We start from the raw sequence: 57,671 nt of genomic DNA on the forward strand, positions 1-57,671 counted from the left end.
GCAGAAATCGACATTACCGACCACGATCCGCCAAGAAAAATGGATCAATCCATTTTTGCGGACCCAGCAAGAGAGTGTGATGAAATCCGTCGCGAATCGTACTCAACAAACCGATCCTCTATCAATTTTTACCGCGTTACGTGAGTGGAAGAACGAATTTTGACGATTTGCTGCTTGTCATAGCAATAAAGTGCCAAGTATTATCAGCAGCCATTAAGTCAAAGGGCTGAGATAGATGCGATTTCAATTTAGCTGGGTGATGGTGCTCTTGTTAGCGGGGTGTCAAATCACTCAGCCAACAGACCAAACAACAGCGCCAAATGCCAAAGAGGCAAATAGCCCTCAGATTCAGACACAAAAAGAGATGGCTAAACAAAAGTCGTCATCTGCAAAAAAGACAACGCCGAAAGTGATCACGCCACAAGAGCAAGCGGACGTATGGCAGCGCATCGCAATGCAGTTGTCGATGGATATCCCAGATCATAAATCAGTGAATTATTATCGAACTTGGTATCTTAAACACCCTAATCACCTACAAACTGTTGCCGAGCGAGCAAAGCCATTTCTTTACCTTATCACTGAGAAAATTGAGCAGCGCGGCTTACCACTTGAGTTAGCACTCTTACCTATTGTTGAAAGCTCGTTTGATGCCTTTGCCTACTCACACGGTAGCGCTGCGGGGCTGTGGCAATTTGTGCCGAGTACGGGAGAGATGTATGGCCTAGAGCAAAATTTTTGGTATGACGGAAGACGAGATGTAGACGCCGCCACCGATGCGGCTTTGGATTATCTCACTGCATTAAATAAGCGTTTTGATGGTGATTGGAGCCATGCGATTGCCGCCTATAACAGCGGTGGTGGGCGGATCTCTAGCGCGATTCGTAAAAATCACAAGGTTGGTAAACCAACCGACTTTTTCTCACTCGACTTACCCGATGAAACCACAGGCTACGTCCCTAAATTACTCGCACTGGCCGATATTGTTGCCAATCAAGAAAAATATGGCATTGAAATCCCAGCAATCGCTAACAAACCAGTGTTAACGTTAGTCGACCCTCAAGAACAGCTTGATCTTGCCATTGCCGCCAATTACGCCGGAATGAGCGTGAAAGAGTTGCAAAGTTACAACCCAGCTTACAATCAATGGGCGACCTCGCCGACGGGACCTCATCAACTGCTTATCCCAGTAGATAAAGTGGAACGCTTTGCTCAGAAAGTTGAAGAGAATCGCGGTAAGGGGATGAAGTTAGTACGCTACAAGGTAAAATCCGGCGATAGCTTGAGTGTGATTGCTCAACAGCACAATACCACCAGCAAAGTGATTCAGACGGCCAACAATCTCAATGGCAACGTCATTCGCGTTGGGCAGTATTTAATGATCCCAACATCCGTAAAAGACGAAAAAGCATACGCACTCAGTGCCAGTAACCGCTTGGCAAAAACGCAAGCGATGGTCCGTGGTCAGTATAAGCTGTCTCATACGGTAGCCAAAGGTGATAGCTTATGGAGCATTGCCAAACAGCACAATGTTTCCCATCAGTCCTTAGCAAAATGGAACGGTATGGGGCCAAGAGACACATTGAAGATTGGCCAAACACTGGTCATTTGGAAAAATAGCAGTGAGGGTGCCATCATTCGCACCGTCTTTTATCAAGTGCGTAGCGGCGATACACTCAGCGCCATCGCTAATAAGTTTAAAGTCAAAAGCCTCGACATTGTAAAATGGAACGAGCTTGCAAACCAAAAGTACTTAAAGCCGGGTCAAAAACTCAAGCTCTACGTCGATGTCACTAAGGTCAGTGTATGAATCCTTCCAGTAACCCGTTAATCATGTTGGTGGATATTTTCCGTTCCCCCACGTCTTGTTTTTTAGCCCTTTATCAACGCGGCATGTGGGGTTGGCAACCTTATCTCTTTTTAATCCTGAGTCCCTTTCTATTTTGGGGGGCTTATTTTGACGTAGTTAACCTTGAATGGTTAAAAGCTGGGCTCTCGGCGCAGTTGGCTATGATCAACCCCGCTCAGCTTGAAATGTTAGATGCCAACACCTTGATGGCAAGCGAAATTATCAGTGATGTGGTAGGCCGCACGCTAACGATTTTCATGTTGGCATTATGGTTCAATTTGGCGACCAAGCAGAGCCAACATCAGCACGGTTTCTGGCGTTGGTTTGCCGCAAGTGCTGTCATCACTTTCCCAGCCGTGTTGGGCGATCTCGCCAGTTACGCGAGCTTATTACTCAAACATGGCCACGTGATGACTTACGCTGCTGACCTTAATAGTTTAAATGGCCTAATTAAGTTACCACTGACTAATGATTGGTCTCAATTTGCCAGCTCCTTCCCACTGCTTTTGCCTTGGTACATCGTACTTGGCTACGCGGCGGTGGGCGCATGGACAGAGCTGGAACGCGGCCAAGCTCTGGTGATTTCGGCGCTGCCTTGGATTGGCTATTACCTGATTTGGGCGCTGTACATCGCCATCAGTTAGAAAGTGGTTATAAACTAAAACTCGCCAATAGTGGGTTATGATCAGAAGCGTCCGTTACGGGCGCTTTTGCATTGAGCAGTGTTAAACCACGATAAAAAAGATGATCAAGCACCAAGCCCGTCACAAACTGAACACGGTGATCGGGTTCGAACAACACTTCCTTCAAACCCACACGATTTAATGCAGCGGTTAATGTGTCCATTCTTGCTTGACTCCAGCTATTAAAATCGCCACCGACAATCACTGGCCCTTGATGTGTTTTTAATTGAACGAGTAGCGCTTCCAGCTGATTGGTATACTCTTGCGTTCCATAGGTAAAGTTCACTGCATGCAGGTTTACAACCGCCAGAGTCTGACCATCACTTAAACGATACAGGGCGTAAATCGCCGATTTGGGTAAGCGCAACCAAGGCTCTAATTCGGTGTAAGCACACGCTAATACTGGCATCTGCCTGCCAAGATTTAACACTCCGGCTGATTCACCAAAAACACGAAAAGCATCCGCTTGCGTCCCCCCCCACTGCTTTTGGCTGATCCACTCTTTCAATGACAAGGTCATGCTCGTTTCTTGTAGCAACACCAATTGGGCATCTTGGCTGAATTTATCCAGCTCACTTTGCCATGTTGCTCTATTTTGTTTATAGATATTCCAAACCAGTACATTAAGCTGACCACGCACATCAATTGCGCGAGCGTTTGGATTATCGTAACAAATCAGTGGAGATGAAGCGTTTTTCCCATCAATAGTCAACAATTGCGGCGTTGAAGGAATAGTAAAAATAGAGAAAAAACTAATCACAGCCGCGGTAATCAGCAACAGCGGCAAAACAAGCAGATATTTTCTTTTCATAACGTTCAACAAAATTGGTAGGGATGTATTAATAAAGAGACAAAAAAGGAGCCATTGGCTCCCTTCTTCTCGGTGTACGGCTAAATAGCGTCTTCGTCTTCTTCACCGGTACGAATTCGTACCACTCGTTCAATATTAGTAATGAAAATTTTACCATCACCAATTTTTCCCGTTTGCGCCGTCTCAATAATGGTGTCAACGCAGCGATCAGCGACATCGTCAGTCACTACAATTTCAAGCTTCACTTTAGGTAAGAAATCCACCATGTACTCAGCGCCACGGTACAATTCAGTATGCCCTTTCTGACGACCAAATCCTTTTACTTCAGAAACAGTCATACCCGTGATCCCGACTTCAGCTAACGCTTCGCGGACGTCATCAAGTTTAAATGGCTTAATAATGGCTTCGATTTTTTTCATGTTCATCCCTTACACTTTCGTCAATTGGTGGCATTATCTGCTAGCAAAAAAAAACAATCAATAAAAAGCCCAAGCAACGCCTGGGCTGATTGAAACCCGTTCACTGCCATTTACTTAAGACTTGCGAAATAGGCCGCTAAGTTTTCAATATCGGCATCACTGAGCATTGCCGCTTGCGCTTGCATTACGACGGCTAAACCACCATTACGCTCTTTATTCTTGTAGGCTTTAACTGATGAGATAAGGTATTGCTCATTTTGCCCTTTTAGATTTGGATATCCCGGAATAAGGGCTATCCCGTCTGCGCCGTGACACGCCGCGCAGATAGCCGCTTTGGCTTGCCCTGCGGCTGGGTCCCCAGCAAACGCGCTTCCCGCTAACAACGTTAAACCCATAACTATTCCAATCGCGACTTTTTTCATTGCTCCACCTTTATGTCCATATTCATGGTATGTTTTATACGAATTTTGCATGAAAAGCGTTCATTTGTCCCAGATGAGTTCACAATCTTGCCCACTGAAGTCACGATCAACAAATAAATTTGCAATCGCAACCACTTGATTCCGATGCATCAATATTGGCGTTCTTCGTCGTAACCAACTGGGCACGCCATACTCTTGGAACAATTTTTTTAGCTTTCGACTTCCCACTCGTCCGACAGGGCATGCTGCCAGCCCTTCAGGATTAAACGTAACGCTTAATTGATGGCAATTATCAGGCAAGGCTATTTCCTTGCTACCACCATGAGACGATAACCTCAGATTACCTAGTCCATCAGGCAAGGTTAATGATTGATCGGGCACGATCATCGCCTGCCAATCTGAAATGTCTTGATAAGTTTGGATGCAATATAGCTTTTGGTCAAAGCGGCGGATCTCACTTTGCCCTAGTTTAAGACGAGGATTCGCATCAATACGCGCAGACGCCACTTGTTGCCAAATCATCGCTAAATGTTCTTGAGTCGGCATTGGCTCCCCCAATTGAGCAAGCCACATTCTTAGCAATTGATAGCGTGCTAATTCGCTGCGATGAGAAAGCGCGGTAATTGATAAACTACCATCAGGCATTTTTGCCTCTTGCATTGCCTCTTGTAGCAGCTCTTCAAGCAACACCTGCTGCTGAGCACACAATGTCGCACTACGAGCAACCGCTTGGTGAATATGCGGCCAGCGCTGCGTAAGAACTGGCGTGATGTGATGGCGGATAAAATTACGATCAAAACGGGTATCTTGGTTGCTTTCGTCCTCGACCCAATCCAAATTCTGGGTTACGGCAAAGCTTTCGATCTGTACGCGAGTCGCCGCAAGCAAAGGACGGACGATTTTCCCCGCGCCAAATGGCATCGCTTGTGCCATCGAAGAGAGTCCTTTGGGTCCACTACCACGCTTTAACGCGAGCAAAAATGTCTCGATCTGATCATCGCTATGCTGTCCAGTTAGTAACAAATCGTCAGTGTTAATGTATTTCGCTAAAACTTGGTAACGCGCCGTACGCGCCAATGACTCCACACTTTCACCGCTAGCGGTATCGAGTTGCACCCGTTCAATAAAAAAAGGGATCGCGACGTGTTGGGCCCAGCGCTGGCACTGTTTGGCCCACGCATCTGCATGTTGACTTAATCCATGATGAACATAAACAGCGCAGCACTCACAGGAGGTTTCGTCACGATATTGCGCCAATAGTTCAAGCATCACCCGCGAGTCCATGCCACCACTAAAACCCAAGACTAATTGGCTGCTTGCTAAGCGATGACGATTGATAACGTGTGAAAATAGCGAATAAAGTTCAGACATGGGTTTTCAGTGCTAAGAGGAATTGATGCCAGTTTACCTTGAAACGCGCCAAGCAAACCAGCCTTGAAATCGGGCAGATAAAAAAGGGCTGGACAGAATCCAACCCTTTTTATTTATTGTCCGCTCTGCTGTTTAGCAGTAGCCGTAGTTCATCAAACGTTGATAACGACGAGCCAATAATGCTTCTTCATTCAGCGGCTCTAAATCAGCAAGCTGTTTTAGCAGTGTTGCTTTCATGTTGGCGGCCATTTGTATTGGATCGCGATGCGCGCCACCTAATGGTTCTTCGATAATTTCATCAATCAGCTCAAGCTCTTTTAAGCGAGGAGCGACTAAGCCCATAGCTTCAGCCGCTTGCGGCGCTTTATCTGAATCTCGCCACAAGATTGAAGCACATCCTTCTGGCGAAATTACCGCATAAGTGGAATATTGCAGCATGTTCACGTAGTCACCCACGCCAATCGCTAAAGCGCCACCAGAGCCACCTTCACCGACAACATTACAAATAACTGGCACTTTCAAGCCTGACATCACTTTTAGGTTTGTAGCAATCGCTTCAGATTGGCCACGTTCTTCAGCGCCAACACCAGGATAAGCACCTGCGGTATCAATGAAGGTAATAATAGGCATGCCAAAACGTTCAGCCATTTTCATCAAACGTAGCGCTTTGCGATAGCCTTCTGGTTTTGGCATTCCGAAGTTACGTCTTACTTTCTCTCTCGTTTCACGTCCTTTTTGGTGACCAATCACCATCACCGGACGTCCTTCTAAACGAGCAATGCCGCCGACAATCGCTTTGTCATCAGCAAAAGCGCGATCACCAGCCAACTCGTCAAACTCAGTGAAGACATGGTTGATGTAATCAAGCGTGTAAGGGCGTTGTGGATGGCGTGCCAATTGAGCCACTTGCCATGCCCCTAAATCACCAAAGATTTTCTTCTTAAGCTCTAAGCTTTTCTTTTCTAGCTGTTCGATCTCTTTGTCGAGATCAACGGACTTATCACCACCATGGCGAGACACGTCGCGTAGCGCCTGAATTTTAGCCTCAAGTTCAGCAATTGGTTTTTCAAATTCTAGAAAATTTAGGCTCATCTACCGATCCTTTTATACTCAGCGTTCAACATATTTGACGCCAAATTTTAGTTAAATTCGAGTTCTACCTGATCTTTGCCAAGTAGCTGTTTCAATTCGTCTAACAATGTATCACTTGGGGTTACACGCCACTGCGTACCAAGAGTGAGTCGCACTCTCGCCTCTGCGCGTTGGTAGTATACATTGACAGGTATAGTCCCTGCTCGGTGAGGCTCTAAGATCTGACTAAAGCGCTCAAAAAACTGGCTGTCTATCTGTGATTGTTCAATCGATATCGACAAGCCACGGGCATATTTTTCACGCGCACTGCCCAAGTCCATGACTTCGCGCGCCGACATTTTAAGGCCACCATTGAAGTCATCAAAGCTGACCTGTCCAGAAATCACTAAAATTCTATCTTTTTCTAACAGCTCTGCATACCGCTCTAACGCATCAGAGAATAACATCACTTCCATACGTCCTGAACGATCATCTAACGTCATGATGCCAATCCGCGTGCCACGCTTGGTGGTCATGACTTTAGCCGCAATCACTAACCCCGCTAAAGTGACGGATTGATCGCGTCGCGTTGGCGTGGCATCTTTTAGTCGACAACTGGTGTACTTCGCAAGTTCCTTAATATGTGCGTTTATTGGATGCCCGGTCAAATAAAGGCCCAATGTATCGCGCTCACCTTCAAGCCAAACTTTCTCAGGCCACTCGGGGACTTGCGTATATTTATGTTCTACTTCTTCTGGCGCATCAGTCAATACACCAAACATATCAACCTGACCAAAGGCTTCAGCTTGGTGGAATTGGCTGGCCGCTTTCACAGCATCATTTAATGAGGCCATCATTGCAGCACGGTGTGGGCCTAAACGATCCAAAGCACCCGCATAAATAAGCTTTTCAATCACACGCTTATTGACTTTTTTCAGATCAATTCTGGCGCAAAAATCAAACAAATCTTTAAAATAGCCGCCTGCTGTGCGCGCTTCTAAAATCGCTTCAATCGGTCCTTCACCCACACCTTTGATCGCGCCAATACCATAGACAATTGCGCCATTTTCATCGACGTTAAAGCGGTACAAGCCGGCGTTAATATCCGGTGGTAACACTTTAAGATTCATACGCAAACATTCATCCACTAAGCCAACCACCTTTTCGGTGTTGTCCATGTCGGCCGTCATTACGGCCGCCATAAATTCGGCTGGGTAGTGGGTTTTTAACCATAAGGTTTGATAAGAAACCAGAGCATAAGCCGCAGAGTGCGATTTATTAAACCCGTAACCGGCGAATTTTTCTACTAAGTCGAAGATTTTCATCGACAATTCGCCATCCACGCCGTTTTTTATCGAACCTTCTTCAAAAATCGCCCGCTGCTTGGCCATCTCTTCTGGCTTTTTCTTACCCATCGCACGGCGCAGCATATCCGCGCCGCCTAATGTGTATCCGGCTAGGACTTGGGCGATCTGCATCACTTGCTCTTGGTACAAGATGATGCCGTAGGTTGGGTCTAGAATTTCTTTTAATGACTCATGTTGCCATTTTTCATCTGGGTAGGAGATCGCCTCTCGGCCATGTTTACGGTCGATAAAGTTATCCACCATCCCAGATTGCAAAGGCCCAGGGCGAAACAGGGCCACTAGTGCAATGATATCTTCGAAGCAGTCTGGCTGGAGACGTTTGATCAGATCTTTCATGCCGCGCGATTCTAACTGGAATACCGCCGTGGTTTCAGAATTTTGCAATACACGAAATGAAACTGGGTCTTCTAACGGGATAGCTTCAATACGAACGGGCTCTTTGCCTTCTCGTTGTAAGCGCGGGTTAATCAGCCCTAGAGCCCAATCGATAATGGTTAAGGTGCGTAAACCTAAGAAGTCAAACTTGACTAAGCCTGCGGTTTCAACATCGTTCTTATCAAATTGAGTGACGGGGAAATGCCCTTCAGCATCCGCATAAATCGGCGAAAAGTCGGTAATGGTGGTTGGGGAGATCACCACCCCACCCGCATGCTTACCGGCGTTACGCGTGCAACCTTCTAGAATTCGGCACTTATCAATCAGCTCTTTGACGTCTTCGTCATTGTTGTACAGCTCAGGTAACGCGGGTTCAGCCTTAAACGCCTTTTCGAGTGTCATTCCTGGATCTAGTGGAATAAGCTTTGAAATACGGTCGACAAATCCAAACGGATGACCAAGCACGCGTCCCACGTCACGAATGACCGCTTTGGCAGCCATAGTACCAAAGGTGATGATCTGTGATACCGCATCACGACCATACATTTCAGCAACGTGATCAATAACTTGGTCACGTTTATCCATACAGAAATCGACGTCAAAATCGGGCATTGATACCCGTTCTGGGTTCAAGAAACGTTCGAAAAGTAAATCATATTGTAGTGGATCTAAATCGGTGATTTTGAGCGCGTAAGCCACCAATGAACCCGCACCCGATCCGCGCCCCGGTCCCACCGGAATATCGTTATCTTTTGACCACTGGATGAACTCCATCACAATCAAGAAATAACCGGGGAATCCCATGTTATTAATTACTTCGAGCTCAATTTGCAGCCGTTCATCATATTCAGGGCGACGTTGTGCGCGAACCTCAGGATCGGGGAACAGAAATTCAAGACGCTCTTCAAGGCCTTCTTGTGATTTCATCACCAAGTATTCGGTTTCTTTCATTCCTTCCGTTGGGAAGGCGGGCAAGAAATATTCCCCCAAACGGACGGTAACATTACACCGTTTGGCAATCTCAACACTGTTTTGCAGCGCTTCAGGAATGTCGGCAAACAGCTCACACATTTCAGCTTCGGTGCGCAAATATTGCTGTGGGCTGTAATTTTTTGGCCGACGAGGATCTTCCATGGTGTAGCCATCATGAATCGCTACTCGAATTTCATGCGCTTCAAAAAACTCTTCGCTGAGAAACACCACTTCATTGGTTGCAACGACGGGCAGATCGTTATTTTCAGCCAATTCTAGAGCAAAGTGCAGATAGCTCTCTTCGTCGGCTCGCCCTGTGCGAGTCAATTCAAGGTAAAAACGATCGACAAAATGAGTTTGATAAAACTCGAGACATTTATCGACTAACGCCTGATTACCTTTAAGCAGTGCTTTGCCTATTTCACCACTTTTTCCACCCGAAAGCACAATCAAGCCTTCGGCATATTTCACTAGCCACGCTTTATCAATCACAGGTAGGTGTTGCACATGACCGCGTAGATAAGCATCGGAGATCAGTAAGGTCAGATTTTTGTAACCAACATTATCACTCGCTAGAACCGTCAGCTTGGTGAGCTCATCACCAAACTCCTCGGATTGCATGACAAAATCTGCACCGATAATCGGCTTTACCCCACAGTTATGAGCGGTACCATAAAATTTGACCAAACCACATAAGTTCGTGAAGTCGGTCAACGCTACGGCAGGCATCCCCATCTCGGCCACTTTTTTCACAAGCGGTGGCACTTTGGACAAGCCATCGATCATAGAAAAGTCGCTGTGGACACGAAGGTGGACAAACTTTGGTTCTGGCATGCAATAAAATCCTAGATGCTAGGTTTGGTACAAGATTTGGCGGTTATTCTACGCGAATCTGCTCGTGGCTGACACCCGCAATTAGTCAATTCCCAGCACGCGTTTCACTGGCTTAAAGCTTTTACGGTGCTCTGCAATGACGCCATGTTGTTCGATCGCGGCAAAATGCGCTTTAGTTGGATAGCCCTTATGTTGAGCAAAGCCAAATTGTGGGTACAATTTATCGAGCGCTTCCATCTCTTTATCGCGTACCACTTTAGCAATGATTGAGGCGGCGCTGATTTGCGCCACACGCATATCACCCTTGACGACTGCGATACCATGCATCGGTAATTGTGGGACACGGTTGCCATCAATTAAAACCAAATCAGGTTGAATCGCTAGACCTGCAATCGCGCGTTGCATCGCCACCATAGTCGCTTGAAGAATATTAAGCTCATCAATTTCAGCTGGTGAACAGCGGCCAACAGACCAAGCGAGCGCCTTTTGTTGAATTTCAGGAAAAAGCGCTAGGCGTTTTTTTTCTGATAACTTTTTCGAGTCGGCCAAACCTTTAATCGGATTATTCGGATCCAAGATTACTGCGGCAGTCACAACATCACCCACTAATGGGCCTCGCCCTACTTCATCGACTCCGGCAATCAGATGATATCCTTGCGGGTATTCAAAGGGAGGAAGTTCTTTTTCTGCCATGATCATGCTTTTCCTATCAAGGTCAAAACCGCTTGTGCGGCTTGTTGATCGGCACCTTTGCGGATCCAGTGATGCATTTCAGTAAAACGTTCAATTAAAGAGGAATTATCACGGCTGAGCATGCTATCGACCGCAGGAAACAGATGTTGCGGGTCGCATTCATCAAGAATGAACTCAGGAACCAGTTCTTCTCCGGCTAAAATATTGGGTAGTGAAACAAATTCGGTTATCGCAAGCTTCTGAACCAACCATCCGGTGAGCCAGTTCACTTTGTATCCCACCACCATCGGCCGTTTGAGCAACATGCACTCCAGTGCGACTGTGCCAGAGGCAAGCAGCACAGCATCTGCGGCCGTGATGACATTGCGCGCGGTGTCTTCAATAATAGCAAAATCGAGCTCTGGGGCGATCTCCTGCCAAATGGTTTCAAACTGCTGTTTACGTTTAGGATTGACGGCGGCTACCACAAAACCAATATCAGGGTATTTCTGTTTGATTTGTCGACATGTTTCAATAAATGGCTTGGCAATTAAACCGACTTCTCCCCCTCGGCTACCGGGTAGCACAGCCAGCCACTGTTTATCTGTCTCTAATTTCAACAGTTCACGAGCGGCAATTTTATCGGGTTGCAGTGGAATGGCATCGGCCAGTGTATGGCCGACAAATTCGCACGCAACCTGATACTTGTCGTAAAACGCTTTTTCAAACGGAAGAAATGCCAACACTAGATCGGTCGCCGCATCGATTTTAAAAATACGTTTGGGACGCCATGCCCATACAGATGGGCTCACATAGTGGACGGTTTTGATGCCCGCTTTTTTGAGATCAAGCTCTAGTCGTAAATTAAAATCTGGTGCATCAATACCAACAAACACATCCGGCGGATTGGCTTTAAAATACTTCACCAACTGCGCTTTAACTTTCAGTAAACGCGGTAAGCGGCCAAGCACCTCAACCAGACCCATCACGGCTAGCTCTTCCATATCAAATAAAGATTCACAACCTTGAGCAATCATCTTAGGGCCACCAATACCGACAAATTGTGCATTGGGGTATTGCTGCTTGATGGCTTGAATGAAGCCTTCTCCTAATGTATCGCCAGAAAGCTCTCCGGCAACAATACCGATTCTTAGGGGATTTTCATGTGAGTGCATATCATTTCCTAACAGAATCCGCTCAGCCGTTATGCGGCGTCAAAAAGACAAAAGATCGCTAAAAAAGTAGCGATCTTCGGATATTAATAGAAACTCAGTGGTGAACTAACGAATAATGCCACGCTCAGTTTTTTCTAGTAAATCAGTAAAACGCTGAATCGATGGGTACTCTTTCGCCATCTCAACCAATATAGGTAAGACTTCTGCTTGCGTTTTACCTGATCGGTAAATTTCTTTATACGCTTTTTGTAGCGCGCGAATTTCGGCTTTTTCAAAACCATTTCGCTTCAAACCAACAAGGTTAAGGCCAAATGGTGAAGCATGGTTACCTTGTGCTAACACGTAAGCAGGGACATCTTGCACCACAGCAGAACAACCACCGATATAGGCATAAGCACCAACGCTACAGAAAGGATGAATCGCCGACAACGCCATAACACCAGCATAGTCACCGACCGTCACATGGCCGCCAAGAATTGCGTTGTTACCAATATGCGTATGATTACCAACAATCACATCGTGCGCAATATGGGCATTCACACACAATAGGTTGTCGTTGCCAACAACTGTTTGTGTTTTATCTTGCATAGTACCACGGTGAATTTGCACCGCTTCACGAATAACATTGCGATCACCAATGACAACTCGCGTATCTTCACCACCATACTTCTTATCTTGGTTCTCTTCGCCAATGACGGCGTGAGGGAAAATACGGTTCTCTTCACCAATGACGGTGTTTCCTTTGATGACCACATGCGACATCACTTCCGTACCTTGGCCAATGCTTACCCCAGAGGTGATGTAAGTAAATGGACCAACCGTGACGTTAGCTCCGATGATAGCGCCATCTTCAACCACCGCACTTGGGTGGATTTGTGCAGTTTCATGAATCATATTAAAACTCTCTACGAGCACATTTCATTTCAGCTGAACACACAACTTCACCATCAACTTTCGCTACGCCATTAAACAACGCAATACCACGACGCTCTTTAATGAACTGAACTTCGATGATCAGTTGGTCGCCAGGGCCTACAGGTTTACGAAACTTCGCATTATCAATACTAGCAAAGTAATACAATTCGTTATCTTTCGGTGCCCCAAAGGTTTTGAATGCTAGTAGGCCCGTTGCTTGTGCCATTGCTTCTAAAATCAGCACACCTGGAAAAATAGGTAACTGCGGAAAATGACCAGTGAACTGAGGTTCATTAACTGACACATTTTTCAAGCCAACAAGGTATTTGCCTTCTTCAAAGTCAATTACACGGTCAATCAACAGAAATGGGTAACGGTGAGGAAGCAGCCTCTGAATTTCAGTGATGTGCATCGTTTTCGTTTCAGTCGTCAAAGTCATATTCCTATACAGTAAAACTTTCAAAAATTATTTGGCATTATAGACGAAAAAGACTCGCAATTGGCGAGCCTAATCGGGAAAAAGTAGAATTAGGATTCCGCTTCCTGCTCTAAGTACTTTTCAAGTGCTTTAAGTCGCTTGTGCATATCTTCGATACGGTGAACGCGAGCGGCAGTTTTACGCCATTCTTTGTTCGGTTGCAACGGAATACCAGAAGAGAACATGCCTTTCTCGGTGATGCTACGCATCACCATCCCCATGCCAGTAATAGTGACCCCATCGACAATCTCGATATGGCCATTGATCACCGCACCGCCACCAATAATGCAATATTTACCTATGTGGGTGCTGCCAGCAATGATGGTACCGCCAGCAATTGCAGTGCCATAGCCAATACAGACGTTATGTGCAATCTGTAATTGGTTATCGAGAATGACGTTATCTTCAATAATCGTGTCATCTAATGCGCCACGATCAATTGTCGTGCAGGCACCGATTTCAACTCGATTACCGATCCGGACTGTGCCAATTTGCGGAATTTTAATCCACTCACCTTTCTCATTGGCATAGCCAAAACCATCAGAACCAATCACGGCACCTGACTGAATAAGGCACGCCGAGCCAATTTCCACTTCGTGGTAAACGCTGACATTTGCCCACAACTGGGTGTTAGCGCCAATTTTGGCGTTTTTACCGATGAAACAGCCAGCACCAATGGAGACGTTATCGCCCAGTTGTACGCCCGTCTCAATGACCGCGTTTGCACCAATAGAAACGTTCTGCCCTAGCTGGGCATCCGGTGCCACAACCGCAGAAGAGCTGATATCACTCGCAGGTCGCGGTGTAGTGTCCAGCGCTTGCGCCACCTTTGCAAAAGCAACGTATGGATCAGCGACGACCAATACATTGGTTGTACACAATTCACGTTCACTAGCCTTGACCATAATCACCGTTGCGCGGCATTGACCAAGGTGTTTGGTATATTTGGGATTAGAGAGGAAAGTTACGTAACCTTCCTGCGCCTTATCCATAGGTGCAACAGCGGAAACTGTCGCAGAGCCATCACCAAATAGCTCTCCCTCGGTGATGGTTGCCAATTCGGCTAAAGTCAGTTTTGCCATAATAATATTATTTTAGTTGTTTAATTACTTTCTCTGATAGGTTGTAGTCCGGCTTACCATATTGCATAGCTTGCACGTCAACAACGATGTCATAACCTTCTTTTTCCGCAACTTTCTTCACTGCGTCTTGAATCACCATGAAGAGTTTTTGCTTCTCTTCACTCTCACGACGCGCTGAAGCTTGCTCTAACGCTTGCGCTTTGATTTTGTACTTACTGTCTAATTGACCAATTTCAATACGCAGCTTCTCGATCTCATCTTGACCTAGCAGTTCGCCATCACGTTTAAGTTTTTCAATTTTGGTTTTTGCTTCAGCTTGAATTGACTGTAGCTCTGCCCCTTTATCTTTAAACTCTTCTTGTAATTTTTGCAGCACAACTTCTCGTTGAGGTAATGCTTGGAATACTTGCGCGGTATTAATGTAACCTACTTTCTGCGCCGCCTCAGCGGCTTGCGCAAAAAATGATGAACTCAGTACAACTAGGCCCAATCCTGCCGCTTGAATCGCTTTTTTCAAAATACTTTCCTCTAATTAGAATGTTCTGCCGATCGTGAAAGTGAAGAACTCTTCATTATCACCTTCATAAATTTTAATAGGTTTGGCAATTGAAAATACCAATGGCCCCATAGGTGACATCCACTGCAGTGCCGCACCATAAGAAGCACGATAATTCATTGGATCTGAATAATCGTAATAGTACTGATCACCATATCCGAGTTTGACATCTTGGTAATCAAACTCTGTATCCCAGACACTCGCCATGTCCACAAAGATACTGGTACGAATTTGGCTGCGCGCTTCATCGGAAGCAAATGGCGTCGGGACAATTAACTCAACACTGGCTAGCGCAACCGCGTTACCACCAACTGAGTCATCTGTTGCGCTATAGCAACGGTTGTTGCCACCATTATTACCATTACAACCCGTCGCATCGTTATAAATCGCTTTCGGTCCTGCCGAGTTAGAGCCAAAACCACGTAACGTGGTAAAGCCACCAGAATAATAGTTTTCATAAAATGGGAACAAGTTATCGTTACCATCCGTTTTTCCATAACCGTTACCGTATCCTAAGCGTCCTCTTAGCAAGAGTGAAAACTCATGTTTTTTAGTTAATGGGAAATACTGGCGGACATCGTACTGCGCTTTGAAATACTTTACGTCTGAACCTGGCACTGTCATCTTGTAAAAAGCACGTTGATGATTCCCCGCGGTTGGGAATACACCACGGTTTAAATTATTGCGCGTCCATGAAATATTGATGTCAAAGTCATTGGTGATCAAACTGCCATCATCGCTACGGTTACTCGCTTGAGACTGTAAGAATTGACTAACTTGCACATACTCATCGATATTACCGATCTTGTTGTGCGTATAACCGATACCGAGGTCAAAACGGTTTAATTCGTCAAATGGGAAACCCCACGTTAAACTTGTGCCGTAACTTTCATTGGTATAATCAACAATACCAGCTTCAGAAGCCTCAAACTGGTTATAGAAAATCTTACCACCCAAACTGACACCATCAAGGTTCCAATAGGGATCACGGTAATCTAAACTGATGTTCTTTTGATAGTCGTTCATCATGGCATTGATGCCAACTCGATTACCTGAACCAATGAAGTTGTCTTGTTGTAAACCAACCTGAAAACTCACGCCTGATTCTGTACCATAACCGACACCAAAGTTAACACTACCTGAGTTGGCCTCTTTCACGTTGTACACCAGATCGACTTGGTCTTCACTACCAGGTACACGTACGGTTTGCACATCCACTGTTTCAAAGAAGCCAAGACGGTTCAAACGGCTCTTACCCGTATCAATCGCTTTAGAGCTCAGCCAACTGCCTTCCATTTGACGCATTTCGCGGCGCAAAACTTCATCTTTGGTTGAGTTATTACCGACAAAGCGAATATCACGGACATAGATACGCTTACCCGCTTCCACATGAACAACCAAGGAAACTTCTTGCGTTTCATCATTAAATTCTGGGATGGTTCGAACTTGAGGATAAGCATAGCCAGCTTCACCCAATACTCGTTTTACATCTTCTTCAAGCTTGGTCACCAGTGAGCCGTTATAGGTTTCCTCGGCTTCAAACGGGATCAAAGCGGTAAATTCAGCCTCTTTGCCAATCAGCTCTCCGCGGAATTTAACGTCTTTGATTTTATAAGGCTGACCTTCGCTAATGCCTAAAGTGATATAAACGCCTTTTTTATCAGGAGAAATAGCAACTTGTGTGGAATCGACTTGAAACTTTAAGTAGCCACGGTCGAGGTAGAAAGAGCGCAAAGCTTCAATATCAGCGGCTAAGACCTGCTTTTGGTATTTATCATCAGAGAGGAAATTCCACCACGCCACATCGACATTCAAATTGAAGCGTGACAGTAAATCTTGGTCACTAAACACTTCATTGCCAATAAAGTTGATTTGCTGGATTTTCGCAGAAACCCCTTCACTGAACACAAATTTAAGGTCAGCACGGTTGCGAGGTAAAGGTGTCACCACCGCTTTTACGGTCGCGTTGTACTTACCCACGCTGTAGTAAAAATCTTCCAACCCCTTTTCAATGTTGCTCAAGGTCGTACGATCAAGCGCCTCACCGATGCGGATATTGGATGCATCAAGATTCTGCTGCAACTGCTCTTCTTTGATCGCTTTATTTCCAGAGAAGGAAACACTTGCAATGGTTGGACGTTCTTTAACCTGAACGATCAGAACGTTGTTGTCTCGTAATACTTTGATGTCTTCAAAGTTGCCCGAAGTGTAAAGTGCTTTGATAATATCCGCGACATCTTGTGCATCAACGGTATCGCCAATTCGAACGGGCATTTTAAGCAATGCGGCGCCGAGCGCAACGCGTTGAAGCCCTTCAATTTGAATATCCTGCACTACGAAATTCTCGGCACTATGTGCTGAGAGGCTGGTTGCCAATAGTGTCGCGAAAAGGATCTGTTTCATTGCCATATTTATTCTTGTTATTCCTTGCTACAACTTCTGCCTAATGGTTACAAATCACAGGCGACTAAAATCATTAAATATTGCCACAGCCATCAAAGAAAAGATGATCGCCCCACCAATTCGGTATCCCATTTCTTGAATCTTCTCTGGGACAGGACGACGAATAACGGCTTCAATTGCAAAAAACAGTAAGTGTCCGCCATCTAACATTGGCAGTGGTACTAGATTGATAATGCCTAAGTTGACACTAATCAGAGCCAGAAAACCCAAGAAATAGACCAAACCATAGTCAGCGGTAGTTCCAGCTCCTTTGGCAATCGAAATCGGCCCACTCAGATTATTCAACCCCACATCACCGACCACCAGTTTTTTCAACATGCTGACGGTTAAGTTGATCACTTGCTGTGTTTTTTCAACCGCTTTTCCGACTGATTCAAATACACCATATTGCAGCTCAAATCGATAACTTTCCGGCCATTCTGCGACTTTAGGAGCGATTCCCGCAAAACCTATCGTTTTGCCTTGCGGTAACTCACGAACGTCAGGCGTAAGCTCGATAGTCAAGCGTTGTTCATCACGCACAACAACCAATGAAACTGGCTGATTGGGATGGCTTTGTATCAACGCCACAACTTGCTGCCAATGGTTTATCTTCGCACCGTTGGCTTCGATCAAGGTGTCCCCAACTTCTAACCCGGCCTTCTCTCCGGCGCTGCCTTGAGAAACATTGGTTAGCGTCAGCGATATTTCAGGGACAAATGGTTTAAAACCTAACGCTCCCATAGCAGACTCTGTTTCTGGGTTAAAGTTCCAAGAACGGATATCTAATGTTTTGATTTCATCCACACCAATTTCATTATTGGTTCCGACGGTGAGCGTTAATTGTTCATCACCAATATGGCTAATCAGCCCCATATTGACCGATTCCCAATCTAAGGTATTCACTCCTGAGACTGCTTTGATCTGCATTCCTGACTCTAAACCCGCTTGAGCGGCGATCGATTGCGGGGCAATTTCGCCAATCACAGGTTTTACCGCTGGGACGCCAATTAAGAACACGAGCCAATAGGCAAAAATGGCGAAGAAAAAGTTAAAAGCAGGCCCAGCACTCACGACAGCGACACGTTTCCACAATGGTTTTTGGTCAAAAGCTAAGGGTTTTAATTCAGCTGGAACATCATCAACACGGCTATCGAGCATTTTAACGTAGCCGCCGAGAGGAATAATTGAGAGGTTGTACTCGGTGCCATCTTTGGCTACTCGGCTCCAAAGTGATTTACCAAAGCCAATGGAAAATTTTTCGACTTTAATTCCGCAGCGACGTGCTACCCAAAAATGACCAAATTCATGCACAGCAACCAATATACCTAACGCAATGATGAAAGAGACGAAATTCCACAAAATACCACTCATAATAAATGCTCTTGTATGATTTGCTGGGCAATAGTGCGCGCCATTCTATCGAGCTCTAACAAGCTTTCCAAGTCATAGCAATGTAACTGAGTATGTGCTGCACACACTTTTGACAATACACGTTCATTAACTTGTGCGATATCGGTAAAACGAATTTGCTTATTTAAAAAAGCTTCAACGGCTATTTCGTTGGCTGCATTTAAAGAGGTGGTGGCATGTTGCCCTTGATAGCAAGCATCAATCGCCAATCCCAAACAAGGATAACGCTCGTAGTCCACATCCATAAAACTCAAATTACTTAATTTGGTAAAATCCAGTGCCGGAACCCCCGCAGTAATGCGTTCTGGATAAGAGAGAGTTAAAGCAATTGGCGTGGACATATCGGGTTCCCCCATTTGCGCAAGCACCGAACCATCGCGGTACTGCACCATAGAGTGGATCACCGATTGTGGGTGGATTAACACTTTTAATTGCTGTTTCGATGCATTAAACAGCCACTTAGCTTCAATATATTCCAAACCTTTGTTCATCATAGTGGCGGAATCAACCGAAATTTTCGGCCCCATCGACCAGTTAGGATGAGCAATCGCTTGCTGTGGTGAAACATCTGCTAACGTGGATAAATCACTGTAGCGAAAAGGGCCGCCAGAGCCCGTGAGCAGAATATGTTGCACACCATGTTCTTGTAAATCACAGCGACCCAAAGAGCCTTGAATTTCAGGGGGTAAGCATTGAAAAATCGCGTTATGTTCGCTATCGACAGGGAGCAATTCCGCACCGTGTTTTTCGACCGCATCAATAAACAACTGGCCAGACATCACCAAGGCTTCTTTGTTTGCCAACAAAACACGCTTGCCCGCCTTTACCGCGGCCATGGTTGGTAACAAACCTGCTGCACCAACAATCGCCGCCATCACCGTATCCACCTCATCTAATGCGGCGACGTGGCACATGGCGTCTTCACCAAATAATACGGTTGTTTTTAAGTTCAATGACTGCAATTGAGCTAAAAGCTCATCCGCCGCCTTTTGGTTTGCCATTACCGCATAAACTGGCTGCCAACGCTGGCATAGCTCACGCATTTTATTGACATTATTTCCCGCGGCTAAAGCCACAACGGAAAAGTGTTCGGGATTTTGAGCCACGACTTTTAATGTGCTTGCCCCAATTGAACCTGTGGCCCCGAGAATCGTTAACTTACGCATAGCAACAACCGTGAATTAAGATTGGGGTAAGACAGCTTAACCCAAGCATTAGAAAATGAAATACAGTAGAGCAAAAACAGGAAATGCAGCCGTCAGGCTATCGATACGATCCAAAACGCCGCCATGCCCAGGAATAATATTACTGCTGTCTTTAATTCCTGAAACGCGCTTAAACATACTTTCGACCAGATCACCGAGCACAGAGATAATCACAGTCGCTAATGTAATACCGACCATCGACAGCGTGTTTGTAAACCGGATATCAAACCAATCAGCAGTAAACCACGCCACAATCAATGCCGTAATAATGCCACCAATCAACCCTTCAATGGTTTTATTTGGACTGACTGCTGGTGCCATTTTGTGCTTACCAAAACTTTTGCCCGCAAAATAAGCGCCACTGTCTGCAGCCCAAACAATTAAGCAGACAAATAGCACCAACTTAGCACCGTGGTATGGCTCACTCAAAAAGGCTTCTGCGCGTAAAAATAGTACGCTCCAGAAAAAAGGAAGTAGTGTAAGCACACCAAAAAGGTGCCTAAGTAGATTGGATTTTTCCCACCATGGACGGGATTTAGGATAGGTAATAGCTAAAAAGCTAGAAAACAGCCACCAAGCCACCCCAACACTTAATATCACATAGTGATTCGAGTTCATGCTGGCTAGGCTAACGGCATCAGGGGAAATTAGTAGGTAACTTGCTCCACCAATAATAATGGCTGGCAACAGCGCCAGATACCTAGATGTCGAATCGATAAACTGCGTCCATTCCCATACACCGACGAGCGCCACAAGGGCCAAAATGGCCATAAATAGGGGGAGTGGCAGTTCAAAAATGCCCAGCATCACCAGTGGAGCTAATATGAGCGCCGTGATAATTCGTTGCTTCAAACTAATGGATCCTTTATTTCTGTTCCATCAATGCCTTAACCTGTTCCCCTGTGCAGCCAAAACGGCGTTCACGGTTAACAAACCAAGTCACTGCTTCAATTAAACTTTCTTCACCAAACTCAGGCCAGTAAATCGGCGTAAAGTACATCTCTGCATAGGCCAATTGCCACAACATAAAATTACTAATACGACATTCACCGCTGGTACGAATGAGCAAATCCACTTCAGGAATATCAGACATCGTTAGCGACTGTGTAATCAGCGTCTCGTCAATCTGATCAGGAGAAAGCTCACCGCTCGCCACTTTGACCGCGATAGAGCGCATTGCTTCTGTGATATCCCATTTTCCGCCATAGTTTGCGGCGATATTAACGACCATGCCACTGTTTGATGAGGTTAACTCTTCTGCCTGAGCTATTTTTGTTTGTAAGCGTGAGCTAAAACGTGTTTTATCACCAATGACTCTAAGACGCAGATTGTTCTTATGCAGCTTTTTTACTTCTGTGGATAGCACAGTAATAAATAACTCCATCAACACGCCCACTTCAGCTTCCGGACGCCGCCAATTTTCACTGCTAAAGGCAAACAAAGTAACGGCTTTAATACCCAATTTCGCTGCAGTAGAAATCGTTCTTCGGACCGCTGCTACACCATTCTTATGACCAAATACACGAGGTTTACCTTGTGCTTTAGCCCAACGGCCATTTCCGTCCATAATGATTGCGATGTGTTGGGGTAATACATCAGATGAGAGGGATGAGTTTTGCATAAGAAATTAATTGATTACCAAACTGATAGGGCAAAATAGCATAAAAAAACGCTGCACTGTGAGCACAGCGTTTTAGAAAGGCTAAAAAGAGCGAATTAAACTTCCATTAACTCTTTTTCTTTTGCAGCAAGAACTTCATCAATTCTCTTAATCGCTACATCGGTAAGTTTTTGAATCTCTTCTTGCGCTTTATGATCTTCGTCTTCAGAGATTTCTTTATCTTTCAGTAGAGCTTTTAAGTCGCCATTGGCATCACGACGAATGTTGCGAACTGCAACGCGACCACCTTCAGCTTCACCACGAACAATTTTCACCAAATTACGACGACGTTCTTCGGTCAGTGGTGGCAGTGGTACACGAATAACCGTACCTGCAGACATTGGGTTTAGACCCAAATCAGACATCAAAATCGCTTTTTCAACTTTTGGCGTCAACTCTTTATCAAAAACAGTGATCGCGAGAGTACGTGCATCTTCAGCTACAACGTTAGCGATTTGATTCAGCGGTGTCGAAGCACCATAGTAATCGACAGAAATGCCGGAGAGTAAACTTGGGTGAGCGCGACCAGTACGTACCTTAGAAAGGTTGTTTTTCAGGGCATCTACGCTCTTATCCATACGCTCTTGAGCGTCTTTCTTGATTTCGTTAATCACAAATATCACCTACTTGTTTTTTTGTTTTGGAGTGATTAGTCAGCGGTGCTAATTAGTGTACCTTCCGCTTCACCCATTACCACGCGACGTAGTGCGCCCGGTTTGTTCATATTAAATACGCGGATTGGCATTTTATGGTCACGCGCTAGCGTAAACGCGGCCAAGTCCATCACTTTTAGCTCTTTTTCAAGCACGGTTGTATAAGACAGCTTATCATACAGTTCTGCGTCTGGGTTTGCCACTGGGTCTGCACTAAATACGCCATCTACTTTTGTCGCTTTTAGAACCACATCCGCTTCAATTTCAATACCGCGCAAACAGGCAGCAGAATCAGTTGTAAAGAATGGGTTACCAGTACCCGCAGAGAAGATCACAACACGGCCTTGACGTAGTTGGCTGATAGCATCGGCCCAATTGTAATCGTCACACACACCTTTAAGAGGAATGGCAGACATCACGCGCGCATTCACATAAGCACGGTGCAAAGCATCACGCATCGCCAAACCATTCATTACGGTTGCCAGCATTCCCATGTGGTCGCCCACAACACGGTTCATGCCCGCTTCAGCAAGACCTGCGCCACGGAATAAGTTACCGCCGCCGATGACAACACCCACTTGAACACCCAGTTCAACCAGTTCTTTTACTTCCTGTGCCATGCGATCTAACACCGCAGGATCAATACCAAAACCTTCTTCGCCTTGTAGCGCTTCACCGCTAAGTTTTAACAGGATACGTTGATAGGCTGGTTTAGGGTTCGTAGTCATGGAGCTTACCTTCCAAATAGAGAGTTGTTAATTAACAGTCATGATTTAAAACTGAATACTGAATTCTAAATCATCACAATTAGTCTCAATATGCCATTCGTAAAAAGACCGCAGCCTTGGCTACGGTCTCTTTCTTAGGCAAAATCGCTAGGATTAACCTTTTTGAACCATTGCAACTTCTTCAGCGAAGCTAAGTTCTTGAGCTTTCTCAATACCTTCACCAACTTCTAGACGTACGAAGTTAGTAACGGTTGCGCCTTTAGCTTTCAGCATTGCGCCAACAGTTTGAGAAGGATCCATGATGAACGCTTGACCAGTAAGTGATACTTCACCTGTGAACTTAGTCATGCGGCCTTCAACCATTTTCTCAGCAATTGCTGCTGGCTTACCAGATTGCATTGCGATTTCGATTTGGATTTCACGCTCTTTAGCCACAACTTCTGCTGGTACATCTTCAGGGTTCACGTACTCAGGTTTTGCAGCAGCAACGTGCATTGCTACGTGTTTGATGGTCTCTTCATCCGCTTCACCAGCAACCACAACACCGATACGGTCGCCATGGCGGTATGAACCTACTTTAGCGCCTTCGATGTAATGAACGCGACGGATAGTGATGTTTTCACCAATTTTAGCAACAAGAGCAATACGTGCTTCTTCAAATTTAGCTTGAAGTGCTGCGATATCTAGACGCTCAGCAAGTGCAACCGCTAGAACTTCGTTAGCAAACGCTAGGAAGCTTGAATCTTTTGCTACGAAGTCAGTTTGGCAGTTCACTTCTAGAAGTGCTGCAAAACCATCAGCTTCTTTAATTAGGATAGTACCTTCAGCTGCGATGTTACCTGCTTTTTTCGCTGCTTTAGCTGCGCCGCTTTTGCGCATGTTTTCAATTGCTAGTTCGATGTCAGCGTTTGCTTCTACAAGCGCTTTTTTACATTCCATCATACCTGCGCCAGTACGCTCGCGCAGTTCTTTTACTAGAGCAGCAGTTACAGTTGCCATTCTCTATTCCTCAGTTGATTCTGGTGGTAAAAATCAGGGGCCGATTGTTTGGCCCCTGATGCTAACTATAACTTGTTCAATGCATCAATCGTGTGACACATATAATCAAGTGTGACTCAGAGCCGCTATTATTCTGCTTCTACGAAACCGTCTTTTGCAGCAGCAAGTGCAGCTGCATCTTTGTTACGACCTTCGTTAACCGTTTCTGCAACAGCATTTAGGTAAAGCTGGATTGCACGGATTGCGTCGTCGTTACCAGGGATAATGTAGTCAACGCCATCTGGGTTAGAGTTAGTATCAACAACAGCGTAAACTGGGATACCTAGGTTGTTTGCTTCTTTAACTGCAATGTGCTCGTGATCTGCATCGATAACGAATAGTGCGTCAGGTAGACCGCCCATATCTTTGATACCACCAAGAGATTTCTCTAGCTTCTCCATTTCACGAGTACGCATTAGAGCTTCTTTCTTAGTTAGCTTATCAAAAGTGCCATCTGTTGCTTGAATTTCAAGCTCTTTTAGACGCTTGATTGACTGACGAACAGTTTTCCAGTTAGTTAGCATGCCGCCCAACCAGCGGTTGTTAACGTAGAATTGGTTGCTTGCGATAGCCGCTTCTTTAACAGCTTCAGATGCTGCGCGTTTAGTACCAACGAAAAGAACTTTACCTTTTTTCTCGCCAACTTTTTGTAGCTCAGCTAGAGCTTCGTTGAACATAGGAACAGTTTTTTCTAAGTTGATGATGTGAACACGGCTACGAGCACCAAAAATGAATGGCTTCATTTTTGGGTTCCAGTAACGAGTCTGGTGACCGAAGTGAACACCAGCTTTTAGCATGTCGCGCATTGATACAGTTGCCATTTAAAAATCCTCTATGGGGTTAGGCCTCCACATTCCCCATGTATCCGACCCCTAACATCTATTCGGTTGTTGCCGATAGTTTTATTGTTGGAGCACCCCGGAACACGTGTCGGAATGTGTGTGATTTAAAGATAATGTGTTTAGAAAGGAAGGTGGGCTTCGTCATTTCAGAAGAAAACGCACTTCGATTCCGGCGCGCTTTATACCATATTTAGCCCTTCTCTGGCTAGAAAAAAATACGACACATCATGGCTTAGGTAAGCTGTAGTTATGCAAACAATTCTTACTTACCGACAGGGATCCCTTGCGATTCATCCATGCACTGCTAGAATAACGCCCATTCGCACAGTTAAGTGCTTAAGAATTAATGCATAGAGAAAGCCGATGTCTGTAAAAATCAAAACTGCTGAAGAAATAGCCAAAATGCGCGTCGCGGGTAAACTGGCTGCCGATGTCCTTGAGATGATTGAACCGCATGTAAAAGTGGGCATCACCACTGAAGAACTTGACCAGATCTGCCACAAGTACATCACTGAAGTACAGCAAGCTATTCCAGCACCATTGAATTACCACGGTTTTCCTAAATCGATCTGTACCTCTATTAATCACATTGTTTGTCACGGTATACCGGCAACTCAAGATACGCAGTATGGGCAATTACAGCGTCCAGCGGTACTGAAAGAGGGTGATATTCTGAACATTGATATCACGGTTATTAAAGATGGCTACCACGGTGATACCTCAAAGATGTTCTTTGTCGGTGAAGTGTCGCCAGCAGATAAGCGCCTATGTCTTGTTGCGCAAGAGTGTCTTTATATCGGCATGAAGAAGGTCAAACCCGGAGTTCAATTGGGTGAGATTGGTACTGCGATCGAAAAACACATTAAAACCAATAATAAAAATAACCCACGCCTTAAATTTTCGATTGTGAAAGATTATTGCGGCCACGGTATTGGCGCTCAATTTCATGAAGAACCACAAGTGGTTCACTATAAAAACGGCGACAGAACCGTACTGCGTGAAGGGATGATTTTCACTATCGAGCCAATGATTAATGCGGGTAAATTTGGTTGCCGCCTTGATGATGAAGACAATTGGACGGTTTACACCGCCGATGGCAAAAACTCAGCGCAGTGGGAACACACCATTTTGGTTACCGCCACTGGCTGTGAAGTGCTGACGCTGCGTGAAGAAGAAACCATTCCGCGTCTGATGCATAACGCCTAATTACATCGAACCAAAACCTTATCAATCAATATCCCTCTTGCAGGGATATTTTTTTATCTGCAGTGATTTGATACAGTCAGTCTACGTTGTGACATATCACCAGCATGGATTGCCGTTATGCCTTTTCAGTCTCCCCTCACCTTTACTGACACACAACTCACTATCGGCGAGCTTAAACAACAACTTGAACAGTTCACTCAGTATCAGAAACATCAATTTTTGCACCACCATCCGGTCAACGACCTGGTATTAGGCCGCTCTGAATATATGGACCAACTGCTCTACAGGTTATGGGAACATTATTCATTTTCGCAGGTTCCAGACATCAGTTTAGTGGCCGTCGGAGGCTATGGCCGCGGTGAACTTCATCCTCTTTCGGATATCGATATTCTGGTCGTCTCCAATCATACTTTACCCGCTGAACTCGGCAGTAAAATTAGTGAATTTATTACCCTGCTGTGGGATTTGCGTTTAGAAGTAGGCCATGCCGTGCGTACCGTGCAACAGTGCGCTGAAATTGGCCGTGAAGATTTAACCGTCGCAACAAACTTACAAGAAGCTCGGCTATTATGTGGTAGCGAAGAGACATTTTATAAACTCAAGATGTTGATTCATTCCGAATCGTTTTGGCCAAGCGAAACCTTTTACCGCGCCAAAATTCAAGAGCAGCGCGACCGACACGCTCGTTACCATGACACCACTTATAACCTTGAACCCGATATCAAATCGACTCCTGGAGGCTTGAGGGACATTCATACTTTAAGCTGGGTCGCTAGACGTCACTTTGGTGCAACATCACTGTTTGAAATGAGTCGTTTTGGTTTTTTAACTGATGCTGAATATCGTGAGCTAGTAGAGTGCCAAGACTTTTTATGGCGCGTGCGCTTTGCGCTGCACATTGAATTAAAACGCTATGACAATCGGCTTATTTTTGCTCATCAAGCTCAAGTGGCAGAACATCTGGGCTTTACGGGTGAAGGGAATCGCGCAGTCGAGATGATGATGAAAGAGTTCTACCGTACGCTACGTCGTGTTGCAGAACTCAACAAAATGCTCCTGCGTCTGTTTGATCAAGCCATACTCAATAACGGCGAAGAAGCCGTGGCAGAAATTTTAGATGATGATTTTCAACGTCGTGGCAACTTAATAGAAGCTCGTAAACCCGCGCTGTTCCAAGCTCGCCCTGAAACGATCTTAGATATGTTTATTCATATCGCCAATGATTCCAGCATCGAAAGCGTCGCACCCACAACCATGCGCCAGTTGCGTACAGCCAGAAGGCGGCTCAATAAATTCCTGCACACCATTCCCGAAGCGCGTGAGAAATTCATGGCATTGGTACGTCACCCTAACGCACTACATCGTGCGTTCAGCCTGATGCATAAATTAGGCGTGCTCGCCGCTTATCTTCCCCAATGGAGCCAAATTGTTGGACAAATGCAGTTCGACCTATTCCATGTTTATACGGTCGATGAACACAGCATTCGTCTTCTCAAACACATCAATACCTTTAGCTACGCACAAAATCACGATAAACACCCCATCTGTTGCGAAGTCTACCCACGTCTCCAGAAAAAGGAGATGCTGATTCTGGCCGCTATTTTTCACGACATTGCCAAAGGGCGTGGCGGCGATCACTCTGAAATCGGTGCGGTAGAAGCCTATAATTTTTGTATTGAACACGGTTTATCAAAGCCTGAAGCAAAATTAGTCTCTTGGCTGGTACAAAACCACCTCTTGATGTCGGTAACGGCGCAAAGACGCGACATTTACGACCCAGATGTCATTACCGAATTTGCCAAAAAAGTGCGCGATGAAGAGTATCTCGAACATCTTGTTTGCCTGACTGTCGCGGACATCTGCGCTACTAACCCTGAGCTTTGGAACAGTTGGAAACGCACCTTGCTGGCAGAGCTATATCACTCAACACAGCGGGCACTTAGGCGTGGGCTTGAAAACCCGGTAGATGTGCGCGATCGCATTCGCCACAACCAACAAATGGCATCCGCATTGCTTCGTAAAGAAGGCTACAGCGCACGCGAAATTGAAGTGCTTTGGCAGCGCTTTAAAGCCGATTACTTTTTGCGTCACACTCACAAGCAGATCGCTTGGCATTGTGAGCACCTACTCAAACATAGCGACCCAAGCCAACCGCTGATCCTGATGAGCAAAAAAGCCACTCGTGGCGGCACTGAATTGTTTGTTTACACTAAAGATCAACCCGCCCTCTTTGCGACTGTGGTTGCTGAACTGGACCGTCGAAATCTCAATGTTCATGATGCGCAGATCATGTCGAGTAAAGATGGCTACGTCCTTGATACCTTCATGGTACTGGATCAAAACGGCCATGCAATTGACGAAGAGTGTCACCCATCGTTGATCAAACACCTACTCAGTGGGCTAGAAACGGGTTGGCAGAACAAACTGAAATTGCGCCGCACGCCACGTAACTTGCAACATTTTAAAGTCAAAACTAAAGTCGATTTTTTACCCACCAAAAGCAATAAACGAACCTTAATGGAATTAGTCGCACTTGATACTCCGGGACTGCTGGCAACGGTCGGAGCCACATTTGCTGACTTAAACATTAACCTGCATGGTGCAAAAATCACCACCATTGGCGAACGAGCAGAAGATTTGTTTATTCTCACCGGTTCGCAAGGCGGAAAATTGAGTGAAGAAGAAGAGTGCACGTTACGTGAAATGCTGATTAAAAATGTTTCTGAACTCGCGCCAAATTAAACGGAAAAGGAAAGCGATCTGGTCCACAACTTGAACCATTGATATCACGATGAACTATCTCGGGCGAGCATGGACTGCTACATTGAAATGGTTCATTGATGTGTCACAAAATACAATAGAGGTTGCCTATGTATCCCTACCTCACCGGTTTAGGCATTCAAGATCCTAAACAGATTGAGCGCTATTCACTTCGTCAAGAAGCCCATAAAGATGTGTTGAAGATTTACTTTCATAAGCAGAAAGGCGAGCTGTTCGCTAAAAGCGTGAAATTTAAATACCCTCGACAAGTAAAAAATGTATTGGTCGATAGCGGCAGCCATCAATACAAAGAGGTGACGGAGATCAACCGTAATTTAACCTTGGTGATTGATGAACTAAATAAAATCACTAAGCCGGTTCCTATGAGTGATCTCGATCTGAAGCAAAAAATATTGACTGACTTGCGCCATTTGGAAAAAGTGGTCACGAGCAAAATCGCTGAAATTGAAGCTGACTTAGAGAAGCTAAAATAGTCTCAAGACAGTAAAGTAACTTTAGATACCCAGAGCATCGAATAACCCTGTTTCAGATAACTCTTCACTGATAAAAAAGGTTCCCAAAGGAACCTTTTTTGTTGCTAAGTCTAAGCCGTCAATCAATATTGAACGCTGACAATGTTATAACCAACCCGCCCAAAAGCCGACCCAATACAGCGCAATCGCGGATACAACACCTGCCACGATATCATCGAGCATAATCCCCAAACCACCATGCACTCGTTTATCTAACCAACTGATCGGCCACGGTTTGAGCATATCGAAAAAGCGAAACAGCACGAATCCAGCCACTAGCCATTTCCAATCTAAACTGGGCAATTCAAACAGTGGCACGACTAGCATTGTTATCCAAAAACCGGCAAATTCATCCCACACAATCGAACCGTGGTCATGCACTTTCATGTCGTCAGAAGTCACTTGGCAAATTTTCACGCCCACCAAGCAAGCCAGCACAACCACGGCACAATACACTGTGATAGGTAGCTGTACTAACAGCAAATAAAAAGGCACTGAGGCAAGCGTTCCCATTGTGCCGGGCACGATAGGCGATAGGCCACTGCCAAAACCCGTGGCCAAAAGATGCCAAGGGTTCTTTAATGAGATTAATGCGATAGGGTTTGTCATCCGTTCACCTTAAAATGATCATAGCCGCTTAACTGCCAATTGAGTTTTTTGCCTTGATGCTGGAGCTCGAAAATACCCTGCGGGCGAATTTGGCCAATGCAACTCACCTTACAACCACAATGAGCAAGCGCACTTTCGATGGAACCTCGGTTATGCTCTGGAACAGTGAAACACAACTCATACTCTTCACCGCTGGTTAGTGCATATTGCTGGGCTATTTGTCTCTCGCCCACAAACTGCAACAGCTCTTGCGAGATAGGCAACGCACCGACATCTAAACTCACCCCAACATTTGAACGATGCAAAATATGTTTGAGATCAGACACTAAACCATCGGAAATATCAATTGCAGAAGAAGCCAAATGAAGCAATGCTTGGCCAGCAAGAATTCTTGGCGTTGAGAGATAGTGACGCTTTTCAAGCTCTTGGGCAAAAGGTTTATGGCGTAAGCTTGGGTCAAGAATCACATCGAGCCCTGCTTGGCTATCACCAAGCTCGCCAGTGACATAAACCCAATCTCCCACTTTGGCTCCACTGCGCAGCAGCGCCAATTCTTGTGGCACAAAACCTTGTACTGTCAAGGTAATGCTCAGTGGTCCTTTGGTTGTATCCCCACCAATTAGCTGAATATTGTAGTAATTCGCAAGTTCGAAAAAAGCATCACAAAAGGGTTTTAGCCATGCTTCATCGACACTAGGTAGAGTGAGTGCGAGCGATACCCAAGCAGGCGTTGCCCCCATCGCAGCCAGATCACTGATGTTAGATGACAATGCTTTATGAGCCACCCAAGCCGGATTCGCATCGGTTAAAAAATGAGTGCCTGCGACTAAGGTGTCGGTACTGATGGCGATCCGAACATTTTCTGGTGCTTTGACCAATGCACAATCATCTCCTAGAGCAAGAGAGACATCTTTACGTTGTGACTGACGGTTAGAGAAATAGGTATCGATTAAATTGAATTCACCGAACATAAAAAATTCCCTGCCCTGAGTTTTTATTATGTACATCATTTCTCATCGCTTAGGGCTTTCGCGGAGAAAGATCCGTCATAAAAAAGGTCAGCGAATGCTGACCTTTTATTTTAAAACGACTTATTATTTTTTGCGTACATGTGGGGCGGCTTTATCAAGCACGCCATTCACAAATTTATGGCTATCTTCAGCAGCAAATACCTTTGCTAACTCAATCGCCTCATTGATGACCACTTTATATGGCACATCATCGCGACGAGTCATTTCGTACATGGCTAAACGAAGTAACGCCAATTCCATCATGTCTAAGTCTTGCATTGGACGAGACACGAAAGGACGCAATTTGCTATCTAGCTCTGTGTGGCTTAGCACTACACCCGTGAGTAGATCACGGAAATATGCAACGTCGGTTTCTGGAGCCGCTAACGCTGGCTCAGCAGCATGATGCTCTTCTTCATCATACTTACCACCCGAGAGGAATTGCTCTTCGATAGTGGCAACATTTTCTTTTGTAATTTGCCAAGAATAAATTGCTTGTAGCGCAAATTGACGTGCATTACGACGTGCGGCTGGTTTCACACTGGCCCCCATTAGGAATCGATTTCTGAAAGAACGTTAATCATCTCAAGCGCGCTTAGTGCAGCTTCTGCACCTTTGTTACCAGCCTTGGTTCCCGCGCGTTCAATGGCTTGATCGATGGTATCAACAGTTAGAACACCAAATGCCACTGGAAGGCTGTATTCCAGAGACACTTGCGCCAAACCTTTATTGCATTCACTGCACACATAATCAAAGTGTGGCGTACCGCCACGAATCACAGTGCCAAGAGACACGATAGCGTCGTATTTACCCGTTTTTGCTACGCGTTGAGCAGTAAGAGGTAATTCGACAGCACCAGGGCAGCGAACAACAGTAATATTGTCATCGCTAACTTGTCCGTGACGCTTTAAAGTATCGATTGCACCAGAAAGCAGGCTTTCGTTAATAAAACTGTTGAAACGAGAAATAACGATAGCAATTTTTGCATTTGGTGCGGGGAAACCACCCTCGATCACTTTCATAAGCCTTCCTTTAACTATATACACAAGTGAGAATCGCCGGATTCTAGCACAATTTTGTGAGCAATATCTAATGGAAATTCGGCTTAGACGGCAAACCAAGCGGCTAATCAGCGAAATAATAAAGGAAGCGTTGGGCTTCCTTTATTGGTTTTATTACGGTGTATTTTTAAATGTGACGTTAGGTTCTAAGCGCTAAAACGAGATGACGTTATTGGCAAACATACTCAGTCACATTCAAGCCAAAACCGCCTAAAGCGTGATACTTTTTATTGGCTGAGGAGAGTAAACGCATATCACGAACACCTAAATCCGCCAGAATTTGTGAACCAATCCCCACACGGCGTGAAGTGCCTTGTTTTTTCGCTAAAGTAGGCGCTTGGCCTTTGTCTTGTTGCTCAAACATTTTAACGCGGTGGATCAATAAGTCGCTCGACTCTTCATTACCTAAAATGACCAATACGCCGCCATCTTGGCCGATACGCTGCATCGCTTTATCTAAAGTCCAACTGCGTTCAGCATTGCGATCGCTACGCAGCAAATCGGTAAAGGTATCGTGCAGATGAACTCGCACCAATGGCGCTTGACCATCCAATGTTCCTTTTTGCAATGCGTAATGGATCTGATTATCAATCACGTCGCGGTAAGTGATCAGTTCAAATTCACCGTATTCTGTCGGCAACTTGCACTGTGCAACACGCTCAATGGTCGTCTCAGTATTGTTACGGTATTCAATCAGATCGGCAATCGTACCGAGTTTTAAACCATGTTGCTCGGCAAACACTTCAAGATCAGGGCGACGCGCCATGGTGCCATCATCATTTAAAATTTCGACGATCACAGACGCGGGCTCTAACCCCGCAAGGCGCGCTAAATCACAACCGGCTTCCGTGTGTCCAGCGCGAGTTAAAACGCCCCCCTCTTGCGCAGCCAGTGGGAAAATGTGCCCAGGTTGCACTAAGTCTGAAGCTTTCGCCTCTTTCGCCACCGCAGCTTGTACCGTCACGGCGCGATCGGCCGCTGAAATGCCGGTGGTTACGCCTTCGGCCGCTTCAATCGAGACGGTAAAATTGGTGGTGTATTGAGCATTATTATCCTGCACCATAGGAGCCAAGCCTAAACGCTGACAACGAGCTTTAGTCATGGTTAAGCAGATCAGGCCACGACCAAATTTAGCCATAAAATTAATCGCTTCAGGAGTAACGTGCTCGGCGGCCATGATCAAGTCACCTTCGTTCTCACGATCTTCGTCATCCATTAAGATGACCATTTTCCCAAGGCGAATATCTTCAATGATCTCTTGCGGGGTACTTATTGGCATACTCTATTTTCCTATCGCTGAACTATTTTCCGCACAGTCCCTGACTTAGATTTATCCACGACCGTGGTGGCATGGGACAATGCGCGGTTTACGCAAAACCATTTTGTTGTAAAAATGCTAAGCTAATTTTTGACTCTGGTGTCTCTTCATCTTGCTGGTTTTGCAGCAAACGCTCCATATAACGCGCGAGCACATCCACTTCCAAATTCACTTTACGCCCAACATGAAATGCATCAATGGTCGTTTCGGCAGAAGTGTGAGGCACTATGGTCAGCTTAAAGGCATTCTTTCTTAAATCATTCACAGTGAGGCTGATACCATCTACTGTAATTGAGCCTTTTTCAGCCACGTATTTATTCAATGCCGGTGGGATCGCTACCCAAAACTCTATCGAACGACCAACGGGATTACGTTCAATGATTTCACCAACACCGTCAACGTGCCCAGAAACAATGTGTCCACCAAAACGAGTGGTCGGCAACATGGCTTTTTCTAGGTTGACCTTGTCACCAACTTGATAGTGAGCAAACCCGGTTCTGTTGAGCGTTTCTAGTGAGAGATCCGCTGTATATTGAGTGCTGTTATAATCTACCACGGTCAAACAGACACCATTTGTGGCAATACTATCACCAAGTTTGACATCGCTCATATCAAGATGACCGACTTTCACGGTCACACTGATGTCTTCACCTTTGGGTGTAATCGCGGCAAGTGTACCTACCGCCTCGATAATTCCTGTAAACATGCTATTTATCTTTTATTTTAGGTACGGCAATGATCCGAATATCCGGCCCAACTTGTCGTACATCTTTGATGATTAACTCTAGCGTATCCGCCATGGAAGATAGCCCCAAAGCACCAAATAGCCCCCGACCATCACTACCCATGATTTTAGGCGCTAAGTACAAAATGATCTCATCGACCAATTGGGCTTGGATCAGTGAACGAGCCAGTGTGGCACCAGCTTCTACCCAGAGATGATTTATTTGTGACTGCTCAGCTAAATAAGCTAAGGTATCCGCTAACTCAAATTGTGTCTGGTTGCTATTGAGCAATGACGTATGTTCAGTGCCAAGCACCAATACTTCACCGGAATGTTGATACAGCTTTAGACCATCATGGAGTTGGTTTTGCCTGTCAAGAATGACTCGCACTGGTTGGCGTAACTGATGTTGTGGGTAGTTCACTTGCACTGATGGAGGCAGTTCATCCCAACGCACAGTCAATGAAGCATCATCTTCAATCACTGTTTTGCTGGTCGATAAAATCCCACCCGCTTTGGCGCGAAATTTTTGCACATCTCGCCGCGCGGCCGCTGAAGTGATCCATTGACTCTGACCATTATTGAGTGCCGTTTGTCCATCAAGACTTGCGGCCATTTTCAATTGGACAAAGGGCATCCCACTTGTCATGCGTTTAATAAAACCCGGATTGAGCGCGATGGCATCCGCTTCTAACAAACCGACTTCGACTTCAATCCCAGCGTCACGCAACATTTGAATACCACGCCCAGCGACTTGAGGATTCGGATCTTGCATTGCGCAAATCACTTTCGCCACTTTGGCGTTAATCAAGCCTTCAGCGCAAGGCGGTGTACGGCCATGATGCGAGCAAGGCTCTAAAGTGACATAAGCAGTAGCACCTTGCGCTTGCTCGTTTGCCATGCGTAAGGCGTGCACTTCGGCATGCGGCTCACCAGCACGAACATGAAAACCTTCACCAACAATCTGCTCTCCTTGAGTGATCACGCAGCCGACATTGGGGTTAGGTTGAGTGGTAAAAACGCCACCTTTGGCAAGCTCAATGGCTCGCGACATCATTTGATAATCAAAAGGAGTAAACATAAGCGATTAATCTTCCAGCTTCGCGATTTCTTCACCAAACTCACGAATATCTTCAAAACTGCGATACACGGAGGCAAAGCGGATGTAAGCGACTTTATCGAGTACTTTGAGCTGCTCCATCACCAAGTTACCAATCATTTTACTTGGGACTTCTCGCTCACCAGTAGCTCGCAACTGAGATTTAATCATACTGATTGCAAGCTCAATCGCATCGGCGCTGACGGGGCGTTTTTCTAATGCTCGCTGTATACCACCGACCATTTTATCTTCGTTAAACGGTTCACGATTTCCATTTGATTTGATGACTCTTGGCATCAAGAGCTCGGCCGATTCAAACGTGGTAAAACGTTCATTACATGCCAAACATTGACGGCGACGGCGCACTTGATGGCCATCAGCGACAAGACGAGAATCAATCACTTTGGTATCGTTCTCTGAACAAAAAGGACAATGCATATCACCTCCATAGCAATGAGCATCAGTGTACCGGAATTAGTACGCAAGTTGAACGCAAAAGGGGCATCAGCCCCTTTTCAATCTCTATTTTGTTAACAACCACACTTTGCGTTATCCATAACGAAAAGAACTTAACGGCGTGATAAGTAATTGGCTTTGCCAACCCACTTGTAACTGGTCAACTCTTCTAAGCCCATCGGCCCGCGAGCGTGCAATTTTTGGGTCGAAACGGCCACTTCAGCGCCTAAACCAAATTGAGCTCCATCGGTAAAACGCGTCGAAGCATTGACATACACTGCAGCAGAGCCCGCGGAATTAATAAACAGCTCTGCATTAAATAGGTCATTTGTCATGATCGCATCCGAATGGCTTGCATTGTGTTCACGCATATGTTGAATCGCTTGCTGCACGTCATCGACCACTTTGACGCCCAAAGTGTAACTTAGCCATTCGGTGTCAAAATCGCCTTCAACGGCCTCTCTCAACTGTTTCGCATGGCTCATGCAGGCTTGGGCTTTTGGCTCAACAACGAAGGTCACTTGATCATTAAGTCGTAGCACCAGTTTTGCCAAAAATTCACTGGCAATCGCTTGATGAACCAGCAAAGTATCCAGTGCGTTGCACGCAGAAGGGCGCTGAATTTTGGCGTTTTCAATTACCTCGACTGATTTGTCCAGATCCGCCGATTGGTCAACAAAAATATGGCTAATGCCAAAACCACCAATAATCACCGGAATCGTGCTGTTTTCTTTGCACATTTTATGTAGGCTAGCGCCGCCGCGCGGAATGATCATATCAACATATTCATCCAGCTTGAGCAGCTGTGAAACCAGTTCGCGATCCGGTTTTTCAATATACTGCACCGCAGCCGCTGGAAGTTGCGCTTTTTCTAGCGCCGATTGAATAACGTTGACTAGCGCCATATTGGAGAAAAAGGTCTCTTTCCCTCCCCGTAAAATACTGGCGTTACCCGTTTTTAAACACAATGCCGCAATATCAATGGTCACATTAGGACGCGCTTCATAAATAACGCCCACCACACCTAACGGTACTCGGCGGCGAGACAATGACAATCCGTTTTCAAGCACTCGGCTATCGATTTCACTACCGACAGGATCATTGAGATTAATCACATTACGCACGTCATTAGCAATGGCTTGCAGGCGCGATTCATTGAGCAATAGGCGATCAAGCATGGCATCGTTCAACCCGGCTTGGCGGGCCAGTTCGATATCTTGGGCATTCGCTTTTAAAATCGCGGCGCTCTGCGCCTCCAGTTCATCGGCAATGATCGCTAATGCATTGTTTTTTTGTGTCGTTGAAACGGTAGCGAGCTGGAAAGCGGCCTGTTTGGCGGCTTTACCCATTATGGTTAAATCCACTTTCTTTTCCTTACTATTCTTGGATCACAACAAGATCATCGCGATGAATGACTTCTGAGCCATAATCGTAACCTAAAATGCCTCCGATATCTTTGCTGTGTTTGCCCGCGATTTTGGCTAAGTCTTGGCTGGAATAAGCGGCGATGCCACGGGCAATTAATACGCCTTGTTTATCGGTTACTCGCGCCACTTCACCACGTGCAAAAGTACCACTGACATTCACTACCCCTTTCGCTAATAAGCTACTGCCATTCGCGACTACAGCGTTGACGGCTCCGCCATCAATGACAATGTCACCAGAAGCGGCAGGACCCGCTAAAATCCAGCGTTTGCGGTTTTCTAACGCTTCGGTACATGGCAAGAAACGGGTGCCTTGTGGCGCATCACTTAAAGAGTCAAAAATAACGTTGCTGGCACGCCCTGCGGCGATAATGACTTCAATCCCTGCACGACGAGCAATATCAGCGGCCTGAAGCTTAGTTGCCATACCTCCGGTGCCAAGCGTGGTACCACTACCCCCAGCGATTTTACGCAAGGTATCATCAATGGTTTTGACTTCTTTAATCAGTTCAGCGTTAGGATCTTTACGCGGGTCTGCGGTGAAGAGCCCTTTTTGATCAGTGAGCAGCAATAGTTTATCGGCACCACATAAGATACCGACCAAGGCTGACAAATTGTCGTTGTCGCCCACTTTGATTTCACTGGTTGCCACTGCATCGTTTTCGTTGACCACAGGAATAATATCGTGCTCGACCAAAGCATTAATGGTATCTCGCGCATTCAAAAAACGCTCACGATCTTCTAGATCGGCACGAGTCAGTAGCATTTGACCTATTTTAATCCCATAGATGGCAAAAAGAGATTCCCATGCTTGAATCAGTTGACTCTGCCCAACCGCAGCAAGCAACTGTTTGCTAGCCATTGCGTTGGGGAGTGCGGGGTAACCTAAGTGTTCTCGACCAGCGGCAATTGCGCCCGACGATACAATCACCACTGAGTGGCCTTGCTTTTTCAGTTCAGCACATTGACGGACAAGCTCAACCATATGAGCTCTATCTAACGCCAAAGTACCACCGGTTAATACACTGGTTCCTAGCTTCACAACGATTGTTTGAAGTTGCACCGCTTTTCCGCTTTGTTGATTCGTTGTCATGATTTCTTCTGAAATGGAAAACACATAAGAGCTGATGTTTTAGCAATCAAAGCAATAATTCACAAGTAGAAAAGGTGCTAAAAAGCACCTTTTTCATCACGAGGGTAAGGGGATAACGAAAATCAGACGAATTCAGCGGAATCTTGTGCAATCTCAACACTCAATTCAAAGCGCTCATAGAGACTCGCTACCAGTTTGGCATGAAACTCTTCTTGGGTGCGTTTGACTTCAGAAAATACGGATTTAGGAATTGCGTCAGCATCCCACGCGCCAGCCAAGTTGTAACGTCCTGTATGATACTTAGCCTCAAACCCTGATTCTTTCTTAGTAAGCTCCAGCCACCAGCCCCAAAACTCTCGTTTTTCTGGGGATTTTTTGTCATTAACGCAAGACGCAAGGCAATCAAATAAGTAGTGATCCTCACGACATTGGCCTTCTCGTAAATAAGGTCCAATAGCTTTTAAAGCAGACAATAAGCGATAATGAGTCGGGGTGTGGGTCATTTCTGACATATTGACTCTCCATTTCAATGTTAAGAACGATCATTATTTTTATTAATCATATGCTTGTTACCGCATACCAATATCATGCTTAACTAATTTAGTAGAAAAGTCACCTAAATAGCTCATCTTCTAACCACTTTATCGCTAAATCGAGGGATTGCTCATATCCTTGTGTAATTGTTTTGCTTTTTATCTGTTTCGCTTTGCCATATTCACTAAAAATTGCAACTAATTGATTATCTGAATAGGGTGAAATGGGATCACCTTCTAATCCTAAAGCCAAAATCGGAACTTTAGTTCGCCTACTGGTTAAAAAACCTTGCACTTTCAGTGACCACGCTCGCATCAACCCAGCAAGGCTATTAATATCCACCACGTCTTTACCTAAACGAGACGCCAGCACATCAATATACATTTTGGGCATTTTTTTCAATTTTTCTGGCGAAGCTAAAATATCGTGGATAGGTGCGCCTAATGAAACACAAGCCTTAATTTTATCTTGCTCTAGAAAAGAGAGCCTGATCATGGAGTTACCACCAAATCGAAATCCAACAAGCCCCACTTTTCGATGATCAACCCAAGGCAAGCTTTCCAGTTCATTGAGTACGGCTTGATGCAGACATGAAGAATCTTCAGTTAAGGGCCAATGAGAGCTATGACCTACGGAGGGCATATCAATGGTTAACATCGCAATATCTCTAGGCGCGAGATAATCTCTAAACAAACGCCACATATCCGTCTGCAAACTGTCTAAACCGGCGCTAACCAAAACGACCGGATGAGGCCTATCGGTATTGGGCAAATGCAAATTAGCGACTATTTTTTTGTTCTTATAGGGTACTTCAACCTGCTTAATCACATAACGAGTCAATTTGGCCGCTTCGTTATAAGCGCTGTTTGACAGTATCTGTGCCTGCAAGGATAAATTATCATTTTTTAGATGCGGATAACCAGCAATGCTAAAGCAGAGCGACGCGGAAAAAAGTTCATTGGCCGCCTCTTCGTCTTGCTTGTCATTAGCGCGCTTTTGGTGACGCATACCCAGCTTAGTCCACTCGTATGCCCAGTTACCACTGTGATAGCCCATAACCGTATCTAGCCAATCCGCTTCGGTTCGCGAATGTTTCGAAGAGGCAATGCGGGCGAGAACTTCTTCTTGCTCTACTGGATCAACACCTTGCCATATCCACTGTAAACGCCTGAGATTTCGATACCAAACGTACCCTTCTTGCTGTTTTTTTAGGTCCAAAATTTCTTGGCTGCTTGGCATATAACGGGTCAATGCCGAGGTTTCTTGGGCTTGCTTGTATTTCTGGAACAAGGTTTCAGAAAGGTTTTGGCTGTTAGATTCAGACATAAGTCGATTCAATTGAGAGCGGTGCTCTAATAGTAATAAAAAAAATGGCCCGATAAAGGGCCATTTTCAAATAAACGCAAAGAAAAACATTACTTTTGTTTACGGTTAATCGGTTCTGCGTATTGAATCGTCATATCCCATGGCTGCTCAATCCACGTATCTTGAGCAATATCCACAACATAATCATCTAACAAGCTTACGCCAGAAGGCTTCGCACACACCGCAATCAATTTCGCTTTAGGATACATTTCACGTAGCTTACGTGCGGTATCACCACTATCGACCAAATCTTCAACAATTAAGAAACCTTCGCCGTCACCTTCAGGTGCTTTGATCACTGTCATGTCACGCTGATGATCATGATCGTAACTTGAAATGCAAATCGTATCGACATGGCGAATACCTAATTCACGCGCCAATATGGCACCAGGAACCAGACCACCACGGCTCACCGCCCAAATACCTTTCCATTGCTCTGCAGGCATCTGTTTTTCTGCCAATTGACGACAGTAAGTCTGCATGTTGTCCCAAGTGATAACGAATTTATTGCTCATTGTTGTAAACCTAATTATTTAAATAATCTGTGTCGTTCATTACATTGCAGAGGCGATATACTTAAAGATGAAGATGGCTGACATCACCCACACACTCATCGATACACTGCGCCCTTTGCCACTAAATAGTTTGATAGCCGCATAAGCAATGAAACCAAGAGAAATACCTTCTGCTATAGAGAATGTCAGCGGCATTAATAAACAGGTAACGACGACAGGAGCCGCTTCTGTTAAATCGCGCCAATCAATACTGACCAAACCAGAAAGCATCAAAATTGCCACATAAAATAATGCACCAGACGTAGCGTACGCAGGGATCATTCCAGCTAATGGCGAGAAGAATAATGCAAGTAAGAACAAAATGCCAACAACGACTGCAGTCAGCCCTGTGCGCCCGCCAGCAGCAACACCCGCCACACTTTCAATGTAAGAGGTTGTGTTTGATGTACCCAGCAGGGCACCGACTGACGTAGCGGTAGAATCGGCAAGCAATGCTTTATTTAGACGTGGGATTTTACCATCTTTGCCAATCAAATCTGCTTTTTGCGCCACGCCAACTAAGGTGCCAGCCGTGTCAAATAGATCGACAAACAGAAACGCAAACACAACTGAGATCATACCCACTTCAAAAACGGCGGAGAAATCAAGCTGCAAAAAAGTTGGCGCAATACTTGGTGGTGCCGACATAATGCCATGCCACTGAACGTCACCAAACACTAAACCAAGGCCAGTAACCGCAAGAATCGCGATCATTACGGCACCCTTTAAACCACGATGAACCAAAGCAATCGTCAGGAAGAAACCTATCGCACCGAGTACAGCAGGAAGAGAAGTAATTGCGCCGACAGAAACCAAAGTTGCAGGGTTATCAACCACAATGCCTGCATTCTTCAGGGCAATAAAGGCAAGAAAAAGTCCAATACCGGCCGAGATCCCCGTTCGTAATGACATCGGAATCGAACCGATGATCCACTCACGGATTTTAAAGATACTAAGAAAAATGAACAGCACACCAGAAACGAATACCGCCGCCAGCGCAACTTGCCATGTATATCCCATGCCGAGCACAACGGCGTAAGTAAAAAATGCGTTTAACCCCATACCCGGAGCCTGCGCAATTGGGTAGTTGGCGACAAAGCCCATGATGAAACAGCCAATAGCCGCCGCAAGACACGTAGCAACAAATACTGCACCACGGTCCATGCCGGCATCCGCTAAGATCGCAGGGTTAACAAAGATAATGTATGCCATCGTGAGAAATGTCGTTATTCCTGCGATAACCTCAGTGCGCACGTTTGTGCCATATTCACTAAGTTTAAATAGCCTTTCGAGCATGATCGAGTCCTATAAGGGTAAAAAGTAAACGGTTGCGTAATCGATTGGCTGTGGATTATAGAGAGATCAGATCACAAATTCCAGATAGAATTAAGGCTGTAATATGCTTTTATTAATGGCTTATGAACCTAGTCGCGCTTCATTTCTTCAAAAAGAAAAAGCGGATTTCCATATCGTATTGCCATTGAGCCGTAAAGGAAGTCTTGAACATTGAGATAAAAAAACGCCACCTCATCTGAGGTGGCGGCGAATCATTTTAGCCAAACTGACTACAAAAAAATTCCAATATCTAGGGGGGTGAACATACAGTTCAAATAACATGCTTAAAGTCTTAATAACCAAAGCTTGTTGGGTAAGCAAAGTTGCCAGTGTAAACAGACTTGTTTGTCCAGAACATTGCTGATGGTAAACCTTTCATAACTATCACCTTATAAAATCAATTGAACATAAATTTGATTTCTCGGTTCCATGGAGGCGATAAACGGACTCATCCTTTGAGCATTTTTTCTTCGCTTTCGAAGTTGGTTACAAATATACCACCAAGAAATTAAATTACAATATTTAGCGTGACAAAAATCACATAATTTTATTTTAATGATCTACATCAACAGATTCAGGTAATTAAATTACACAAATATCAGCAAAAAATGATTATTAGGCGGTAAGGGGAAGAATCTCATCGCCGATTGTGTCATCTCTTCTATACGCTACAGTCGATTTAATGTGACACCAATAAAACAATTCTCAAGCGGTGAGGCTACTCGCTGATTGTCGAGAGTGGTATGCTGTCCACCACTACAAGTCATGCTCAGATCTAGTCGATATCGCTACCAAAGAAACATTTCGCCTGTTCATGATCTGGCAAGCTCGAATAAAAGGAGTATTCCGTGTCTGAGTTCTATTCTGAAATCAGTAAATTGTCATCGGCACCCGTATGGCAATTTTTCGATAAAATCTGTTCCATTCCTCACCCGTCTAAGCATGAAGAAGCCTTAGCCCAACACATCATCCAGTGGGCGACAGAGCAGGGTTTAGCGGTACGCCGAGATCCAACCGGCAACGTTTTCATAAAAAAACCAGCGACAGCTGGCATGGAACATAAGAAAGGTGTGGTTCTACAAGCTCATATTGATATGGTGCCGCAAAAAAACGAAGACACGCAGCACGACTTTGCTAAGGACCCTATCCAACCGTATATCGATGGCGAATGGGTAACGGCCAAAGGAACCACTTTAGGTGCCGATAACGGCATGGGTATGGCTGCATGTTTGGCTGTTCTCGCGTCAAAAGAGCTCAAGCACGGTCCTATTGAGGTGTTACTGACGATTGATGAAGAAGCGGGTATGACTGGTGCTTTCGGCCTTGAAGCGGGTTGGTTAGAAGGAGAGATCCTGCTCAATACTGATTCAGAGCAAGAGGGCGAAGTGTATATGGGCTGTGCTGGTGGTATTGATGGCGCAATGACTTTTAATATCCAACGACAAGCCATGCCTGCTGGTTACGTAACACATCAATTGATTTTGAAAGGGTTAAAAGGAGGTCACTCTGGGTGTGACGTCCATACTGGCCGTGGGAATGCTAACAAGCTACTGGCTCGCTTTCTTGCTAGTCACGCACAAGAACTTGATTTACGTTTGATCGAGTTTCGCGGTGGTAGCCTACGTAACGCCATTCCTCGAGAAGCGTTTGTCACCGTGGCCATTCCTGCCGAAAATGGGATAAAACTGGATGAGCTATTTAGCACCTATACCCAGCTAGTGAAAGAAGAGCTTGGACGCGTCGAAACGGGAATTGTCACTTTCAACAACCCGCAAGACAATGCGGAAAATGTCTTCGCTCTTGTTGATCAACAACGTTTTATTGCCGCATTAAATGCGTGTCCAAACGGTGTGATCCGGATGAGCGATGAAATTGAAGGCGTGGTTGAAACCTCATTGAATGTCGGTGTGATTACCACACAAGAAAACTCTGTGACTGTGTTATGCCTTATTCGTTCTCTGATTGATTCAGGTCGCCAACAGGTTGAAAGCATGCTCAAATCCGTTGCTGAGCTAGCGAATGCGGAAATTGCCTTTACTGGTGCTTATCCGGGCTGGAAACCAGATGCCGATTCAGAGATCATGGCTATTTTCAGAGACATGTACCAAGGTATTTACGGTCATAAACCGAATATCATGGTGATCCATGCTGGTCTAGAATGTGGTCTTTTCAAAAAACCGTACCCAGAAATGGATATGGTTTCGTTTGGCCCAACCATTAAATTCCCTCACTCACCGGATGAGAAAGTGAAGATCGACACAGTCGACCTTTTCTGGGAGCAAATGGTTGCCCTACTAGAGCATATTCCAGCGAAAGTTTAACCCACTCTGATGTCGAATTCTTCAACCAGCGTGTAATATCAAGTTGATGAATATCTTGCTTTGGCTGCGGAATTCGGCATCAATCCTTACCTCTTTTTCTATCAATTAATTTTATCGATAAGGCAAATTAATTTCATTAGCGCACATTTTTTGTGACTGCTAGAGTTCGCCCCCTTGAAGTTCCTAGAGTTATTCACCACACTCTCTTCAAGCGATAACACCATTTAAAAGTTGTATCGGGGATGCGGCTAATCCTTAGCGGCGTCTTACATTCTCCAAAAATATTGAAACTGCGATGAAAGAAAAAATGATTGTCGGATGGCGAGAAACTCTCAGCCTTCCAGGGTTAGGTATTGATCAAATTAATGCCAAAGTCGATACCGGAGCCCGCACGTCGTGCTTACACGCATTTAAGGTAGAGAGCTTCATCAAGGAAGAGACTCTTTGGGTTCGCTTTTGGATCCACCCTGTGCAGCGCAATAATGACAAGGTCACAGTGTGCGAAGCTAAAGTCATTGATGAACGAATCGTCCGTGATTCCGGTGGCCATGAAGAGTCACGTTACGTTATTCAATCAGACGTCAGTTTGGGCGGCCAAACTTGGCCCATTGAAATAACGTTAACCAATCGCGAAAATATGGGTTTTCGTATGCTATTAGGTCGCACCGCAATGCACCGTCGAATTTTAGTTAATCCAACTAAATCGTTTTTAATCGCTTTCGAGGAGAGCAAATAATGAAAATTGGTATTCTGTCACGTAATGCTTCGTTGTATTCAACCAAGCGTCTGATTGAAGCGTGTAAAAGCCGTGGCCACCAAGTCAAAGTGATTGATGGGCTGCGTTGCTATATGAATATCAATTCTGAAAAACCCGAAATTCACTTTAAAGGTGAAGAGTTAGCGGGTTTTGATGCAGTCATTCCTCGTATTGGTGCATCCGTTACGTTTTACGGTACTGCGGTATTACGCCAATTTGAAATGATGGGAGTTTATCCCGTCAATGAATCTGTGGCTATTAGCCGTTCCAGAGATAAGCTTCGCTCAATGCAGCTATTGTCTCGTCGCGGCATTGGTATGCCAATTACAGGTTTCGCCAGCAAACCCGATGATGTCAAAGACTTACTCGACATGGTCGGAGGAGCACCGGTAGTAATTAAATTACTTGAAGGAACTCAAGGCATCGGTGTAGTGTTAGCGGAAACACGCAAAGCAGCAGAAAGTGTGATCGAAGCGTTCATGGGCTTGAAAGCCAATATCATGGTGCAAGAGTACATCAAAGAGGCTGGTGGCGCCGATATTCGCTGTTTCGTTATTGGCGACAAAGTTATCGCAGCCATGAAACGGCAAGGTGCCGATGGTGAGTTTCGCTCTAACCTACACCGCGGCGGAACGGCCTCTTTGGTAAAAATCACCCCTCTAGAACGTAAGACGGCTATCGATGCGGCGAAGATTATGGGTCTCAATGTTGCGGGTGTGGATCTTTTGCGATCGGAACGTGGCCCATTAGTGATGGAAGTCAATTCATCGCCAGGTCTTGAAGGTATTGAAGCCGCTACTGGTAAAGATATCGCCGGGTTGATTGTCGAATTTATTGAAAAAAATGCGGCAACGAAAGGGACAAAAACACGTGGCAAAGGTTAGGAAAAACACAGCATTTCATTTCCTGGGGGATTCAGTTCCCCCAGGAACGCGCAAGGCAATGGAGCTAGAAGCGGCTAAGCTTTATACACACTCGCCACTCTCTATCCCTATCGAAATCATTAATGGAATATCCACTGGCCCAACCTTAATGGTTAATGCCGCCATCCATGGTGATGAACTGAACGGCGTTGAAATAGTCCGCCAACTGATCAACTCCATCGACCCGCAAAAACTAAAAGGGACACTGATTGTTGTCCCCATCGTCAATGCCTTTGGCTTTATTCATAAATCTCGCTACCTTCCTGATCGACGCGATCTCAATCGCTGCTTCCCTGGAAGTGAAACTGGCTCCCTCGCCTCTCGCATTGCACATACTTTCTTTTCCCAAGTCGCTTTACGTTGTGATTACATCATCGACCTGCATACTGGTGCTATTCATCGCACGAATTTGCCACAAATCCGCGCCGATCTCACTAATCCTGAAACCTTGCGTATTGCCCAAGCATTTGCAACCCCAGTGATCATCGACTCTCCACTGCGTAATGGCTCGCTCAGAAGTGAAGCAGAGAAATCAGGCATCACAGTATTAACTTATGAAGCAGGTGAAGCGCTAAAATTTGAACCTATTGCCATCAATGCGGGTATTGTCGGTGTGAAACGCACCATGCAAGCCATTGGTATGATGCGCAAAAGTCGCAAGGCCGTACCGACATCGATCATCGCAAAATCAACCAGTTGGCTCAGAGCCGAAAGCGATGGCATCTTGCGCACAGTGGTGACTCTTGGTGACAAGGTCGAAAAAGGACAAGTGCTTGCCTATATCAACTCACCGCTTGGTCATGTCGAAGTCGAATTAAGAGCCAATAAGGGTGGTATTGTGATTGGGCAACAAACTCTGCCTCTTGTTAATGAAGGAGATGCCGTATTCCATCTCGCCTACTTCTCGCAAAGCGATGAGATGGTTGAGCAAGTCGTGGGCGATTTTATTGAAGAGGTCGCAGACAGCGATTTAGAACCTCTGACCACGGGACACTTGATGCCACCGTCGATGGTCTAAATAGTCGATAACTCTAAACAATAGAGACACATAAGTTCAATAATAAAGCCCTTATTCAAAGGGCTTTATGCTGTTTAAGCGTGAGTGGGATGAAGAAAGTAACTCATTAACCGAACGAAGCCCAAATCACCGTAGCCACTAATACAGGGCAGACAAATTTCACATACCAAGGCCAGATTTTACCAAACCAACCTAATTGGAACTCAGGGAAACCTTGCTCTAACTCTTTGACCTTCGAGTGACGACGCCATACCCAACCGCCAAATAGGCAGAACATCAGCGCTGCTGTCGGCTGCAAATATTGCGTCGCAACCGTTGCCACTAAGCCAAATAGCGCACCAAAGTTATAAACAATAACAACACTGACTAGCGCAATTAACGCGCCTAATACCCAGCTTGTTGGTGCACGTTTCGTGTTAAAACGCTCGCTGACTAAGGCTACTGGGCATTCCAGCATAGAGATAGAAGAGGTTAACGCGGCGATCGTCAGTAAAGTGAAAAATACGATCGCAAACACCTGACCCATCCAACCAAGGCTATCAAACATCAATGGCAACACGGTAAAAACGAGCGTGTCTGAATTGAGTAAAGAACCGTCAGCGGCATAGATTTCCACACCTTTATGCATCGCAACAAACATCGCAGGCAACACAACAAGGCCAGCAATAAAAGCCACGGCGGTATCAACTAAAGTCACATTTAGTGCCATCTTCGGCAGGTTTTCTTGCTTACTCAGATAAGATCCGTAAATCAGCATCGAGCAGCCACCAATGGTTAATGAGAAGAAACCTTGCCCCATTGCCGCCAGTAAGAGATGTCTGTCAAACACCTTTGAAAAATCAGGGACCAAATAGTGTTGTAAACCTTCCATAGCTCCTGTTTGCATCATGATGTAAACAAACAGCACACCAAACAGTACAAACAATGCAGGCATTAAACGCGTTGACCATTTTTCAATCCCGTCTTTAACACCACCTTGCACGATTAGAATCGTCAAAATATAAAACACTAAGGTTCCGAATAAGTTACGCTCAACACTAAACCCTTTCAACCAAGCTGTGATTTCCACAAAACCCAATAACTCTGTCATCGCACCGAGTAAAAAGCAGATTAGCCAGCCCCCGACGATGCTGTAAAACGCCAGTACCGCACTCGGAACACTCAAACCAATCCAACCGACAAAGCCACCGACCATTTTACCTAGTGGATGAGGCGTTAATGAGCGCATGCTATCAACAGGGTTTGCTTGCCCAAAACGGCCTATCGCCATTTCAACCACTAACATAGGGAAGGCAACGACCATGATCATCACCAAATAAACCAATAAGAATGCGCCGCCGCCGTTGCTTGCCGCTTGGGTTGGAAAGCCCCAAATATTACCTAGGCCAACTGCCGCACCCGCCGCCGCAAGAATAAAACCAAGACGTGAACCAAAATGTTCACGAGAATCAGACTGTGTCATACCACTCACACAAATATCAATAGACTAGTTAGCTAGTACGGTAATACAGGCAATCAAATAGAGCAATTCCACTGCTTATTTATTAAACAAGCATTGCAAAAATAAACAGAATTTACTGCGTAAAGATTATTGAACAGGCAATGTTAACTGGAGATTAGAGGTGAATTTTTGCACGAGATAACGACCTCTTCCTTGTGCTTTGACTGCATAAAGTGCTCTATCAGCCACATGAAAGAAATCTAGATAGTGATTCAACTGTGGGGTATCAATTTCAACCCCTCCAACACTAATTGAAAGCGTCTTCTTAGCCGGGGAAAATTGGTGGGTAATGCGCAGTGATTCAACCGATTCGATCAGTCGTTTAGCATAAGCTTGACCATCAATTTCGATGTCGCTCGCCAAAACTACACAAAACTCTTCTCCACCAAAGCGAGCAACCAGTTTTTCACCGCCAAAATCCAATTTTTTTAAGCTAGTCGCAACAGATTTCAATGCTTCATCACCCTCTAAGTGGCCGTAGTGATCATTGAACAATTTAAAATAGTCAATATCGATTAAAAACAATACGATATATCTAAATTGATAATCAACAATATAGCTTTTAAAGACCTTTTCTAAACGACGGCGGTTCGCAATACGTGTGAGTGGATCGTGCTCTGATTGCCATTTTAGTTCACGCCGACTGGTTTCCAGCTCCCATACTATTTGGTTCATCGTACGCGAAAACTCTTTCATTTCCTTCGATATGAAGGATCGCTCACTAGGCATCTTTCCACCCGATGCTTTAAATTGATCCAGTACTTGATTGGCATCATTGATTGGCTTGACTACTTTATTCGCTACAACTAAGTTCAAGAAAAACATTAGGATAGAGAATGAAGCAAGCCCAGACAGCTCCTGCCATTGAATAAACGGTGGGACTTTAACGGTATGACTTACTTTAATCAACACAGTAAGACGATTGCGATAATCAAGCATTTCAAGGTAAGAGATATTATCTTCATGTGGCGCGGCAACGGTTTGATCATTAAGACTTTTGATCAGCATCACTTCCACATTTACCCCAGTTGCAATCACAAGCTCATTGATAAACTGCTCACTGATCCTTTTTAAAAAAAGTAAATAACCTTTGTCGCACTCCTTTGCGTCACTATTACAAACCCGAGAGGTTGCAACGATAAAAGGTTTGTCGTCTATCACGATAAAACTGAGATTCGGTTTGATGAAATCTTTTGGTGCTTTCATCGTGTCCACTAAAATATCACCAAAATTATATCGAATCGCATCATAACTGGCTTCATGGCCAGTCTCATAGTCGTAGCGCTGGCCCCAAACTAATTGCACATCTGGATTAAAAATAAAAATACCGTCTAATGACTTGGATTCAAAGGTGTGAGTACCAATACTGTCGCGAATAAAATCATCATTAGGCTTAGCAATAAAATCGGCCATTTCATTCCATGCGGCATAATCAGCCAATGATGCCCCCATGTCCGCTTTTTGCATATTAAGAACAGTTCGAACTCGGTTAACCTCACCTCGTTGCAAGGAAAGAGCATCTTCAACGGCGCGATCATAAGACCACATAAACTTAAATAGCAGATAACACAAAATAAACAGCACAACGAAGGCTATTGAAACTAATGCTGTTAACCGCCTCAAACTAAAATTATTAAACAACATCCATACCAGTAAATTAACCTAACATCATAGACACAAATAAAGAGCACCGAATGTGCTCTTTAAGTTTAGATGGTAAAGACTTGATAATCTTTTAATACTGGTATTTTTTGGTGCAGTTGTTGTTCCTGCTCAACCATATCATTAAGAGACTCACAAAAATCACGACTCTCTTTTTGAATTGTGGCGGCGTTTTCTTGAATTCGCTCGGCTAACTTAACTTTTAAGTCCGCCATGGTATCGGTCAATTTTGTGATATTTAATCCACCCTCTTCTCTCATTTTCAGTGAAAGAGCATCGAAGGCACCGGATATAAACTCTTTGTTAAATAAAGCTTTCGCTTTTTCAAAATCATCGGCCCAAGTTTGCGTCATTGATTCAAAAGTCTGCGCAGGGAGAACCAGCTCGCCATCTTTATAATAACGAGATTCAATATTAGTAAAAAAAGCAGCCATGGATTGCTTGGCGCTATCGAAGGCGTTGGGAGATTCAATACTTTTCGCAACATCATCCAAAATATCATTCGCCAACGCTAAGCCATCACTCGCCATCTGTTTTACTTTAGGCAATGAAGCATTCATGCTTTCTCTATACTGCTCAAGGGCCGTTTTCTGCTCACTGTCGAGCTCCATCTTTTCACCACGGATATAGAGATTGTTCTGTTTATCCATCAAAACAGTGTCGGTGCTCGTTTTAAGAATTTCAACCTTATCACCATCAAGGTGAACTTCATGGTTCACATCAACTCGGCACTGCGCTGCCCACAAAGGGGAGCTCAGCAACATTAAAGTGACTAACACTACTTTTTTCATTGTTTTCTCTCATCGATCGTTTTATGACTAACCATATCAGGTGTGGATATTTGATGAGTTAGTATTTCTCGCTAGCAATATAAATGATTTCAACCTAAAAACCGTCAATTTAATGACATAAATGTTAGTTTGTTTCACTAATTTAAAAAAAACTGAGCTGCTTATTGAGCATTTCTGGCTTTAACATCACCTGTAAACCAAGTAAGCGAATTTCTCGCCCATTTTGCCGCAACAAAATATTCTCCAAAAGGGTTCGAAAATCATTGAGCTCTAACTGTGGATGAAGATGCTCAATCGTCGTAAGTTGAAAATCGGCAAACTTGACTTTGATCCCTTGTTTGACAATCGACCCATCAACACTCGCTCTCTCTAACCTCGCTTTTATCTCTGGGTAGAGATGATGTTCAATCACCTGCCAACACTCTTCATAACTTGAAATATTTTGACTAAATGTTCTTTCGACACCTAATGATTTGCGCTCCCTCTCTGTCACGACTTCGCGATTATCAATTCCATGACTTTTCTTCCATAGTGAAGCGCCTAATCTGCCAAAGTTACGAAGTAGCTCTCGATAGTCCGTTAGCTTGATATCTTCACACTTATAAAAACCCGCTTGGTGCAACTTTTCCAGACTAACCTTACCGACACCGGGTATTTTCTCTAGCGGCAATGAATCGACCACCTGCTGTACTTTATCGGGTGGTATTACAAATTGGCCGTTAGGCTTATTCATATCAGAGGCCACTTTAGCCAAAAATTTTACAGGTGCTACACCTGCAGAGGCGGTCAGTTGGAGTTCGTTGTGAATATCATGGCGAATAGCTTGAGCTATCAATGTTGCGCTTCCTTGACATAACGGTGAATCACTCACATCAAGAAATGCTTCATCTAATGATAACGGCTCAATAATGGAAGTATAACGTTCGAATATCTGTCGGATTTGAATGGAAATAGCTTTGTATACCGACATTCGCCCCGGAACGACCAGCAGATTGGGGCATAATTTTAAGGCTTGAGCAGTCGGCATTGCGGAACGAACGCCAAATTTCCTCGCTTCATAATTGCAAGTACTTAACACACCACGCTGCTTTTCATGACCACCAACGGCTAGAGGGCGATGCCTATATTCGGGGTTATCACGCATTTCTACCGCAGCGGAAAAAAACTAGCGGGTTTAAAATGTAAGTATCGGTAAGTTATTAAATGAAAATGCAATAATTACAATAAGTTAATAGTAAAAATTAACTTACAAAATCCGCATACAAAAATTTCTTCGTATTTTTTTTAAAAAGCCTATTTCATCGTCAATTAACTTACAAAAACCCTAAAGGTAACTGTAATTGATTTGTTGAATTCTTCGGCTCAACCCCAACAGTCAACCCTACTAGTCTTATCCCACGCCCCAGACTTCTAGTTAAAGCTTCCTTACATAAGCTTATAAAAAACTGTTTATCCATTTTGTCATATTTTTGCTCTACTGTTGTCTGCTGGAAATCACTGAATTTTAATTTAACTCCTAACTTAGTAATGAGCTTATCATCAATAATCGTTTCTAGCCTTCGCTCCAATTCAGCAAATAAGAGCTCTATTGCACTGATACATTCATCTAATTTATAAATATCATCCAAGAAAGTTCTTTCGACTCCAACCGACTTTCTTACTCTTTCAACAATGACGGATCTGTCATCAATACCCTGACACCTTTGCCAAAGTGTATTTCCGAACTTGCCAAATTGAGCGATTAAAGTGTTCTTATCGAAACCTTTAACATCATCTCCTTTGTATAAGCCGAGTTTATTTAATTTCTCTAGTGTTACTTTTCCAACTCCATTTATTTTCCCCAGTTCTAGTTGGTCTATAAAGGTTTGGATTTCTTCAGGCGGAACAACACAGATCCCATTAGGCTTGTTAACATCAGAAGCCACTTTAGATACAAATTTAAGTGGGGAAACACCAGCAGAAGCCGTTAAGTTAAGTTCGGTCTCAATAGAACGGCGTATATCTTGAGCAATTAATGTCGCTGACCCCTTAAACATCTGTGAATCGGTCACATCTAAATATGCCTCATCTAATGAAAGAGGCTCGATAATTGATGTATAGCGTCTAAAAATTTCATTGATTTGTTTGGAAACGGTCCGATACTTTTCCATGTTGCCAGATACAACTGTAAGGTGGGGGCAAAGCTGCAAAGCTTTAGCTGTTGACATAGCAGAGCGCACACCAAAAGATCTCGCTTCATAGCTACACGTCGATATAACACCTCGACCATTTTTACCACCAACTGCTAATGGTATCCCACGTAGATTGGGGTTATCTCTTGCCTCTATCGATGCATAGTAACTATCGAGATCTATATGGATTATTTTTCTCATAATCATCTATTTTATTGAGTGCTTTTTCGATGCTTTCAATGATATTAGGTACATAAATCGTCTAAAAGCACCCATAAAAACTGTACATATACACAGCATTATATCATGAGGCATTTATAATAGAAGTAGGATTACAAGCAAGAAAAGCTCTCTTTTTATTAATGCTAATACACAAATTTTAGGTATAAAGACAACAATGGTAATAAAATGCGTGTTCGATGAGAAAGCAGTCGATGATCCAATTTCTTTGATTAGAGATCAAACTTTTGGACAGAAACCACTTAATCTGGACGCCTAACTCACCTTCTTTTTCTCTCTCCTCGCCTTAAGAAAGACCTCTGACCAACCTGCGCAGACGATCTCCGTTATTGACAACCGCTAGCGCCTAAATGTTATGTTATAACATAACATTTAGGCGCTAATGCAATGATGCAAAGGGATGAAATGGATCAACCCATAATGTCTGCCCGAGGGCTATGTGCCGATGGGGCTTCTGGCTGGCGAGCGGTAAATGATGTGACGTTCGACGTTTTCAACGGCGAGTGCGTGGCCATTATTGGCCCTAATGGCAGCGGTAAATCCAGCTTGCTGAAAGCCATGACAGGCGAGTACCAAACCGTGATGGGTACATTGATGATCGCGGGTGTTAGCGTGAATGCACTGCCGAGGCAACAAATGGCAAAGACCGTGGCCGTTGTCGCGCAGCATGAGCATGTTGATCCTCGCTTGAGCGTCAGTGAGTACGTTTGGCTAGGACGCGTGCCTCATACCTTTTGTTGCGGTAAGAGTGAGCATGAGAGGTCTGTTCGGCAAGCGCTTGAAGATGTCAGCCTTTCGCATAAAGCCGACCAACCTTTTGGCTCCCTGTCTGGGGGAGAGCAGCAACGGGCAAGTATTGGGCGGGCATTCGCGCAAGAACCCAAACTCTTGCTGTTGGATGAGCCCACAAACCACCTTGATCACCTTGCCCGCCTTGAGCTACTGACCTTGGTGAAACAGCGAGGCATTGCCTCTATTGCCGTCTTACATGATTTACCTCTGGTGACGCCCTTTGCCGACAAAGTGTTGCTCATGTCAAAGCAAAAAATGGTGGCTTACGAATCGCCCGACATCGTTATGCAAAACACATTTATCACGCCCGTTTTTGGCTTGAACGTTATCCCAATCAATCACCCACACATTAATTGCACGATTCATCACTTTGAAGCGGCGCAATCTCGTTTTCATTCACCCGCAGTAGGAACCCTCCAATGAAATTGTCTGTCATCTCGACGCTGTTCTTTTTTCTATCACCTATCGCTGCAGTCAATGCAGCAAATACCAACTACCCGGTTACCGTCGATAACTGCGGCAGTCCACTGACCATTGAGAAGAAACCAGAGCGTGCTGTTTTTCACGATATCAACATGACCGAGATGGCGTTTGCCTTAGGGCTTCAGGAAAACATGGTCGGCGTAACGGGCATCTCCGGCTGGTACAAAATGTCACCCTCTTTTGAAAAACGCTTAGGAAACATTCCTGAGCTCGCCCCCAAATACCCGTCGTTGGAAACATTGCTCGCAGCCAATACAGATTTCTTTTTCGCGGGATGGAATTACGGCATGAAGGTCGGCGGTGATGTCACGCCCCAGACGCTTGCACCCTACGGTGTCGACACCCTGGTCCTGACAGAAAGCTGCATTCATACAGGTGATCAAAGTGGCTCTGCCAACATGGAGTTGCTTTATGGCGACGTCATAAAGCTGGGGATCATTTTTGATAAGCAAGATGAAGCGCAAGCACTCGTCACCCAGTGGAAAGCCAAACTGAGTACCTTGGCGAACAAACAGGCCAGTGCTGGTACGCCTCCTCCGAACGTCTTCTTGTTTGACTCGGGCGAAGACAAACCCTTCACGGCGGGGAAATACGCCATGCCTAACGCCATGATTGAGGTCGCCGGGGGGCGCAACATTACGGATGACATGCCGACAAGCTGGGCGCGTACATCGTGGGAGAACGTGGCGCGTGCCAACCCCGATGTGATTATTCTTCTCGACTATCAAACGGTGAACAGCGCGGATTCTTTGAAACGCTTCCTGGAAGAACATCCACTCATGAAACACACGAATGCCGTGACTTCTGAGCGCTATGTAAAGCTGCGTTACGAAGAGCTGACGCCAGGGCCAGCCAACATCGAAGCCATTGAAAAGCTATCTGATACATTCTTCCCACAGTAAGGTGAAGGCAGCGTAACGCCGAATGAAAATCCAAAAATACCGGATGGCATGGCTGGTTGGCATCGCCGCCATGCTGTTCGCGTTCTCCATGAGTTTACAATTTGGCGCCGTGCCACTGACGTGGAATGATGTGCTTGTCGGGTTACTCTCTTTCAATGATGAAGAAATCAGCATGGCAAGCCGCATATTCATTGATTTGAGGTTGCCAAGGGCGTTACTTGCTGTGATTGCAGGAGCGGGCTTGGCCATGGTAGGCGCGGTGCTCCAAACCGCGACACGAAACGACCTCGCCGATCCTTTCTTATTTGGTTTGTCATCGGGTGCATCTGCGGGCGCAGTATTGGTGATCACGCAAGTGGGGGATGCCCTTGGCGTGTGGTCATTACCGATTGCAGCGTTCTGTGGCGGGATCATCTCTGCATCTGCGGTGCTTTTTCTGTTTTCGATGCAGAAAAAACGGGGCGACAACAACATTGTTTTGTGCGGCTTGGCGATCTCGTTTTTGTTTGGTGCGGTCACCAGTTTTCTGATTTATTCAGGCGACCAGCGCGCGGCGAGCTCCATCTTGTTTTGGACAATGGGAGGTTTGGGATTGGCCCGTTGGGATAACCTCTTTTTTGCCGCTGTTGGGGTACTGTGTTTGGTGATATTGCTACTGAAACGGTATCGCGAACTCGACACTTTACTAGTGAGCGAACAAACCACCCATTCTCTCGGCATCAATGTGCATCGCCTACAAAGCGAAGTGTTTCTCTGCTGCGCCTTTTGCACCGCATCGATCGTTTCACTCACGGGCGTAATTGGGTTTATCGGGTTGATGGTGCCTCATCTCGTCCGCCCCTTTTCAGGCATGACGCACAAGCTGGCACTGCCCTTAATTGCATTGTGGGGCGCGGTAATTTTGTTGCTGGGTGACGTTGTCAGTCGCACCGTGTTAGCGCCACAAGAACTGCCTGTGGGCATTGTCACTGCTGCATTGGGCGGCGTGTTTGTTCTCTATCTGGTATGGCGAAAGCCGCTTGACCACTAAGATATGCTGCTGTTCACATGCCACAGATTGAAGCGGTTTAGGGTCATTTTTTGGACAAAAGCGTGATAGAGCCGTTGCTCTAACTCTTCTGTTTCGGATTAAAATTTTTTTAAGGATTTAACGCTTTGCTCACCGGAAAATTGGGAGCGAAGCGAGTAATTTTTCCGTGTGCAGCAACTTGTTATGCATTACTTTGCAAGACACGTTTAATGATTTTAACTACATCATCATTTTTATCTATTGTTACTGGAAAACCTTTAACATTCAGAATCTTACTTTCTATGTCTATCGTCAATTTTCCACCACCAACAGAACATTTAAATATATTGGCGCGCTCCCCAAGAATAGTTTTAGCTAATATATTGATATCTTGGGTAGTTGTCTTTTCATTTGCGCTTAATCTGGCAGCAGCTGGTGCTGCAATGGACAGAAGTATATCCCTTAGTGATTCAGCCTCATCAATCCGTTTTCCGTCAGATGCGTATTCAATACAGCGAACTAAATCACCCAATTTTTCTCTAATTTCAGCGATTGGAATCTGATCTAAGAACTCAATTTCATCGACGGCAGCAGTAGGCTTTCCTTCTGACGTATAAATATCAGAAGCTTGATAATATGATTCAATCGCCCCCTTCCTTAAAATAAAACACCCAGATTCTTCTAGTAATCGTAATACAACTTCTAACCGGTCTTTCAAGGAAGACCATTTATCGCCATTGGTTAAACCTTTCAAATCAGAGCCATCCAAACTCATTAGCGTACAAAAAGCAGACCTTCTCTTTACTTTTTCATCAACTGACTCTTCGGCGTTAACGTAGTAAGGGTGCCTTTCAGCCAGTTTAGATATATCTCCCCAATTAGGACCTACGAATGAACAAAAATCGCTATATGTTGAAGAAGCGAGTTTTATAGCTGATGGCGCTCCAAGTTTTGAAGCACTTGCATCTGCAGCAGGGGAACTAGCTAAAA

At 45.0% G+C, this 57,671-nt stretch carries 53 protein-coding genes and 1 pseudogene (2 of these 54 running past the window's edge); 13 read left to right on the forward strand and 41 right to left on the reverse strand.

The genetic code is table 11. The features are described from left to right. From gloB to EXZ60_RS06850, 3 genes are all read left to right on the forward strand, one after another. Window positions 1-163, forward strand: partial view of a hydroxyacylglutathione hydrolase gene (gene gloB, locus EXZ60_RS06840; protein WP_026027910.1) — the final stretch only. The gene continues 596 nt to the left of window position 1, outside the view; 163 of the gene's 759 nt are visible here — the last part of the coding sequence; its start codon lies off the left edge, out of view; it ends in the stop codon at window positions 161-163. 72 nt (window positions 164-235) lie between these two features. Beyond that, window positions 236-1,807 carry a LysM peptidoglycan-binding domain-containing protein gene (locus EXZ60_RS06845; RefSeq protein WP_277435480.1) on the forward strand — a complete coding sequence of 524 codons (1,572 nt, stop codon included), beginning with the start codon at window positions 236-238 and terminating at the stop codon, window positions 1,805-1,807. Further along, the gene (locus EXZ60_RS06850) at window positions 1,804-2,490 is read left to right on the forward strand and encodes a YIP1 family protein (RefSeq protein WP_013856224.1); all 687 of its coding nucleotides are present in this window, start codon (window positions 1,804-1,806) and stop codon (window positions 2,488-2,490) included. Before EXZ60_RS06845 ends, EXZ60_RS06850 begins: the two co-directional genes overlap by 4 nt. A 7-nt stretch (window positions 2,491-2,497) precedes the next feature. Here the strand turns inward: EXZ60_RS06850 and EXZ60_RS06855 are convergent, their stop codons facing one another. The 21 genes from EXZ60_RS06855 to rpsB all read right to left on the reverse strand — a co-directional run bounded on the left by EXZ60_RS06855 (window position 2,498) and on the right by rpsB (window position 25,009). Then, complete coding sequence (locus EXZ60_RS06855; protein ID WP_277435481.1) at window positions 2,498-3,340, reverse strand: endonuclease/exonuclease/phosphatase family protein; 843 nt, start codon at window positions 3,338-3,340, stop codon at window positions 2,498-2,500. An 80-nt stretch (window positions 3,341-3,420) separates the two neighbouring features. After that, window positions 3,421-3,759 carry a nitrogen regulatory protein P-II gene (gene glnB, locus EXZ60_RS06860; protein WP_010320105.1) on the reverse strand — a complete coding sequence of 113 codons (339 nt, stop codon included), beginning with the start codon at window positions 3,757-3,759 and terminating at the stop codon, window positions 3,421-3,423. Window positions 3,760-3,869: 110 nt separating this feature from the next. Continuing rightward, window positions 3,870-4,181: a cytochrome c gene (locus tag EXZ60_RS06865; protein WP_026028528.1), complete on the reverse strand. Its 312-nt coding sequence runs from the start codon at window positions 4,179-4,181 to the stop codon at window positions 3,870-3,872. A 60-nt stretch (window positions 4,182-4,241) separates the two neighbouring features. Then, window positions 4,242-5,552, reverse strand: coding sequence for a tRNA lysidine(34) synthetase TilS (gene tilS / locus EXZ60_RS06870; protein ID WP_277435482.1), 1,311 nt, complete (start codon window positions 5,550-5,552; stop codon window positions 4,242-4,244). Between the two features lie 132 nt (window positions 5,553-5,684). Then, the gene (gene accA / locus EXZ60_RS06875; RefSeq protein ID WP_013856219.1) at window positions 5,685-6,644 is read right to left on the reverse strand and encodes an acetyl-CoA carboxylase carboxyl transferase subunit alpha; all 960 of its coding nucleotides are present in this window, start codon (window positions 6,642-6,644) and stop codon (window positions 5,685-5,687) included. 47 nt (window positions 6,645-6,691) lie between these two features. Then, a complete protein-coding gene (dnaE, locus tag EXZ60_RS06880) occupies window positions 6,692-10,171 on the reverse strand; it encodes a DNA polymerase III subunit alpha (protein WP_277435483.1) in 3,480 nt (1,159 codons plus the stop codon). 81 nt (window positions 10,172-10,252) lie between these two features. Beyond that, on the reverse strand, window positions 10,253-10,870 hold the full coding sequence (gene rnhB / locus EXZ60_RS06885) for a ribonuclease HII (protein ID WP_277435484.1): 618 nt from the start codon (window positions 10,868-10,870) through the stop codon (window positions 10,253-10,255). Further along, window positions 10,867-12,018, reverse strand: coding sequence for a lipid-A-disaccharide synthase (gene lpxB, locus EXZ60_RS06890; protein WP_277435485.1), 1,152 nt, complete (start codon window positions 12,016-12,018; stop codon window positions 10,867-10,869). Before lpxB ends, rnhB begins: the two co-directional genes overlap by 4 nt. 105 nt (window positions 12,019-12,123) lie before the next feature. Beyond that, window positions 12,124-12,912 carry an acyl-ACP--UDP-N-acetylglucosamine O-acyltransferase gene (gene lpxA / locus EXZ60_RS06895; protein WP_010320113.1) on the reverse strand — a complete coding sequence of 263 codons (789 nt, stop codon included), beginning with the start codon at window positions 12,910-12,912 and terminating at the stop codon, window positions 12,124-12,126. Window position 12,913: 1 nt separating this feature from the next. Further along, complete coding sequence (gene fabZ / locus EXZ60_RS06900; protein ID WP_026027636.1) at window positions 12,914-13,345, reverse strand: 3-hydroxyacyl-ACP dehydratase FabZ; 432 nt, start codon at window positions 13,343-13,345, stop codon at window positions 12,914-12,916. Window positions 13,346-13,461: 116 nt separating this feature from the next. Further along, window positions 13,462-14,493, reverse strand: a complete 1,032-nt coding sequence (gene lpxD, locus EXZ60_RS06905; RefSeq protein ID WP_115339232.1) for a UDP-3-O-(3-hydroxymyristoyl)glucosamine N-acyltransferase — start codon at window positions 14,491-14,493, stop codon at window positions 13,462-13,464. A 7-nt stretch (window positions 14,494-14,500) separates the two neighbouring features. Further along, entirely contained in the window at window positions 14,501-15,010 is a 510-nt protein-coding gene (locus EXZ60_RS06910; RefSeq protein WP_013856212.1) for an OmpH family outer membrane protein, read from the reverse strand. 15 nt (window positions 15,011-15,025) lie between these two features. Continuing rightward, complete coding sequence (gene bamA / locus EXZ60_RS06915) at window positions 15,026-17,458, reverse strand: outer membrane protein assembly factor BamA (RefSeq protein ID WP_277435486.1); 2,433 nt, start codon at window positions 17,456-17,458, stop codon at window positions 15,026-15,028. A 48-nt stretch (window positions 17,459-17,506) separates the two neighbouring features. Then, on the reverse strand, window positions 17,507-18,865 hold the full coding sequence (gene rseP / locus EXZ60_RS06920) for a sigma E protease regulator RseP (RefSeq protein WP_019282311.1): 1,359 nt from the start codon (window positions 18,863-18,865) through the stop codon (window positions 17,507-17,509). Next, on the reverse strand, window positions 18,862-20,070 hold the full coding sequence (gene ispC, locus EXZ60_RS06925; RefSeq protein WP_019282312.1) for a 1-deoxy-D-xylulose-5-phosphate reductoisomerase: 1,209 nt from the start codon (window positions 20,068-20,070) through the stop codon (window positions 18,862-18,864). The genes rseP and ispC overlap by 4 nt, the downstream gene beginning before the upstream one ends. A gap of 48 nt (window positions 20,071-20,118) precedes the next feature. Next, window positions 20,119-20,961: a phosphatidate cytidylyltransferase gene (locus EXZ60_RS06930; protein WP_094163817.1), complete on the reverse strand. Its 843-nt coding sequence runs from the start codon at window positions 20,959-20,961 to the stop codon at window positions 20,119-20,121. A gap of 13 nt (window positions 20,962-20,974) precedes the next feature. Next, window positions 20,975-21,730, reverse strand: a complete 756-nt coding sequence (locus tag EXZ60_RS06935; RefSeq protein WP_013856207.1) for an isoprenyl transferase — start codon at window positions 21,728-21,730, stop codon at window positions 20,975-20,977. 95 nt (window positions 21,731-21,825) lie between these two features. Further along, window positions 21,826-22,383, reverse strand: coding sequence for a ribosome recycling factor (gene frr, locus EXZ60_RS06940; protein ID WP_010320122.1), 558 nt, complete (start codon window positions 22,381-22,383; stop codon window positions 21,826-21,828). A gap of 35 nt (window positions 22,384-22,418) precedes the next feature. Beyond that, entirely contained in the window at window positions 22,419-23,150 is a 732-nt protein-coding gene (gene pyrH / locus EXZ60_RS06945; protein ID WP_010320123.1) for a UMP kinase, read from the reverse strand. 153 nt (window positions 23,151-23,303) lie between these two features. Continuing rightward, window positions 23,304-24,149 (reverse strand): translation elongation factor Ts, encoded by an 846-nt coding sequence (gene tsf / locus EXZ60_RS06950; RefSeq protein WP_013856205.1) that lies wholly within the window; start codon window positions 24,147-24,149, stop codon window positions 23,304-23,306. A 128-nt stretch (window positions 24,150-24,277) separates the two neighbouring features. Then, window positions 24,278-25,009 (reverse strand): 30S ribosomal protein S2, encoded by a 732-nt coding sequence (rpsB, locus tag EXZ60_RS06955; RefSeq protein WP_013856204.1) that lies wholly within the window; start codon window positions 25,007-25,009, stop codon window positions 24,278-24,280. A gap of 384 nt (window positions 25,010-25,393) precedes the next feature. Here rpsB and map point away from each other — a divergent pair, with 384 nt between their 5' ends. The 3 genes from map to EXZ60_RS06970 all read left to right on the forward strand — a co-directional run bounded on the left by map (window position 25,394) and on the right by EXZ60_RS06970 (window position 29,490). Beyond that, window positions 25,394-26,236: a type I methionyl aminopeptidase gene (gene map / locus EXZ60_RS06960; RefSeq protein WP_017044011.1), complete on the forward strand. Its 843-nt coding sequence runs from the start codon at window positions 25,394-25,396 to the stop codon at window positions 26,234-26,236. A 117-nt stretch (window positions 26,237-26,353) separates the two neighbouring features. Next, the gene (gene glnD, locus EXZ60_RS06965) at window positions 26,354-28,978 is read left to right on the forward strand and encodes a bifunctional uridylyltransferase/uridylyl-removing protein GlnD (protein WP_277435487.1); all 2,625 of its coding nucleotides are present in this window, start codon (window positions 26,354-26,356) and stop codon (window positions 28,976-28,978) included. A gap of 128 nt (window positions 28,979-29,106) precedes the next feature. Beyond that, window positions 29,107-29,490, forward strand: a complete 384-nt coding sequence (locus tag EXZ60_RS06970) for a DUF3461 family protein (RefSeq protein ID WP_026027637.1) — start codon at window positions 29,107-29,109, stop codon at window positions 29,488-29,490. A 144-nt stretch (window positions 29,491-29,634) separates the two neighbouring features. On the opposite strand, the gene pgpA is transcribed toward EXZ60_RS06970, so the two are convergent. The 14 genes from pgpA to EXZ60_RS07040 form a co-directional block, all read right to left on the reverse strand. After that, window positions 29,635-30,138 (reverse strand): phosphatidylglycerophosphatase A, encoded by a 504-nt coding sequence (gene pgpA / locus EXZ60_RS06975; protein ID WP_047689286.1) that lies wholly within the window; start codon window positions 30,136-30,138, stop codon window positions 29,635-29,637. Next, window positions 30,135-31,109 (reverse strand): thiamine-phosphate kinase, encoded by a 975-nt coding sequence (gene thiL, locus EXZ60_RS06980; protein ID WP_026027917.1) that lies wholly within the window; start codon window positions 31,107-31,109, stop codon window positions 30,135-30,137. The genes pgpA and thiL overlap by 4 nt, the downstream gene beginning before the upstream one ends. 123 nt (window positions 31,110-31,232) lie before the next feature. Then, on the reverse strand, window positions 31,233-31,700 hold the full coding sequence (gene nusB, locus EXZ60_RS06985) for a transcription antitermination factor NusB (protein WP_013856197.1): 468 nt from the start codon (window positions 31,698-31,700) through the stop codon (window positions 31,233-31,235). Further along, complete coding sequence (ribE, locus tag EXZ60_RS06990; RefSeq protein WP_026027639.1) at window positions 31,700-32,170, reverse strand: 6,7-dimethyl-8-ribityllumazine synthase; 471 nt, start codon at window positions 32,168-32,170, stop codon at window positions 31,700-31,702. The genes nusB and ribE overlap by 1 nt, the downstream gene beginning before the upstream one ends. 208 nt (window positions 32,171-32,378) lie before the next feature. Further along, window positions 32,379-33,488, reverse strand: a complete 1,110-nt coding sequence (gene ribBA, locus EXZ60_RS06995; protein WP_094129757.1) for a bifunctional 3,4-dihydroxy-2-butanone-4-phosphate synthase/GTP cyclohydrolase II — start codon at window positions 33,486-33,488, stop codon at window positions 32,379-32,381. 88 nt (window positions 33,489-33,576) lie between these two features. Beyond that, entirely contained in the window at window positions 33,577-34,233 is a 657-nt protein-coding gene (locus EXZ60_RS07000) for a riboflavin synthase (RefSeq protein ID WP_096036634.1), read from the reverse strand. A gap of 1 nt (window position 34,234) precedes the next feature. Then, the gene (gene ribD, locus EXZ60_RS07005; protein WP_096036635.1) at window positions 34,235-35,332 is read right to left on the reverse strand and encodes a bifunctional diaminohydroxyphosphoribosylaminopyrimidine deaminase/5-amino-6-(5-phosphoribosylamino)uracil reductase RibD; all 1,098 of its coding nucleotides are present in this window, start codon (window positions 35,330-35,332) and stop codon (window positions 34,235-34,237) included. 6 nt (window positions 35,333-35,338) lie between these two features. After that, complete coding sequence (gene nrdR, locus EXZ60_RS07010; RefSeq protein WP_010320136.1) at window positions 35,339-35,788, reverse strand: transcriptional regulator NrdR; 450 nt, start codon at window positions 35,786-35,788, stop codon at window positions 35,339-35,341. 131 nt (window positions 35,789-35,919) lie between these two features. Further along, complete coding sequence (locus EXZ60_RS07015) at window positions 35,920-37,170, reverse strand: glutamate-5-semialdehyde dehydrogenase (protein ID WP_170889648.1); 1,251 nt, start codon at window positions 37,168-37,170, stop codon at window positions 35,920-35,922. 13 nt (window positions 37,171-37,183) lie between these two features. After that, window positions 37,184-38,323, reverse strand: coding sequence for a glutamate 5-kinase (gene proB / locus EXZ60_RS07020; protein WP_038148735.1), 1,140 nt, complete (start codon window positions 38,321-38,323; stop codon window positions 37,184-37,186). Between the two features lie 122 nt (window positions 38,324-38,445). Then, window positions 38,446-38,835, reverse strand: a complete 390-nt coding sequence (gene crl / locus EXZ60_RS07025) for a sigma factor-binding protein Crl (RefSeq protein ID WP_026027640.1) — start codon at window positions 38,833-38,835, stop codon at window positions 38,446-38,448. A 100-nt stretch (window positions 38,836-38,935) separates the two neighbouring features. Beyond that, window positions 38,936-40,183 carry an esterase FrsA gene (gene frsA / locus EXZ60_RS07030; protein WP_019281101.1) on the reverse strand — a complete coding sequence of 416 codons (1,248 nt, stop codon included), beginning with the start codon at window positions 40,181-40,183 and terminating at the stop codon, window positions 38,936-38,938. Between the two features lie 89 nt (window positions 40,184-40,272). Continuing rightward, a complete protein-coding gene (tet(34), locus tag EXZ60_RS07035) occupies window positions 40,273-40,737 on the reverse strand; it encodes an oxytetracycline resistance phosphoribosyltransferase domain-containing protein Tet(34) (RefSeq protein WP_010320141.1) in 465 nt (154 codons plus the stop codon). A gap of 39 nt (window positions 40,738-40,776) precedes the next feature. Beyond that, on the reverse strand, window positions 40,777-42,072 hold the full coding sequence (locus tag EXZ60_RS07040; protein ID WP_013856188.1) for an NCS2 family permease: 1,296 nt from the start codon (window positions 42,070-42,072) through the stop codon (window positions 40,777-40,779). Window positions 42,073-42,959: 887 nt separating this feature from the next. Between EXZ60_RS07040 and EXZ60_RS07045 the strand changes: the two genes are divergently transcribed. The 4 genes from EXZ60_RS07045 to EXZ60_RS07060 all read left to right on the forward strand — a co-directional run bounded on the left by EXZ60_RS07045 (window position 42,960) and on the right by EXZ60_RS07060 (window position 47,130). Then, a complete protein-coding gene (locus EXZ60_RS07045) occupies window positions 42,960-44,432 on the forward strand; it encodes an aminoacyl-histidine dipeptidase (RefSeq protein ID WP_277435488.1) in 1,473 nt (490 codons plus the stop codon). A gap of 295 nt (window positions 44,433-44,727) precedes the next feature. After that, window positions 44,728-45,168, forward strand: a complete 441-nt coding sequence (locus EXZ60_RS07050) for an ATP-dependent zinc protease (RefSeq protein ID WP_094147590.1) — start codon at window positions 44,728-44,730, stop codon at window positions 45,166-45,168. Beyond that, window positions 45,168-46,073 carry a 30S ribosomal protein S6--L-glutamate ligase gene (rimK, locus tag EXZ60_RS07055; protein WP_010320145.1) on the forward strand — a complete coding sequence of 302 codons (906 nt, stop codon included), beginning with the start codon at window positions 45,168-45,170 and terminating at the stop codon, window positions 46,071-46,073. Before EXZ60_RS07050 ends, rimK begins: the two co-directional genes overlap by 1 nt. Next, window positions 46,033-47,130, forward strand: a complete 1,098-nt coding sequence (locus tag EXZ60_RS07060) for a succinylglutamate desuccinylase/aspartoacylase family protein (RefSeq protein ID WP_088718002.1) — start codon at window positions 46,033-46,035, stop codon at window positions 47,128-47,130. The genes rimK and EXZ60_RS07060 overlap by 41 nt, the downstream gene beginning before the upstream one ends. A gap of 106 nt (window positions 47,131-47,236) precedes the next feature. Here the strand turns inward: EXZ60_RS07060 and EXZ60_RS07065 are convergent, their stop codons facing one another. The 5 genes and pseudogenes from EXZ60_RS07065 to dinB (EXZ60_RS07085) form a co-directional block, all read right to left on the reverse strand. Next, window positions 47,237-48,592, reverse strand: a complete 1,356-nt coding sequence (locus tag EXZ60_RS07065) for a sodium-dependent transporter (RefSeq protein ID WP_064625823.1) — start codon at window positions 48,590-48,592, stop codon at window positions 47,237-47,239. A gap of 126 nt (window positions 48,593-48,718) precedes the next feature. After that, entirely contained in the window at window positions 48,719-50,275 is a 1,557-nt protein-coding gene (locus tag EXZ60_RS07070) for a diguanylate cyclase (protein ID WP_277435489.1), read from the reverse strand. A gap of 65 nt (window positions 50,276-50,340) precedes the next feature. Then, on the reverse strand, window positions 50,341-51,084 hold the full coding sequence (locus EXZ60_RS07075; protein ID WP_277435490.1) for a YggN family protein: 744 nt from the start codon (window positions 51,082-51,084) through the stop codon (window positions 50,341-50,343). A 142-nt stretch (window positions 51,085-51,226) separates the two neighbouring features. Then, a pseudogene (gene dinB, locus EXZ60_RS07080) lies at window positions 51,227-52,240 on the reverse strand (DNA polymerase IV); the annotation flags it as partial. A gap of 157 nt (window positions 52,241-52,397) precedes the next feature. Continuing rightward, on the reverse strand, window positions 52,398-53,456 hold the full coding sequence (gene dinB, locus EXZ60_RS07085) for a DNA polymerase IV (RefSeq protein WP_139152127.1): 1,059 nt from the start codon (window positions 53,454-53,456) through the stop codon (window positions 52,398-52,400). A 459-nt stretch (window positions 53,457-53,915) separates the two neighbouring features. Here dinB (EXZ60_RS07085) and EXZ60_RS07090 point away from each other — a divergent pair, with 459 nt between their 5' ends. The 3 genes from EXZ60_RS07090 (at window position 53,916) to EXZ60_RS07100 (ending at window position 56,702) form a co-directional block, all read left to right on the forward strand. Beyond that, on the forward strand, window positions 53,916-54,710 hold the full coding sequence (locus EXZ60_RS07090; protein WP_115339205.1) for an ABC transporter ATP-binding protein: 795 nt from the start codon (window positions 53,916-53,918) through the stop codon (window positions 54,708-54,710). Continuing rightward, the gene (locus EXZ60_RS07095) at window positions 54,707-55,672 is read left to right on the forward strand and encodes an ABC transporter substrate-binding protein (protein ID WP_115339206.1); all 966 of its coding nucleotides are present in this window, start codon (window positions 54,707-54,709) and stop codon (window positions 55,670-55,672) included. The genes EXZ60_RS07090 and EXZ60_RS07095 overlap by 4 nt, the downstream gene beginning before the upstream one ends. 70 nt (window positions 55,673-55,742) lie before the next feature. Next, on the forward strand, window positions 55,743-56,702 hold the full coding sequence (locus EXZ60_RS07100; protein ID WP_115339887.1) for an iron ABC transporter permease: 960 nt from the start codon (window positions 55,743-55,745) through the stop codon (window positions 56,700-56,702). Between the two features lie 181 nt (window positions 56,703-56,883). On the opposite strand, the gene EXZ60_RS07105 is transcribed toward EXZ60_RS07100, so the two are convergent. Continuing rightward, window positions 56,884-57,671: the 3' portion of an AAA family ATPase gene (locus tag EXZ60_RS07105; protein ID WP_277435491.1), read on the reverse strand. Its footprint extends 1,078 nt past the window's final position; only the last 788 of its 1,866 coding nucleotides appear in the window; its start codon lies off the right edge, out of view; its stop codon occupies window positions 56,884-56,886.

This window comes from Vibrio sp. 1151_11 (assembly GCF_029478525.1).
GTDB classification, from domain to species: Bacteria; Pseudomonadota; Gammaproteobacteria; order Enterobacterales; family Vibrionaceae; genus Vibrio; species Vibrio anguillarum.

Bases quoted from the DNA above. Each gene is read 5' to 3' on its own strand.
- EXZ60_RS06935 (WP_013856207.1), bottom strand. From the start codon at position 21,730: ATGCAAAACTCATCCCTCTCATCTGATGTATTACCCCAACACATCGCA.
- rseP (WP_019282311.1), bottom strand. From the start codon at position 18,865: ATGAGTGGTATTTTGTGGAATTTCGTCTCTTTCATCATTGCGTTAGGT.
- EXZ60_RS06850 (WP_013856224.1), top strand. From the start codon at position 1,804: ATGAATCCTTCCAGTAACCCGTTAATCATGTTGGTGGATATTTTCCGT.
- EXZ60_RS07060 (WP_088718002.1), top strand. From the start codon at position 46,033: ATGCGGCAACGAAAGGGACAAAAACACGTGGCAAAGGTTAGGAAAAAC.
- pgpA (WP_047689286.1), bottom strand. From the start codon at position 30,138: ATGACAAACCCTATCGCATTAATCTCATTAAAGAACCCTTGGCATCTT.
- EXZ60_RS06845 (WP_277435480.1), top strand. From the start codon at position 236: ATGCGATTTCAATTTAGCTGGGTGATGGTGCTCTTGTTAGCGGGGTGT.
- rnhB (WP_277435484.1), bottom strand. From the start codon at position 10,870: ATGATCATGGCAGAAAAAGAACTTCCTCCCTTTGAATACCCGCAAGGA.
- crl (WP_026027640.1), bottom strand. From the start codon at position 38,835: ATGTCAGAAATGACCCACACCCCGACTCATTATCGCTTATTGTCTGCT.
- frsA (WP_019281101.1), bottom strand. From the start codon at position 40,183: ATGTCTGAATCTAACAGCCAAAACCTTTCTGAAACCTTGTTCCAGAAA.
- EXZ60_RS07000 (WP_096036634.1), bottom strand. From the start codon at position 34,233: ATGTTTACAGGAATTATCGAGGCGGTAGGTACACTTGCCGCGATTACA.
- glnB (WP_010320105.1), bottom strand. From the start codon at position 3,759: ATGAAAAAAATCGAAGCCATTATTAAGCCATTTAAACTTGATGACGTC.
- EXZ60_RS07095 (WP_115339206.1), top strand. From the start codon at position 54,707: ATGAAATTGTCTGTCATCTCGACGCTGTTCTTTTTTCTATCACCTATC.
- lpxA (WP_010320113.1), bottom strand. From the start codon at position 12,912: ATGATTCATGAAACTGCACAAATCCACCCAAGTGCGGTGGTTGAAGAT.
- tsf (WP_013856205.1), bottom strand. From the start codon at position 24,149: ATGGCAACTGTAACTGCTGCTCTAGTAAAAGAACTGCGCGAGCGTACT.
- dnaE (WP_277435483.1), bottom strand. From the start codon at position 10,171: ATGCCAGAACCAAAGTTTGTCCACCTTCGTGTCCACAGCGACTTTTCT.
- bamA (WP_277435486.1), bottom strand. From the start codon at position 17,458: ATGGCAATGAAACAGATCCTTTTCGCGACACTATTGGCAACCAGCCTC.
- dinB (WP_139152127.1), bottom strand. From the start codon at position 53,456: ATGAGAAAAATAATCCATATAGATCTCGATAGTTACTATGCATCGATA.
- rimK (WP_010320145.1), top strand. From the start codon at position 45,168: ATGAAAATTGGTATTCTGTCACGTAATGCTTCGTTGTATTCAACCAAG.
- EXZ60_RS06865 (WP_026028528.1), bottom strand. From the start codon at position 4,181: ATGAAAAAAGTCGCGATTGGAATAGTTATGGGTTTAACGTTGTTAGCG.
- proB (WP_038148735.1), bottom strand. From the start codon at position 38,323: ATGACAACGAATCAACAAAGCGGAAAAGCGGTGCAACTTCAAACAATC.
- ribBA (WP_094129757.1), bottom strand. From the start codon at position 33,488: ATGCCAATAAGTACCCCGCAAGAGATCATTGAAGATATTCGCCTTGGG.
- EXZ60_RS06855 (WP_277435481.1), bottom strand. From the start codon at position 3,340: ATGAAAAGAAAATATCTGCTTGTTTTGCCGCTGTTGCTGATTACCGCG.
- EXZ60_RS06970 (WP_026027637.1), top strand. From the start codon at position 29,107: ATGTATCCCTACCTCACCGGTTTAGGCATTCAAGATCCTAAACAGATT.
- glnD (WP_277435487.1), top strand. From the start codon at position 26,354: ATGCCTTTTCAGTCTCCCCTCACCTTTACTGACACACAACTCACTATC.
- lpxD (WP_115339232.1), bottom strand. From the start codon at position 14,493: ATGGCAAAACTGACTTTAGCCGAATTGGCAACCATCACCGAGGGAGAG.
- EXZ60_RS07090 (WP_115339205.1), top strand. From the start codon at position 53,916: ATGTCTGCCCGAGGGCTATGTGCCGATGGGGCTTCTGGCTGGCGAGCG.
- ribE (WP_026027639.1), bottom strand. From the start codon at position 32,170: ATGAAAGTGATCGAGGGTGGTTTCCCCGCACCAAATGCAAAAATTGCT.
- fabZ (WP_026027636.1), bottom strand. From the start codon at position 13,345: ATGCACATCACTGAAATTCAGAGGCTGCTTCCTCACCGTTACCCATTT.
- nusB (WP_013856197.1), bottom strand. From the start codon at position 31,700: ATGGGGGCCAGTGTGAAACCAGCCGCACGTCGTAATGCACGTCAATTT.
- lpxB (WP_277435485.1), bottom strand. From the start codon at position 12,018: ATGCACTCACATGAAAATCCCCTAAGAATCGGTATTGTTGCCGGAGAG.
- EXZ60_RS07075 (WP_277435490.1), bottom strand. From the start codon at position 51,084: ATGAAAAAAGTAGTGTTAGTCACTTTAATGTTGCTGAGCTCCCCTTTG.
- ispC (WP_019282312.1), bottom strand. From the start codon at position 20,070: ATGCGTAAGTTAACGATTCTCGGGGCCACAGGTTCAATTGGGGCAAGC.
- EXZ60_RS07100 (WP_115339887.1), top strand. From the start codon at position 55,743: ATGCTGTTCGCGTTCTCCATGAGTTTACAATTTGGCGCCGTGCCACTG.
- EXZ60_RS07070 (WP_277435489.1), bottom strand. From the start codon at position 50,275: ATGTTGTTTAATAATTTTAGTTTGAGGCGGTTAACAGCATTAGTTTCA.
- nrdR (WP_010320136.1), bottom strand. From the start codon at position 35,788: ATGCATTGTCCTTTTTGTTCAGAGAACGATACCAAAGTGATTGATTCT.
- map (WP_017044011.1), top strand. From the start codon at position 25,394: ATGTCTGTAAAAATCAAAACTGCTGAAGAAATAGCCAAAATGCGCGTC.
- ribD (WP_096036635.1), bottom strand. From the start codon at position 35,332: ATGTTTACTCCTTTTGATTATCAAATGATGTCGCGAGCCATTGAGCTT.
- accA (WP_013856219.1), bottom strand. From the start codon at position 6,644: ATGAGCCTAAATTTTCTAGAATTTGAAAAACCAATTGCTGAACTTGAG.
- rpsB (WP_013856204.1), bottom strand. From the start codon at position 25,009: ATGGCAACTGTATCAATGCGCGACATGCTAAAAGCTGGTGTTCACTTC.
- tilS (WP_277435482.1), bottom strand. From the start codon at position 5,552: ATGTCTGAACTTTATTCGCTATTTTCACACGTTATCAATCGTCATCGC.
- thiL (WP_026027917.1), bottom strand. From the start codon at position 31,109: ATGTTCGGTGAATTCAATTTAATCGATACCTATTTCTCTAACCGTCAG.
- EXZ60_RS07040 (WP_013856188.1), bottom strand. From the start codon at position 42,072: ATGCTCGAAAGGCTATTTAAACTTAGTGAATATGGCACAAACGTGCGC.
- EXZ60_RS07065 (WP_064625823.1), bottom strand. From the start codon at position 48,592: ATGACACAGTCTGATTCTCGTGAACATTTTGGTTCACGTCTTGGTTTT.
- EXZ60_RS07050 (WP_094147590.1), top strand. From the start codon at position 44,728: ATGAAAGAAAAAATGATTGTCGGATGGCGAGAAACTCTCAGCCTTCCA.
- pyrH (WP_010320123.1), bottom strand. From the start codon at position 23,150: ATGACTACGAACCCTAAACCAGCCTATCAACGTATCCTGTTAAAACTT.